At 62.5% G+C, this 56,500-nt stretch carries 54 protein-coding genes (2 of these 54 running past the window's edge); 20 read left to right on the top strand and 34 right to left on the bottom strand.

Annotated features, from left to right (window positions below; translation table 11 throughout):
- The 3 genes in view from hemC to LOZ77_RS05630 are tightly spaced (at most 6 nt apart) and all read left to right on the top strand, a layout consistent with a single transcriptional unit that may run on beyond the window.
- A protein-coding gene (hemC, locus tag LOZ77_RS05620) for a hydroxymethylbilane synthase (protein WP_255671205.1) crosses the window boundary here: on the top strand, positions 1-364 show its final stretch. Its footprint begins 599 nt before the window's first position; the window shows 364 of its 963 coding nt (coding positions 600-963); its start codon lies beyond the left edge, outside the window; its stop codon occupies positions 362-364.
- Positions 361-1,062 (top strand): uroporphyrinogen-III synthase, encoded by a 702-nt coding sequence (locus LOZ77_RS05625; RefSeq protein WP_230281203.1) that lies wholly within the window; start codon positions 361-363, stop codon positions 1,060-1,062. Before hemC ends, LOZ77_RS05625 begins: the two co-directional genes overlap by 4 nt.
- A 6-nt stretch (positions 1,063-1,068) precedes the next feature.
- Complete coding sequence (locus LOZ77_RS05630) at positions 1,069-2,040, top strand: hypothetical protein (protein ID WP_230281204.1); 972 nt, start codon at positions 1,069-1,071, stop codon at positions 2,038-2,040.
- A gap of 18 nt (positions 2,041-2,058) precedes the next feature.
- Here the strand turns inward: LOZ77_RS05630 and LOZ77_RS05635 are convergent, their stop codons facing one another.
- Positions 2,059-3,282, bottom strand: coding sequence for an FAD-dependent oxidoreductase (locus tag LOZ77_RS05635; protein ID WP_230281205.1), 1,224 nt, complete (start codon positions 3,280-3,282; stop codon positions 2,059-2,061).
- A 255-nt stretch (positions 3,283-3,537) separates the two neighbouring features.
- On the opposite strand from LOZ77_RS05635, the gene LOZ77_RS05640 reads away from it, so the two are divergent.
- The 3 genes from LOZ77_RS05640 to aroQ all read left to right on the top strand — a co-directional run bounded on the left by LOZ77_RS05640 (position 3,538) and on the right by aroQ (position 6,646).
- Positions 3,538-5,583, top strand: coding sequence for a protein-disulfide reductase DsbD (locus tag LOZ77_RS05640; RefSeq protein ID WP_230281206.1), 2,046 nt, complete (start codon positions 3,538-3,540; stop codon positions 5,581-5,583).
- A 217-nt stretch (positions 5,584-5,800) separates the two neighbouring features.
- Positions 5,801-6,127 (top strand): response regulator, encoded by a 327-nt coding sequence (locus tag LOZ77_RS05645; RefSeq protein WP_230281207.1) that lies wholly within the window; start codon positions 5,801-5,803, stop codon positions 6,125-6,127.
- 78 nt (positions 6,128-6,205) lie between these two features.
- On the top strand, positions 6,206-6,646 hold the full coding sequence (aroQ, locus tag LOZ77_RS05650; protein WP_230281208.1) for a type II 3-dehydroquinate dehydratase: 441 nt from the start codon (positions 6,206-6,208) through the stop codon (positions 6,644-6,646).
- Positions 6,647-6,722: 76 nt separating this feature from the next.
- On the opposite strand, the gene LOZ77_RS05655 is transcribed toward aroQ, so the two are convergent.
- The 5 genes from LOZ77_RS05655 to LOZ77_RS05675 all read right to left on the bottom strand — a co-directional run bounded on the left by LOZ77_RS05655 (position 6,723) and on the right by LOZ77_RS05675 (position 11,797).
- Complete coding sequence (locus LOZ77_RS05655; protein WP_230281209.1) at positions 6,723-7,472, bottom strand: 3'(2'),5'-bisphosphate nucleotidase CysQ; 750 nt, start codon at positions 7,470-7,472, stop codon at positions 6,723-6,725.
- A 2-nt stretch (positions 7,473-7,474) separates the two neighbouring features.
- Positions 7,475-9,406: a sulfate adenylyltransferase subunit CysN gene (gene cysN, locus LOZ77_RS05660; RefSeq protein ID WP_230281210.1), complete on the bottom strand. Its 1,932-nt coding sequence runs from the start codon at positions 9,404-9,406 to the stop codon at positions 7,475-7,477.
- Positions 9,406-10,311 (bottom strand): sulfate adenylyltransferase subunit CysD, encoded by a 906-nt coding sequence (gene cysD / locus LOZ77_RS05665; RefSeq protein ID WP_230281211.1) that lies wholly within the window; start codon positions 10,309-10,311, stop codon positions 9,406-9,408. The genes cysN and cysD overlap by 1 nt, the downstream gene beginning before the upstream one ends.
- Before the next feature lie 140 nt (positions 10,312-10,451).
- Positions 10,452-10,985 (bottom strand): TspO/MBR family protein, encoded by a 534-nt coding sequence (locus LOZ77_RS05670; protein WP_230281212.1) that lies wholly within the window; start codon positions 10,983-10,985, stop codon positions 10,452-10,454.
- Between the two features lie 17 nt (positions 10,986-11,002).
- A complete protein-coding gene (locus LOZ77_RS05675) occupies positions 11,003-11,797 on the bottom strand; it encodes a TlyA family RNA methyltransferase (RefSeq protein WP_230281213.1) in 795 nt (264 codons plus the stop codon).
- A 74-nt stretch (positions 11,798-11,871) separates the two neighbouring features.
- On the opposite strand from LOZ77_RS05675, the gene LOZ77_RS05680 reads away from it, so the two are divergent.
- The 4 genes from LOZ77_RS05680 to LOZ77_RS05695 all read left to right on the top strand — a co-directional run bounded on the left by LOZ77_RS05680 (position 11,872) and on the right by LOZ77_RS05695 (position 16,112).
- Positions 11,872-12,504, top strand: coding sequence for a hypothetical protein (locus LOZ77_RS05680; protein WP_230281214.1), 633 nt, complete (start codon positions 11,872-11,874; stop codon positions 12,502-12,504).
- A 681-nt stretch (positions 12,505-13,185) separates the two neighbouring features.
- The gene (locus LOZ77_RS05685) at positions 13,186-13,404 is read left to right on the top strand and encodes a hypothetical protein (RefSeq protein ID WP_230281215.1); all 219 of its coding nucleotides are present in this window, start codon (positions 13,186-13,188) and stop codon (positions 13,402-13,404) included.
- Positions 13,405-13,545: 141 nt separating this feature from the next.
- Positions 13,546-13,845 carry a hypothetical protein gene (locus LOZ77_RS05690; protein WP_230281216.1) on the top strand — a complete coding sequence of 100 codons (300 nt, stop codon included), beginning with the start codon at positions 13,546-13,548 and terminating at the stop codon, positions 13,843-13,845.
- Positions 13,846-14,075: 230 nt separating this feature from the next.
- Positions 14,076-16,112: a 3-hydroxyacyl-CoA dehydrogenase NAD-binding domain-containing protein gene (locus LOZ77_RS05695; RefSeq protein WP_230281217.1), complete on the top strand. Its 2,037-nt coding sequence runs from the start codon at positions 14,076-14,078 to the stop codon at positions 16,110-16,112.
- 17 nt (positions 16,113-16,129) lie between these two features.
- Here LOZ77_RS05695 and LOZ77_RS05700 read toward each other — a convergent pair whose 3' ends face one another.
- Together LOZ77_RS05700 and LOZ77_RS05705 are read right to left on the bottom strand one after the other, a co-directional pair.
- Entirely contained in the window at positions 16,130-17,107 is a 978-nt protein-coding gene (locus LOZ77_RS05700; protein ID WP_230281780.1) for a glucokinase, read from the bottom strand.
- Between the two features lie 59 nt (positions 17,108-17,166).
- Positions 17,167-18,336 carry a hypothetical protein gene (locus LOZ77_RS05705; protein ID WP_230281218.1) on the bottom strand — a complete coding sequence of 390 codons (1,170 nt, stop codon included), beginning with the start codon at positions 18,334-18,336 and terminating at the stop codon, positions 17,167-17,169.
- Positions 18,337-18,425: 89 nt separating this feature from the next.
- Between LOZ77_RS05705 and LOZ77_RS05710 the strand changes: the two genes are divergently transcribed.
- The 4 genes from LOZ77_RS05710 (at position 18,426) to LOZ77_RS05725 (ending at position 21,888) form a co-directional block, all read left to right on the top strand.
- On the top strand, positions 18,426-19,229 hold the full coding sequence (locus LOZ77_RS05710; RefSeq protein ID WP_230281219.1) for an alpha/beta fold hydrolase: 804 nt from the start codon (positions 18,426-18,428) through the stop codon (positions 19,227-19,229).
- On the top strand, positions 19,226-20,833 hold the full coding sequence (locus LOZ77_RS05715) for a UDP-N-acetylmuramoyl-tripeptide--D-alanyl-D-alanine ligase (protein WP_230281220.1): 1,608 nt from the start codon (positions 19,226-19,228) through the stop codon (positions 20,831-20,833). Before LOZ77_RS05710 ends, LOZ77_RS05715 begins: the two co-directional genes overlap by 4 nt.
- A 148-nt stretch (positions 20,834-20,981) precedes the next feature.
- Entirely contained in the window at positions 20,982-21,416 is a 435-nt protein-coding gene (locus LOZ77_RS05720) for a hypothetical protein (RefSeq protein ID WP_230281221.1), read from the top strand.
- A 133-nt stretch (positions 21,417-21,549) separates the two neighbouring features.
- Positions 21,550-21,888, top strand: a complete 339-nt coding sequence (locus tag LOZ77_RS05725; protein ID WP_230281222.1) for a PilZ domain-containing protein — start codon at positions 21,550-21,552, stop codon at positions 21,886-21,888.
- Here the strand turns inward: LOZ77_RS05725 and mmsB are convergent.
- The 7 genes from mmsB to LOZ77_RS05760 all read right to left on the bottom strand — a co-directional run bounded on the left by mmsB (position 21,885) and on the right by LOZ77_RS05760 (position 28,193).
- Positions 21,885-22,754 (bottom strand): 3-hydroxyisobutyrate dehydrogenase, encoded by an 870-nt coding sequence (gene mmsB, locus LOZ77_RS05730; RefSeq protein WP_230281223.1) that lies wholly within the window; start codon positions 22,752-22,754, stop codon positions 21,885-21,887. The two genes, LOZ77_RS05725 and mmsB, sit on opposite strands and share 4 nt — an antisense overlap.
- A gap of 39 nt (positions 22,755-22,793) precedes the next feature.
- Positions 22,794-23,576, bottom strand: a complete 783-nt coding sequence (locus LOZ77_RS05735) for an enoyl-CoA hydratase-related protein (protein ID WP_230281224.1) — start codon at positions 23,574-23,576, stop codon at positions 22,794-22,796.
- Positions 23,573-24,628: an enoyl-CoA hydratase/isomerase family protein gene (locus tag LOZ77_RS05740; protein ID WP_230281225.1), complete on the bottom strand. Its 1,056-nt coding sequence runs from the start codon at positions 24,626-24,628 to the stop codon at positions 23,573-23,575. The genes LOZ77_RS05735 and LOZ77_RS05740 overlap by 4 nt, the downstream gene beginning before the upstream one ends.
- Positions 24,625-25,767: an acyl-CoA dehydrogenase family protein gene (locus tag LOZ77_RS05745; protein ID WP_230281226.1), complete on the bottom strand. Its 1,143-nt coding sequence runs from the start codon at positions 25,765-25,767 to the stop codon at positions 24,625-24,627. The genes LOZ77_RS05740 and LOZ77_RS05745 overlap by 4 nt, the downstream gene beginning before the upstream one ends.
- A gap of 33 nt (positions 25,768-25,800) precedes the next feature.
- Positions 25,801-26,121, bottom strand: coding sequence for an I78 family peptidase inhibitor (locus tag LOZ77_RS05750; protein WP_230281227.1), 321 nt, complete (start codon positions 26,119-26,121; stop codon positions 25,801-25,803).
- 14 nt (positions 26,122-26,135) lie between these two features.
- On the bottom strand, positions 26,136-26,612 hold the full coding sequence (locus LOZ77_RS05755) for a hypothetical protein (protein ID WP_230281228.1): 477 nt from the start codon (positions 26,610-26,612) through the stop codon (positions 26,136-26,138).
- Between the two features lie 87 nt (positions 26,613-26,699).
- A complete protein-coding gene (locus tag LOZ77_RS05760; protein ID WP_230281229.1) occupies positions 26,700-28,193 on the bottom strand; it encodes a CoA-acylating methylmalonate-semialdehyde dehydrogenase in 1,494 nt (497 codons plus the stop codon).
- Between the two features lie 118 nt (positions 28,194-28,311).
- On the opposite strand from LOZ77_RS05760, the gene LOZ77_RS05765 reads away from it, so the two are divergent.
- Complete coding sequence (locus tag LOZ77_RS05765; RefSeq protein WP_230281230.1) at positions 28,312-29,208, top strand: LysR family transcriptional regulator; 897 nt, start codon at positions 28,312-28,314, stop codon at positions 29,206-29,208.
- Between the two features lie 39 nt (positions 29,209-29,247).
- Here LOZ77_RS05765 and lpdA read toward each other — a convergent pair whose 3' ends face one another.
- The 3 genes from lpdA to LOZ77_RS05780 are packed head-to-tail and all read right to left on the bottom strand — an operon-like array spanning position 29,248 to position 32,397.
- A complete protein-coding gene (gene lpdA, locus LOZ77_RS05770; RefSeq protein WP_230281231.1) occupies positions 29,248-30,663 on the bottom strand; it encodes a dihydrolipoyl dehydrogenase in 1,416 nt (471 codons plus the stop codon).
- Positions 30,664-30,674: 11 nt separating this feature from the next.
- Positions 30,675-31,064 carry an acyl-CoA thioesterase gene (locus tag LOZ77_RS05775; RefSeq protein ID WP_230281232.1) on the bottom strand — a complete coding sequence of 130 codons (390 nt, stop codon included), beginning with the start codon at positions 31,062-31,064 and terminating at the stop codon, positions 30,675-30,677.
- A 13-nt stretch (positions 31,065-31,077) separates the two neighbouring features.
- Entirely contained in the window at positions 31,078-32,397 is a 1,320-nt protein-coding gene (locus LOZ77_RS05780) for a pyruvate dehydrogenase complex dihydrolipoamide acetyltransferase (RefSeq protein WP_230281233.1), read from the bottom strand.
- 192 nt (positions 32,398-32,589) lie between these two features.
- Between LOZ77_RS05780 and LOZ77_RS05785 the strand changes: the two genes are divergently transcribed.
- Positions 32,590-33,045: a universal stress protein gene (locus LOZ77_RS05785; protein WP_230281234.1), complete on the top strand. Its 456-nt coding sequence runs from the start codon at positions 32,590-32,592 to the stop codon at positions 33,043-33,045.
- A gap of 5 nt (positions 33,046-33,050) precedes the next feature.
- Here LOZ77_RS05785 and rnr read toward each other — a convergent pair whose 3' ends face one another.
- From rnr to radA, 9 genes are all read right to left on the bottom strand, one after another.
- The gene (rnr, locus tag LOZ77_RS05790; RefSeq protein WP_230281235.1) at positions 33,051-35,357 is read right to left on the bottom strand and encodes a ribonuclease R; all 2,307 of its coding nucleotides are present in this window, start codon (positions 35,355-35,357) and stop codon (positions 33,051-33,053) included.
- 43 nt (positions 35,358-35,400) lie between these two features.
- Positions 35,401-36,768: a M28 family peptidase gene (locus LOZ77_RS05795; RefSeq protein WP_230281236.1), complete on the bottom strand. Its 1,368-nt coding sequence runs from the start codon at positions 36,766-36,768 to the stop codon at positions 35,401-35,403.
- A 61-nt stretch (positions 36,769-36,829) separates the two neighbouring features.
- Positions 36,830-38,359 carry a proline--tRNA ligase gene (proS, locus tag LOZ77_RS05800; protein ID WP_230281781.1) on the bottom strand — a complete coding sequence of 510 codons (1,530 nt, stop codon included), beginning with the start codon at positions 38,357-38,359 and terminating at the stop codon, positions 36,830-36,832.
- 235 nt (positions 38,360-38,594) lie between these two features.
- Positions 38,595-39,176 (bottom strand): polyhydroxyalkanoate synthesis repressor PhaR, encoded by a 582-nt coding sequence (phaR, locus tag LOZ77_RS05805; RefSeq protein WP_230281237.1) that lies wholly within the window; start codon positions 39,174-39,176, stop codon positions 38,595-38,597.
- 122 nt (positions 39,177-39,298) lie between these two features.
- Complete coding sequence (gene alr / locus LOZ77_RS05810) at positions 39,299-40,366, bottom strand: alanine racemase (protein WP_230281238.1); 1,068 nt, start codon at positions 40,364-40,366, stop codon at positions 39,299-39,301.
- Between the two features lie 40 nt (positions 40,367-40,406).
- Positions 40,407-42,062, bottom strand: a complete 1,656-nt coding sequence (locus LOZ77_RS05815; protein ID WP_230281239.1) for an MFS transporter — start codon at positions 42,060-42,062, stop codon at positions 40,407-40,409.
- An 81-nt stretch (positions 42,063-42,143) separates the two neighbouring features.
- Entirely contained in the window at positions 42,144-42,557 is a 414-nt protein-coding gene (locus tag LOZ77_RS05820) for an iron-sulfur cluster assembly scaffold protein (RefSeq protein WP_230281240.1), read from the bottom strand.
- A 28-nt stretch (positions 42,558-42,585) separates the two neighbouring features.
- A complete protein-coding gene (locus LOZ77_RS05825) occupies positions 42,586-43,128 on the bottom strand; it encodes a CvpA family protein (protein ID WP_230281241.1) in 543 nt (180 codons plus the stop codon).
- Between the two features lie 4 nt (positions 43,129-43,132).
- Positions 43,133-44,512, bottom strand: a complete 1,380-nt coding sequence (radA, locus tag LOZ77_RS05830; protein ID WP_230281242.1) for a DNA repair protein RadA — start codon at positions 44,510-44,512, stop codon at positions 43,133-43,135.
- A 104-nt stretch (positions 44,513-44,616) separates the two neighbouring features.
- Between radA and LOZ77_RS05835 the strand changes: the two genes are divergently transcribed.
- Positions 44,617-46,935, top strand: coding sequence for a patatin-like protein (locus LOZ77_RS05835; RefSeq protein WP_230281243.1), 2,319 nt, complete (start codon positions 44,617-44,619; stop codon positions 46,933-46,935).
- Between the two features lie 12 nt (positions 46,936-46,947).
- Here LOZ77_RS05835 and dnaJ read toward each other — a convergent pair whose 3' ends face one another.
- Both dnaJ and dnaK read right to left on the bottom strand, forming a co-directional pair.
- Positions 46,948-48,072, bottom strand: a complete 1,125-nt coding sequence (dnaJ, locus tag LOZ77_RS05840) for a molecular chaperone DnaJ (protein ID WP_230281244.1) — start codon at positions 48,070-48,072, stop codon at positions 46,948-46,950.
- Positions 48,073-48,321: 249 nt separating this feature from the next.
- The gene (dnaK, locus tag LOZ77_RS05845) at positions 48,322-50,256 is read right to left on the bottom strand and encodes a molecular chaperone DnaK (RefSeq protein WP_230281245.1); all 1,935 of its coding nucleotides are present in this window, start codon (positions 50,254-50,256) and stop codon (positions 48,322-48,324) included.
- A gap of 112 nt (positions 50,257-50,368) precedes the next feature.
- On the opposite strand from dnaK, the gene LOZ77_RS05850 reads away from it, so the two are divergent.
- Complete coding sequence (locus LOZ77_RS05850) at positions 50,369-51,001, top strand: copper chaperone PCu(A)C (RefSeq protein ID WP_230281246.1); 633 nt, start codon at positions 50,369-50,371, stop codon at positions 50,999-51,001.
- A 68-nt stretch (positions 51,002-51,069) separates the two neighbouring features.
- Positions 51,070-51,501 carry a vgr related protein gene (locus LOZ77_RS05855; RefSeq protein WP_230281247.1) on the top strand — a complete coding sequence of 144 codons (432 nt, stop codon included), beginning with the start codon at positions 51,070-51,072 and terminating at the stop codon, positions 51,499-51,501.
- A 22-nt stretch (positions 51,502-51,523) separates the two neighbouring features.
- On the opposite strand, the gene LOZ77_RS05860 is transcribed toward LOZ77_RS05855, so the two are convergent.
- The 4 genes from LOZ77_RS05860 to LOZ77_RS05875 form a co-directional block, all read right to left on the bottom strand.
- The gene (locus LOZ77_RS05860; RefSeq protein WP_230281248.1) at positions 51,524-51,784 is read right to left on the bottom strand and encodes a YMGG-like glycine zipper-containing protein; all 261 of its coding nucleotides are present in this window, start codon (positions 51,782-51,784) and stop codon (positions 51,524-51,526) included.
- 128 nt (positions 51,785-51,912) lie between these two features.
- Entirely contained in the window at positions 51,913-52,491 is a 579-nt protein-coding gene (gene grpE, locus LOZ77_RS05865; protein WP_230281249.1) for a nucleotide exchange factor GrpE, read from the bottom strand.
- A gap of 75 nt (positions 52,492-52,566) precedes the next feature.
- Positions 52,567-53,628, bottom strand: coding sequence for a heat-inducible transcriptional repressor HrcA (gene hrcA / locus LOZ77_RS05870; RefSeq protein ID WP_230281250.1), 1,062 nt, complete (start codon positions 53,626-53,628; stop codon positions 52,567-52,569).
- Between the two features lie 67 nt (positions 53,629-53,695).
- Positions 53,696-55,912, bottom strand: a complete 2,217-nt coding sequence (locus LOZ77_RS05875) for a S9 family peptidase (RefSeq protein WP_230281251.1) — start codon at positions 55,910-55,912, stop codon at positions 53,696-53,698.
- On the opposite strand from LOZ77_RS05875, the gene LOZ77_RS05880 reads away from it, so the two are divergent.
- Positions 55,911-56,177 (top strand): hypothetical protein, encoded by a 267-nt coding sequence (locus LOZ77_RS05880; protein WP_230281252.1) that lies wholly within the window; start codon positions 55,911-55,913, stop codon positions 56,175-56,177. The genes LOZ77_RS05875 and LOZ77_RS05880 overlap by 2 nt on opposite strands.
- Here the strand turns inward: LOZ77_RS05880 and rplS are convergent.
- Positions 56,174-56,500: the 3' portion of a 50S ribosomal protein L19 gene (gene rplS / locus LOZ77_RS05885; RefSeq protein WP_230281253.1), read on the bottom strand. The gene runs 42 nt beyond the window's last position; 327 of the gene's 369 nt are visible here — the last part of the coding sequence; its start codon lies off the right edge, out of view; its stop codon occupies positions 56,174-56,176. The genes LOZ77_RS05880 and rplS overlap by 4 nt on opposite strands.

Raw genomic sequence — 56,500 nt, forward strand, 5'->3', positions numbered from 1 at the left:
CGTGGCCGACTGGCTGCCCGCCCCCGCGCAAGGCGCCATCGGCATAGAATGCCGCACCGATGATGCGGACATGCTCGCATGGCTTGCCGCCATCGATCACGCCCCTACCGCCGCGCAAGTGATGGCGGAACGCGCGTTGCTGCTGGCGCTGGGCGGCAATTGCCACAGCCCCGTCGCGGTGCTGACCACGGGAAGCCAGAAGCTGGCAATGCGCGCTGCGATTTTCAGCCCCGATGGTGCATTGCGGGTCGACAAACAGGCCGAATTCGCCGCAGACGACGCAGACGCGCCCGCCCGTCTGGCCAAGGCGCTGCTGACCGGCGCACCCGCCGCGATTACCGTGCATTTCAGCGGCGCGGCGTGATCCCGATCATCACGATCCGCCCCGCGCCGGGCGATGCCGCGACCGTCGATCGCGGCGCGCACCACGGGATGGCAATCGAAAGCCATCCCTTGTTCGAGACGCAGCCGGTGCCATGGCCGGTTCCCGATACCGGTGCGTTCGACGCGGTCCTGCTGGGCAGTGCCAATGCCTTGCGCCATGGCGGGACCGGCTTGCAATCGCTGACCCCGCTTCCTGCTTTATGCGTCGGGGAAACGACGGCAGAGGCTGCGCGGCAGGCAGGTTTTGGCGTCATCGCCACTGGTGCGCGCGGCATGCAGAACCTGTTGCCCCATGCCACGGCGCGAGGGTTTTCCCGCCTGTTGCGCCTTTCGGGGGAGGCGCATGTCCCTCTCGACATACCGGCCGGTATCACGATCGAAACACGCATCCTCTATCGCGTCGTGCCATTACCTATGCCTGAGGATCTGGCGGGCCTGCTGGCTGGCGGGGCACTGGTATTGCTGCATTCGGGCGAAGGGGCGGCCCATTTCGCGCATGAAAGCGACCGGCTGGAAATTGCGCGCGGCAGAATCGCATTGGCCTGCCTTGCCCCGCGCATTGCCGAAAGGGCGGGCACAGGCTGGGCCGACTGCCGCCATGCCCCATCACCCGACGATGCCGCACTGCTGGCCTTGGCGAAACAAATGTGCCAAAGCGGCACCACAGGAATGATATAGAACACGATGGACTCCAGCGCCCCCAACGCCTCAGTGCCCTATGGCCAATCCCGAAGCAGCAACCGTTTCCGCAAGATTGCGGCAAGCGTTCTGCTGGCATTCATCCTTGGTCTTGCCGCCGCCTTTTACCTTGCGTGGAGCACCGGCTGGCTAACCGATCCCACGGCCGAACCCGCCAAGGTCGCAGCACCGGTCGAGGCAACGCCTCGCGCAGAGGCGGAACTGACTGCCGCCGCGCCGCTGCCCGCTTTGCCCGAGGGTGAGATGACGGTGGGCCAGCGGGTCGGCGATCTGGAACGCCGCCTCAACCGGCTCGACATGCAGGCCGAAGCCGCGTCGGGCAATGCCGCCCGCGCCGAAGGGCTGCTGGTCGCCTTTGCCGCGCGCCGCCTGGTCGAACGCGGCGCGCCGCTGGGCTATCTGGAAAACCAGCTGCAATTACGCTTTGGCAATGCGCAGCCCAATGCAGTGCGCACCATTATCAACAGCGCGCGCAATCCGGTCACGCTCGACCAGTTGCGGCAGGGTCTGCAAAGCCTGCCCGAAACGGCCGTGGCAGAGCCCGACGATCTGACCGGCTGGGCGCGTATCCGTTCAGAGATCGCGGGGCTGTTCGTGCTGCGAAAGGCCGATGTGCCGTCGCCGCAACCGGTCGTGCGGCTGGAACGGGCACAACAATTGCTGAACGACGGGCGTGTAGAGGCTGCCGCCGCGCTGGTGGCGCGCCTGCCCAATCGCGACGCAACCAAGGAATGGCTGGAAAACGCCCAGCGATATGTGGCGACACAACAGGCACTGGACCTGATCGAAACCGCGGCGCTGCTTGAACCGCGCAATCTGTCGGATTCGCAGGGACAGCCGGTGCGCCAACCCAGCCCTGCGCAACCTAACCCCGCCCAACCCAGCCCTGCCTCTGCTGGCGACGATGGCGGGACTGCCACAAACGGTAGCAACCAGACCGTCAGTTCGGCCCGGTAAGGCGCCGGACGGCCTTCGCTAGGCGTCTTGCAACAGTTCGGGCAGCTTACCCGATACGCCGCGCGCCTCGTCCATGAACCAGCGTTTCAACGGATTGGTCCGCTCGATCGCGCTCATGCCCAAGCGGCGGATGGCGCTTGCCGTCTTGCCCGGCACGCCGAAAATCCACGTCAGTCCGTCGGTAGCAGCGGCGACCATGAAATCGTCCAGCCCGCGCCAGTCCTGATACCGCTTCAACAATTGCGCATCGCCAAGGTCGAGACCCAGACGTACCCCTTCGCCCAGCACTTCGGTCAGCGCCGCCGCATCGCGCAGGCCAAGGTTCAGACCCTGCCCCGCGATCGGGTGAATGCCATGTGCCGCATCGCCGACCAGCGCCAGCCGGTCAGCGATGATCGTGGGCGCATGGTGAAATCCCAGCGGAAACGACGAACGCGGGCTGGCAAGCTCCAGCCTGCCCAGCAATCCGCCCATGCGCTTTTCAGCCTCCGCCACGAAGGCTTTCTCGCCCAGTTTCAGCCACGCGGCGGCGTCATCCTCTGCCACGGTCCAGACCAGTGCGGTGCGGTGGCGACCCATCTCGTCATCGTTCATCGGCAGCAAGGCAAAGGGTCCGGCGGGATAGAAAATCTCCCACGCGATCCCGTCATTCGGCTTTTCATGTGCCAGCCCGCAGATGATTGCACGGTGCCCGTAATTCCATTTTGCCACGACCAGCCCCGCCTCTTCCCGCGTGGGAGAGCCGCGCCCTTCGGCGCCGACCAGCAGGCTTCCCTCGAACCGCGTGCCGTCGGCCAGCACCGCCGCCACGCCATGCGCGCCGCGCTGCCGCTCCACGACACGGCTGTTGGGGTGATAGGCGATTTCGGTCACGCCTTTCACCGCTTCGAAAAGGGCCATACGCAAGCGGCGGTTTTCGAACATGCGGCCCAAGGAGCCCTCACCCTCGGCCGGTTTGAATCGCAATTCGCCCGGCTTCAGCTGGTCGCTGACCGCAATCTCGGTAATCGGACTGGCAAAGGGTTCGAGGAACGGTCGCACACCGATATTGCCAAACAGGTTCCAGCTGGCAGTCGAAATGGCCGAGGCGCGGCCGTCGAAACCCTCGGCCGTTTGCGCGCCGGGATCGCCTGCGTCGATGACATGGCTGGTGATGCCCTGCCGCGCCAGCGCCAGCGCAAGCGTCAGCCCGACAAGCCCGCCGCCCAGTATCACGACATCGCGCCGGTCCGTCTCTGCCATCGTCATTCCTTCCGCCTTCCAAACCCGCGCAATATGGACATAGGGCACTGCGATGCCTAAGTCCCGGCACGAGTTTCGATAAGTCCTGCCCAGATGGCCGCCTGCCCGCCATGGCGCAAGCCCCATCGCGGCGGATCGGCGATTTCGGCCAACGAATTCAGCCAACGAATGCAGAGTGCACGCCCCCGCATGACCAGCCCGTCCCAGCCTAGCATTCGACCGTCCCGACCGGCGCATCCGGCGCTGCGACTGTTCATGGCGATCTTGATGGTGCTGCTCGGCTTCATAGCCTTGCCCGCTGCGGCCCAGACCAATCATATCGCCGCCCAACTGGTCCCCGAACGCGCCGCCAATCCGGGCGAAACCATCCAAATCGCCATCGCCATGAAGCCTGAAGACGGCTGGCACGGTTATTGGCTGAACCCCGGGGATGCTGGCTTTGGCATGGGGCTGGACTGGCAATTGCCCAACGGGGCTATGACCGGCGCACCACTCTATCCCACGCCCGAGCCTTTGCTGATCGGCTCGCTGATGAACCATGTCTACGAAGGGCCCTATGCGGTGCTGGTACCCTTTACCGTGCCCGTTGATGCAGCGGCGGGAGACACGCTGCCTGTGCGGCTGCGAGCAGACTGGCTGGCCTGCACCGACCGTATCTGCGTGCCCGAACAGGCCGAGCTTACGGCAGTGGTTACCGTCGCCGCAAAAGATGCCAACCCTTCCGCCGCGACAGTTTCCGATCCGCGCTTTGCGACATGGCGGCAAGCACTACCCGCACCGGTTCTGGCCAAGGGCCGCTATCAGATCGATGGCGCGAATATCCGGATTGCCGTCCCGCTTGCTGCCGGTGCGCAAGAGGATCAGCCGCATCTGTTCTTCGCAGACGACGGCATCGTCGATTACGCCGCCCCGCAGAACTTCGAACGGCAAGGCGACTGGCTGATCGTAGCGACCAAGGCGCGTGAGAACGCCAGGGCGGGCGGGCCGCTGGAAATGGTGCTGCGGCTCGACACGACAGGCGCAGGGATCGGATTTACCGCCGAAGCAGGCAAGGTTCCTGCCATATCGGGCGTGGGCAACAGGCCGGACAGCCTGTTCGGCAGCACGGGCCTTGCGCTGATCGCAGCGGCCTTCGCGGGTGGGTTGCTGCTGAATATCATGCCCTGCGTCTTCCCGATTCTCAGCCTGAAAGCGTTGCATCTGGCGCGCGCGGGCGGCGACGGACACACAGCCCGGCGCGAGGCGCTTGCCTATACCGCCGGTGTGGTGCTGGCGGTGCTGGCACTGGGCGGAGTAATGCTGGCACTGCGCGCTGCGGGGAGCGGGATCGGCTGGGCCTTTCAATTGCAGGAACCCGCGACAATCGTGCTTTTGCTGGCGCTGGTGGTGGCGATCACCGCCAATCTGGCGGGACTGTTCGAATTCACCCTACCCGTCGGCGTTGAAAACAACGGCGGCGGCGCATTCATGACCGGTTTGCTGGCGGCCGTTGCGGCCACGCCATGCACCGCGCCTTTCATGGCGGCGGCAATGGGCGCAGCCCTGCTCTTGCCGCCGCTAAAGGCCTTGCTGCTGTTCGGCGCTCTGGGTCTTGGCCTTGCCGCGCCATTTCTTGCGATCGGCTTTATTCCCGCCCTGCGACGCCTGCTGCCACGCCCCGGCCCTTGGATGGAGCGGTTTCGTCGCATCATGGCAATTCCGATGGCGCTGACGGGCATGGCGCTTTTGTGGCTGGGGTGGCGATTGGGGGGAACCGCACTGCTGGCAGGTGGTGTGCTGCTCACGCTGCTCGTGCTGGCCTTGTGCTGGCTGGTGCGCAGACGCCAGCGCCGCGGTTTGTCGGCCATGTTGCCCGCCGTGGCCGCCTGCCTTGTCGCGCTTGCAGGCGCGGGCGCGGCCAGTGCCTTTGTCGATCCGCAAGACAATCGCCCCCCCGAAAGCGCGATACCCGGTACCCTGCCATTCAGCGAGGATGCCCTGGCACAGGCACGCGCAAAGGGACCGGTGTTCCTCTATTTCACTGCCGACTGGTGCGTCACCTGCAAGGTCAACGAACAGGTCGCCATCGCCCGCGATCCGGTGATCAAGGCGTTCGGCGACAATGGCGTCACCGTCATGGCGGGTGACTGGACGCGCCGCGATCCCGCGATCACCCGGTTCCTGTCCGCCCAAGGGGCGGCGGGAGTGCCGCTTTATCTATGGTATCGGCCCGGGCAGGAGGCGGAGCAGCTTCCGCAAGTTTTGCACAGCCAGTTGCTGATCGACAGGGCGGTCTTGTCGAACGGAAAGCCCGAACGGTAAGAATCCATCCAATCGAACCCCATGCGGAACCGCGCAACCGGAACCGCGTTTCCCTTTCGTCGGCCCCGTTTGCGCGGGACCAACACAAGGGGTCCGAAAATATCGAACGGCATCAGGCGGTTCGGACAAGATGGGCAGACAAGGAATGACTGCTGTTGGACCTGTTGAACGCAAGGAATGCAGAGAAAGACCAGTGATTCTTCTTGTTGAAGACGAAATGATCATCGCATTCGATCTGCACGACCGGCTGGCCGATTGCGGGTACGAAGTCGATGGCCCCTACCCCAGCGTGGCCCGCGCGATGAGCGCGATTGGCGAAGTGCGTCCCGAAGCAGCCATTCTGGACGTGCAGCTGACCGACGGTGATGTGATGCCGCTGGCCGACCGCCTTGCCGAAATGAATGTGCCGATCATCTTTCACTCGGGCCATGCGAAGCCCGAGTTTCTGAAACAGCGCTATCCCGATGCCGCCATTTGCGCCAAACCCTGCTCGGTCGGTACGCTGGAGGATTCGCTGCGCAACATGCTCGTCCACAGCCGCTAACCGCCTGCTTGCGCCGCGCTTGGGCGTTACCTAAGCCATAAGGGCACGGGCTGGCCGTGCGCAACGACGGGGCGGGCCATGGGGCTGATCTGCGTATTCAACGGACCCAATCTCAACCTGCTCGGCACGCGCGAGCCGGAGATATACGGGCATGACACGCTGGACGATGTGGAAAGCCTTTGTGCCGAAAAATGCCGCATTCTTGGTCATGCGATGCGCTTTACCCAATCCAATTCGGAAGGCGATCTCGTAACCTGGATACAGGAAGCGCGCGGAAAGGCGGACGGCATCGTCATCAACCCCGCGGCCTTTACCCACACTTCGATCGCGATCCGCGACGCACTGGCTGCGTTCGACGGACCCTTCGTCGAAATCCATATTTCCAACGTCCATGCGCGAGAGAGTTTTCGCCATCACAGCTATCTCTCCGACATTGCGGCGGGCGTGATCGTGGGCTGCGGCGTGGCGGGTTACGGCTATGCCATTGATGCGGTTTCGCGGCTGATCGATAAGGGCTGACCGAAAGGCAACGGGTGCGAAAAAAGGCCCCGCGCGAACCGGCGCGCGGGGCTTTTTTCATGTCTATCAGCCGCGATCAGGCCAGTTCGGAAACCAGGTTTAGCACCCTGTCCGCATGTTCCTTGCGGCAGATCAGCAGATCGGGCAGCGACACATCCTCGCGGTTATAGCGCAGCGGCGAACCGTCGATCCGCGAGGCGTGGAGCCCATGCGCCAGTGCCACCGCGGCAGGGGCGCAATTGTCCCATTCGTACTGCCCGCCCGAATGAAGATAAATATCGGCCTCTCCGCGAATAATTGCCATGGCCTTGGCCCCTGCGCTGCCCATCGGGACCAGTTCGGCGCCGATCGCCTCGGCAACGGCCTCGCTGTCCTTGCCGGGGCGCGTGCGGCTGACGACCATGCGCAGCCGTTCAGGCGCGGGCGGAAGTTCCGTCACCTGATCGGTGCGCAGCACGGTGGGAACGCCCGGCAGCGCGACAGCGCCGATCACCGGCTCGCCCTTGATCGCAAGGCCGACATGCACGGCCCAGTCGGTCCGTCGCTCGCCATATTCGCGAGTGCCGTCGACCGGATCGATGATCCACACGCGGTCCTTGCCCAGCCGTTCCATCGTGTCACGGCTTTCTTCGGACAAGACCCCATCGTCGGGACGCTGGGCAGCGATCGCGCGCATCAGAAAGGCATTGGCGGTATTGTCGCCCGCACTGCCCAAAGGCTTGCCCTCGATCAGCCCGCTGTCGCGCACCTCGACCGCGATGCGCCCTGCGACCTCGGCTAGCCGTGCAGCCAGTTCGGCATCGTCCCTGATTATCGTGTCCGTCATCGTCACCACCCCAGCACATATTCGACGATGCGGTCGGCCGCTTCCTCGGCCGTCATGCTCGTCGTGTCGATACGGATTTCCGGATTGGCCGGCGCTTCATAGGGGCTGTCGATCCCCGTGAAGTTCTTGAGTTCACCCGAACGTGCCTTTTTATACAGGCCCTTCACATCGCGAGACTCCGCAACGCTGAGCGGCGTATCGATAAAGACCTCGACGAATTCGCCTTCTTCCATCATCGCGCGCACCATGTCGCGTTCGGCCCTGAACGGGCTGATAAACGCAGTGACGACGATCAGGCCCGCGTCGGTCATCAGGCGCGACACCTCACCCACGCGGCGGATATTCTCGATCCGGTCCGCATCGGTAAAGCCAAGGTCCTTGTTCAACCCGTGGCGCACATTGTCGCCGTCGAGCAGGAAGGAATGGCGGTTCATCCGGTGCAGGCGCTTTTCGACCAGATTGGCGATGGTCGACTTGCCCGAACCCGACAGGCCGGTGAACCAGAGCACCTTGGCCGTCTGGTTTTTAAGGTCGGCCCTCGCCTCGCGGGTGATATCCATCGCCTGCCAATGCACGTTCTGCGAACGGCGCAGCGCGAAATGGATCATGCCCGCCGCCACGGTCTGGTTCGTGATCTTGTCGATCAGGATAAACCCGCCCAGCGCCTTGTTCAGCCGTCCCTGATCGTCGCGATAGGGCAGGAATGTCAGCGGCTTGTCCGTTACCATTTCGGCAACGCCAATGGCGTTCAGTTCCAGCGTCTTGGCGGCCAGATGGTCCAGCGTGTTGACGTCGATCTGGTATTTCGGCTGCTGAAGGCTGCACGACACGGTCTGGCTGGCGCATTTCAGCCAGTATGACCGGCCGGGCAGCATCGCCTCGTCCGACATCCATACGATGGTGGATTCGAACTGGTCCGCGCTTTCGGGCGGATTATCGGCGGCCGCGATCACGCTGCCACGCGATACGTCGACTTCATCCTCCAGAGTGATGGTTACCGACTGGCCCGCTTGCGCCTCTTCCAGATCGCCATCGAAAGTGACGATACTTTTGACGATGCTCGACTTACCCGAAGGCACGATGCGTACCGGATCGCCGGGCTTGACCGTGCCGCCGGTAATCTGTCCCGAAAAACCCCGGAAATCGAGGTTCGGGCGGTTCACCCATTGCACCGGCATGCGGAAAGGCTTTGCCAGATCCTCATCCAAGGACAGTTCGACCGTCTCCAGATGCTCCATCAGCGTGGGGCCGGTGTACCACGGCGTCTTGTTCGAAAGCTCGGTGATATTGTCGCCCTTGAAGCCCGAGATCGGAATGGCCGTGAACGCCTCGATCCCCACTTCCTCTGCGAACTCGCGGTAATCCTGTACGATGTCGAGAAACGCCGAACGGTCGTAATCGACAAGGTCCATCTTGTTGACCGCCAGCACGACGTGCTTGATCCCGACCAGATGGGCAAGGAAGCTGTGGCGGCGCGTCTGCACCAGCACGCCCTTGCGCGCATCGACAAGGATCACGGCGAGATCGGCGGTGGATGCCCCCGTCACCATATTGCGCGTATATTGTTCGTGTCCCGGCGTATCGGCGACGATGAACTTGCGCTTTTCGGTCGCGAAGAAGCGATAGGCGACATCGATGGTGATGCCCTGTTCGCGTTCGGCGGCAAGACCGTCGACCAGCAGGGCGAAATCGATCTCCTGCCCCTGTGTGCCGACGCGCTTGGAATCGGCCTGCAGATCCGCAAGCTGGTCTTCAAAGATCATCTTCGAATCGTACAGCAGGCGCCCGATCAGCGTCGATTTACCGTCATCCACGCTACCGCAGGTGATAAAGCGCAGCATCGTCTTGTGCTGATGCTTTTCGAGATAGGCGTCGATGTCCTGCTCGATCAGCGCATCGGTCTTATAGACGGGCTCGTCCTGGATATTCGACATCAGAAATAGCCCTCCTGCTTCTTCTTCTCCATGCCGGCACCGCCCGCATCCTTGTCGATGGCGCGGCCCTGCCGCTCGCTGGTGGTGGTCAGCAGCATTTCCTGAATGACTTCGGACAGGTTCGCCGCCTCGCTCTCGACCGCGCCGGTCAGCGGATAGCAACCCAATGTGCGGAACCGGATCGAACGCATGACCGGCTCCTCACCCTCTTTCAGGGGGAAGCGGTCGTCGTCGACCATCAGCAGCAATCCGTCACGCTCCACCGTGGGACGCGGAGCGCTGAAATAGAGGGGGACGATCTCGATCCCCTCAAGCTGGATATATTGCCAGATGTCCAGCTCGGTCCAGTTGGAGATCGGGAAGACGCGGATGCTCTCACCTTTGGCCTTCTTCGCATTATAGAGGTTCCACAATTCGGGCCGCTGGTTCTTGGGATCCCAGCCATGGCTGGCTGTGCGGAAGCTGAAAATGCGCTCTTTCGCACGGCTCTTTTCCTCGTCACGCCGCGCGCCGCCAAAGGCCGCGTCGAAACCGTGAATGTCCAGCGCCTGCTTCAGCCCTTCGGTCTTCCACATGTCGGTGTGGAGCGGGCCGTGGTCGAACGGGTTGATCCCGCGTTCCTTCGCCTCGGGATTTTGGTGCACGATCAGTTCCATGCCCGCGTCGCTGGCCGCACGGTCGCGCAATTCGTACATTGCCTGAAACTTCCAGGTCGTATCGACATGCATCAGCGGAAACGGCGGCGGGCTGGGATAGAACGCCTTTTTCGCAAGGTGCAGCATCACCGCGCTGTCCTTGCCCACAGAGTAGAGCATGACCGGATTCTCGGTCTCTGCCACGACTTCGCGGATGATGTGGATACTCTCGGCCTCAAGCCGTTCGAGATGGGTCAATGCACGTGGCAAAACTCACTCCCTTTGTCGGGTCGCTCAGGAAATTGGCGGTGTCCGGCAATGGGATAACGAGGAAATTTTCAGGGGGTAGAAAAAATCTCTTTAAACGCCTCAAGCGATTTTTTAGCGGCTTTTCGCCAGATGCGTACTATTCAATTGAGCTGCCAGAACTGCAGGTTCAGAACCGAGGCAAAGGCGATCCACGCCAGATAGGGCAACAGCAATGCCGCCGCCAAACGGCTGACTCGCGCGGCATAAGCAATGGTCGCGAGCACCAGAATCACCAGAAGGACGATCAAGAAAAACCCGAATGTCAGCATGTGCATTCCAAAGAAGATCGGCGACCACAAAAGGTTCACCACCATCTGGATGCCGAATATCGCCAGTGCGGATTGCTTATGCGTCTTGCGGTCGCTGGCCAGCACCAGCGCCAGCGCAAATCCCATCATCGCATAAAGAATCGTCCAGACCACGCCGAACAGCCAGCCCGGCGGGAAGATATCGGGCTTTACCAGCGCATCGAACCACGGATCGCCAACGCCCGACCCTGAAAGGCGCCCCGACGCCAGTCCCAGTATCACCACTGTGGGCACGCAGATCATCGCCCACCAGAGCGTCGATTTCTGGCGATAGGACGGAATGTGAAGCGGCGGTTCGGTCGCTGTGCGGTCTTCGGGCGTGTTCATGCCGTTTCCAACTCCCCTCAGGCCGCGCGTGTTCCCCGCCCTGCCCAGATCAGGAATTCTATATTGCCTTCGGGCCCCTTGATAGGGCTTTCGGTCAGGCCGCGCACAGTCCAGCCTTGGGATCGCAGCCAGCCCGCCACTTCCTCGCAAACCCGTTCGTGCAAGGCCGTATCACGCACCACCCCGCCCTTGCCCACTTCCTCGCGCCCCACTTCGAATTGCGGCTTGATCAACGCAACCAATGTCGCATCGGGCGCGGCAAGCGAGAGCGGCACGGCCAGCACCTTTGCCAGCGAGATGAAGCTGGCATCGCAGACCACCCAGTCGCAGGGGCGGTCGATCTGGTCTGCCGTCAGGATCCGGGCGCTGGTCTGTTCCAGCACGGTAACCCGCGGATCGCTCCGCAATTTCCAGGCCAGCTGGTTCGTGCCCGAATCGACGGCGAAAACATGGCTTGCCCCGTTTGTCAGCAGCACATCGGTAAATCCGCCGGTCGAACTGCCGATATCCATCGCCGTCGCACCATCCGGGTTCAGTGCGAAATGGTCGAGCGCATGGGCCAGCTTGATCCCGCCGCGCGACACCCATGGATGATCGCGCCCGCGCACCTCTATGGAGGCATCGGACAGTAATTGCTGTCCGGGCTTGGCGATCTTCACCTCGCCCGCGAACACCAGCCCCGCCATCACCAGCGCCTGTGCGCGGCTGCGGCTTTCGGCCAATTCGCGCTCAACCAGCATTTGGTCCACCCGCATCTTGCGCGGTTTCTGCTTCTTGTCGGTTGAGGGGCTGTTTTTTGGGGATTCTGTCATGGTCGGTCGGCTGGAAAAACCGCTTTGGCCGATTGGCGCTTGAGCGAACGGTGAAGGCTTCGCATAAGCAGACCATGACGCCAAGCCGCAATTCCCATTCGCCCGTTTCCGCAATCCCCGAAACCGCGCGCTGCAAGACCGCCACCGCAGCCATGCGGCGTTGCTGGACATTGACGGGTACAATGATCGCCGCGACGGGGTTGGCGCTGGCGGCCGCATGTGCCCCGACGCCGCCCCCGCCCGCCCCCGCTCCGGCGCCTGCGCCCGCTCCGGCACCGGTGCCCGAACCGGTCCAGCGGACGATTGCCGATTGGCAGGATACGCCGGTGACGCCCGGGACCTGGGCCTATCGCGCGGACGGCAATGTTACCCGCGCCTTGTTCGGTACCACCCAGTCAGGTGCGCAGTTCACCATGGCTTGCGAAAAGCCGAGCCGCCAGATCCGCCTGTGGCGCTCGGGCAGCCCCGCGAATGCCGCCGAAACCGGCATGACAGTAGCGACGACCTCTACCACCCGTACCGTGCCCGCCGCCGTTCAGTCGGGCGCTTCGCCGCAACTGGTCGCCAGCCTGTCCCCCAACGATTCGCTGGTTGATGCCATCGTATTTTCGCGTGGAAAGTTCGCCGTGTCGGTATCGGGCCAGACATTGCTGGTCATGCCGAGTTGGGCGGAAGTTGCGCGGGTGGTGCAGGATTGCCGTCAATAGCGCGCCGAACGGGCAGAAATCCGGCAATTCGCCCTGTGTATTGAGGGGCTTGGCCTGATTTACGACAACCCGTCCATTCTGACAGTGAATAAAACAATTTCAAGCCTTGTCGTTGCAGCGCAAAAACTGCAGCCTGCGAATCAAGGACGGGGCGACGGGTCGCCGCAGACTGCCAGGAAGCGGTCAGCGAAGGCCCGGATCCCGCCCCGGCCCGGCCGCACGCAAGGCACCAGGGGGCTTGCGAATGCGCGGCAATCTTGGCCCCGGCGCGAAAGGAGGTGATCCGATGTCTCATGGTCCAGCAGAGAGGTCGGTGAAGTCCACTACGAGGCATTATCGCTAAGTCGTTTTCGCTGCCTGCGCCATTTCTCGAAAAGCAATTTTCCTGATCGGCAAGCGGGCGCGGAAGAGCGATAGAGGCTTCGTCAGGGCGGCACTTCCTGGCCGCTGACCATGCGAAACCCCGTGGCGAGCCAGCTCGCTGCGGGGTTTCTCATATGGGTATTATTTAGTCGGGCGGTTCGCAATCGCAGCAGGAAGTTCGGCAAACTATCCGAACACTCGCAGCTCTCCATGAATTTCGGCCTGCCGCATCGCACACCTCCATTCATCGCATTTGCGAGAACTTTTTGATCGCCAGCCGGTTTGGGCATTGACGGGCATGAAAAAGGAACTTGCAGCATGTGGAAGAAAATTATCTGCGGTTTAGCAGCAATGGGGGTTGCCACCGCTCCGGTATTGGCCAGCGCCAACGGGGTAGAGCGTGCATCACAGCCTGCGAGCGAAAGCAGCGAACTTGGCGGCGCCAGCCTGCTGTCGCTCGTCGTCATGGCTGCAGTTATTGGTGGCGGCATCTGGCTCGCTGTGGACGACGATGACGACGAGCCAGTCAGCGCCTGATTATTTTCAAGGGTGGAGCGACCGGGATCGCTCCACCTCAATATGCTGTTGGGGCCTTTTAGCGCTAAAAAGTCCCATGCCCGGTCGGGAGGTCAAACTCTTTACCATATTGCATTGCAATATAGTCCGTTTGTTACTATCATGGGCATGAATAGAACGGATCTATTGCGAGGAACGATGCTGCTCAAGAGACTTACGGCCACGATTATCGCCGCAAATGTGGTGATCGCGCCGATCCATGCTCACGCTGCGCCACTCGGCACGGTCGGTTCCACCAACGCCCGCATCGCGGCACCCGCTGGCAATGCCAGCGAACTGGGCGACGACGACGATAATGGAACGATTTTCATCCTCCTCGGCCTTTTGCTGATCGCTGGTGGCGTATATGTTGCGACAAAAGGCGGTGATGACGATGAGGATCTGCCGCCGGTCAGCTTCTGATCCGCCGCTTTGAATTGGAAAAGCCGCTCTGTCCAAGTGACCGGGCGGCTTTTTCGTGCACGCGACTGGCGTGTAGCCCAATCTGAAAGATGCGATTGGGCGCCTGCATGTTTGCCATTGAAGGCGTCCCACGCCATCCCCTCGACTAAATGCCAGCGGACGATTCGTCCCTTGCTGGCGCACCAGTAAAGCCGGACAATTGCGCACCGGCGACCATCAAGGAGAGCAGAATGGCAGAGCCCGTCACCGTCGAAGTCGAAAATGGCATCGCGATCGTTACGATCGCAAATCCCCCCGTCAACGCACTGGGCCATGAAGTGCGTAAAGGGCTCGACGCCGCGGCTGACCGGATTGCCGCCGATGCCGATATTCTCGCCGCCGTGATCCGCGCCGATGGCGCGACTTTTCCCGCAGGTGCCGATATCGGCGAGTTTCCCGACATTCCCGCCCCGTTCCATGGCGATGTGTTCGACAAGATAGAGGCTCTGGAAAAGCCGGTCGTTGCGGCCATGCACGGCACTGCGCTTGGTGGCGGGCTGGAACTGGCGCTGGGCTGCCATTACCGCGTCGCGGCAGAGGGTTCGAAAATGGGTGTGCCAGAGGTGCAACTGGGTCTGCTACCCGGTGCGCGCGGCACGCAGCGTCTCCCCCGCCTGGTCGGCGCAGAGGCTGCGCTGGGCATGATGCTGACGGGCAAGCCTATCGACGCTGCAAAGGCGCTGAAAGCCGGCCTGATCGACAGGATCGTGCCCGCTGGCGAACAGGACAACGCCGCCATCGAAATGGCCACGGCGCTGATGGCACAGGACGGCCCCTTGCCTCGCGCTTCGCAGGACAGCAATTGGACCGTGAAAGACCGGGCCGATCCCGCCCTGTTCGACCGAATCAGGGAAACGCACGGCCGCCTGTTCCGCGGCGTCATCGCACCCGACGCGATCGTGACATGCGTGAAGGCAGCCGTCGAACTGCCTTTTGCGCAAGGGATCGAGGTCGAGACCAGCGAATTCACCCGCCTGCTCGCATCGGACCAGTCGCGCGCCCTGATCCATGTTTTCTTCGCCATGCGCGACACCGCCAAGGTGCCCGGTATCGGCAAGGAGACCCCGCTGATCGACATCAAAAGCGTAGGCATCATCGGCGCGGGCACCATGGGCGGCGGCATTGCGATGTGCTTTGCCAATGCTGGCATTCCGGTCAAGCTGGTCGAGGTAAAGGCTGAAGCGCTGGAGCGCGGCCTTGGCGTGATCCGCAGGAATTACGAGAATACGGCGAAAAAGGGCCGGCTGACCGACGATCAGGTCGAGAGCCTGACGGGCCTGATCACCGGCACGCTCGAAATGGACGATCTGGCCGATGTCGATCTGGTAATCGAGGCGGTGTTCGAAAGCATGGAGGTCAAGGAAAAGGTCTTTTCCCGTCTGGACGCGATCGCCAAGCCCGGCGCTATTCTGGCGTCGAACACCAGCTTCCTCGATATCGACCACATCGCCGCGCTGACCGGGCGGCCCGAAATGGTGCTGGGACTGCATTTCTTCTCGCCCGCCAATGTCATGCCTCTGCTGGAAGTGGTGCGCGGCGACAAGAGTTCGAACAGCGTGATCGCGACCGGCATGAAACTGGGCAAGACGTTGCGCAAGACGCCCGTGCTGGCGCGGGTGTGCGACGGTTTCATCGCCAATCGCCTGATGTTGCCCTATCTGGTCGCCAGCCAGAACATGCTGCTACGCGGCACGCCGATGCAGGAAATCGATGCCGCGATGAAGCAATATGGCTTTGCCATGGGCCCGATCGCTCTGCTTGACCTGATCGGGCTTGATGTCATCACCTTCCCCGGTGAAGTGACCATGACGGGCGAGCTGGTGAAAGCCGAACGCCGCGGGCAAAAGCTGAATGGCGGTTTCTATGACTATGACGAAAAGCGCCGTGGCACCCCTGCCCCCGCCGCTCTGGAAATCGTCGAAAAAGTACGCACCGCAAACGGTATCGAGGAAGCGCCGCCGCTGACGGCAGACGAAGTGCTGACTGGCCTCCTTTATCCGGTAGTCAACGAAGGCGCGAAAATTCTGGAAGAGGGGATCGCGCTGCGGGCAGGCGATATCGATGTCACCGCGATCCTGGGTTATAACTGGCCGTCCTATCAGGGTGGCCCCATGTGCTGGGCCGATATCCACGGCCTGCCCAAAATCGTCGAAGGTTTGAAGGCGATGGGCATCGAACCGGCCAAGCTGCTTGCCGAAAAGGCGGCGTCGGGCGGTTCGTTCACCTGACCGGTTGGGCGGCGGCCCTAAGCAGGTCCATGGGCCTGCGCATAGGCCGCCGCCGCACCGAACAACCCAGGTTGTGGATGGGTGATCAGCTTGACCGGCAGCTTTTCCATCAGATGCCTGAACCGGCCCTTATAGACGAAGCGGTCGGCAAAGGCGGGTTTCGACAGCTCATCCTTAAGCCGCAGACCCAATCCGCCGGCGATCACGACCGCATTGGCACCATGGGCCAGTGCCAGATCGCCTGCCGCCGCGCCCAGCATCATGCAAAAGCGTTCGCATGCCATCACCGCCACGGGATCGCTGCCCGTCAACGCCGACAGCCATAATTCGCGGTCGTCGCCCGATGGCATGGGCAACCCCTCCATCCTCGCGATGGATTCGGCCAGATAAACGATCGCCGGTCCCGAACACATCCGTTCCACCGACACGCGCGGAAGGGATGCGCGTACATTCGCGAGGATCTGTTCCTCCACGCGATCTTCGGGCGCGAATCCGATGTGGCCACCCTCGGTCGGTTGCACGCGATAGGATCCATCCGCCCGCCTGATCAGCGCCGCGACCCCAAGGCCGGTGCCGGGCCCGCAGATCGTGGTGGTGCCATGGGGCGGAAATTCTTCCGGCCCGGCCAGATGTTCGAAATGCGCCGGATCGGCTGCGGCCACCGCATGGCCCACTGCCTCGAAGTCGTTGATCAGCACATGGGAATCGACCCCCAGTTCCGATGCGATTTCGGCAGGCCGGATGATCCAGTGCGAATTGGTGAACTTGATCGTCTCGGCACTGACGGGCCCCGCCACGGCTATCGCCGCGGCGCGGGGAAGCGGCTCGTCCTGAGCATCGGCAAAGCGCTGCCATGCCGCTGCAAGGCCGGCAACACTGCCCGTGGCGAAGGTAATCGGTTCGGCCAGACGGGTGACGGCTCCGTTTGCGACCTCGGCAATCGCGAAACGGGCATTGGTACCGCCCACATCGATGGCGACGAGTTTCTGGTCCATAGTCATGGCCCTATGCCTAGCAGCGATGGCCCGATACGAAAGCCCGCAATCGCCTTCTTTTAACGCGGCAGCAGATAGGCACCCTGCGGCACCGGATCGTCGAACCGCTTCACGCTGCCTGCCAGCGCTTCCGATACCAGATGATTGACCAGTTCGGGGAACAACAACGGTTCCTCCGCAGCTTCCCACAGGAAAAAGCCATAGCTGCCGGGAATGGCGTTGATCTCGTTGAACCAGATTTCGCCTGTTTCGCGGTTCGACATGAAATCGATGCGCGGCGCGCCGCGGTGGCCCAGCGCGATAAAGGCGCGGCGGGCATAGTCATGGATCGTCGCCTTCATGTCGGCGGGCAGATCGGGATTGATATCGCGGGTTAGCGACAACATGCCTTCGGACGGCAGGAAAGACCCCTTGGTCCCACCACCGGACGACAGATATTTTTCCTTGAAATCCAGCAGTTCCGCACCGCTCTTCGGACGCTCTATCGCCGACAGCTTTACATCCTGCGCATCGCGGTCCCAACGCATGGCGATATTATATTCGACCAGGTTCTGAACCTGCGGCTCGATAATCGCCAGATTGTCCTGCGCCAGCACATAGGCGACCAGCGCGGGCAATTCGGCTGCCGTTCTGGCCAGTCCGACCCCGATGGAACTGCCCAGATTGGCGGGCTTTACGATGGTCGGAAATCCGAATTTGGCTTCGACCTCCGCGATCAGGGCCTGCGTATCGGCCAGTTTCGCCCGGTTCGCGGTCACGTGGTCCAGCACGTTTACGCCCGCCAGCTTTACCAGCGCCTTGGTCGCGTCCTTGCGCATGGCCATCGCGCTGGAACCGGCGGCAAAGCCCGTTATCGGAATGCCCAGCATTTCGAAATGGCCTTGCAGGCGCCCGTCCTCTCCGAACGGTCCGTGAAAGACGGGCAGCACGCAATCAATGGGCGTCTGCTCATGCCCGTGAAGTGTTTGCATCACCGGGCCGCGCTCGCTCCAGCGGAAAAATACTTCGGGCGCGCCAGAGGGCTTGGGCTTGAACCGCCTGATGTCGCGCAGAAACGGGGCGGAGAAGAAGCGGTTCTCAAAATCCGTATAGACGGGGATCACCTCGATCTCGCGCACGTCGCAGCCGTCCATCAGCTGATGGGCCGACACGACCGAGACATCGTGTTCCTGACTGGCGCCGCCGAACAGCACGGCCACTTTCAACCTGTTGTCATTCGCGACCGACATGTGCGCTATCCCCAGTTCCAACGCAGGCCACCCACAGGGTGACGCGTGCTCATCTTGTGCGCCGCATCTGGCGCTGTAAGAAGGGCGGCATGAAGCCTCCCCATCATATTCGGATCGGCACGCCGGGCGCGCCCAAAGTGGCGTTCGGTCACGGCTGGGATCGTTCGCACCGCGATTTCATCCCTGTTGCCGAGGCGCTTGCGCCGCTTATCGATGCCTACCTGTTCGATCTGCCGGGTTTCGGCAAGAGCGAGAGGCCGGATGATGCGTGGGGAACGGTGGAATACGCCGATTACATGGCGCGCCACATGGTGGACCAGCTGGGGTTCGACCTGTGCACATGGGTCGGGCACAGCCTTGGCGGGCGTATAGGCCTGCGGCTCGGCCGCCGGTCGGGCGGATTAATCGAGCGACTGGTGATCGTGGCGGGCGCAGGCGTTCCGCGCAACCGCACGCGGTGGGAACAGTTCAAGGGCAAGCGCCGCTCTGCCCGGTTCCAGCGCCTGAAGGCACAGGCGAAGGACGAGGCGGCGCTGATCGCGCTGGAAAAGAAATTCGGCAGCCCCGATTACGTGCACAGCCGCGAAACCGGCATGCGCGATATTTTCACTGCCACGGTGACCGAGGACCAGACCGCCGAATTGCCGCGCATTACCATGCCGACCACGCTGATCTATGGCGCCGACGATGTCGACACCCCGCCCGAGGTGGGCCGCAAGATCGCTTCGCTGGTGCCGGCTGCCAGCTATGTCGAAGTGCCGTTCTGCGACCATATCTCGATCCTCGACCGCGGTCGGCACCAGATCGCGCTGGCCATCAAGGAAGGGCTGCCCAAGGGCGCACCGACGGCCAGCGATCTGCCAGGGGCCGGAACCTCGGAGCGCGGCCGATGATCTATCTGACCGTCATCCTGTTCGCTGCTGCATTCGCATTTCTGCTGTGGGTGCGACTTCATACGCTGCTCACCTATTTCCAGCAGGAGGAATATAACGCCCGCCGCTTCCCCGCCGCGATCCTGCGCATGCGGCTGTTCGATGTGCGCGCCAGCATCGTCCTGCTGGTGCTGACGGGCATTGCTGCGCTCGCCATGGCAAAGGGCGAACTGGTCGGGCTGGCGCTGACCTCGATCTTGGCCAGCGCAGCGCTGCTGGTGGCGATCGCATGGCACGAAAAGCAGTATCGCTACAAAAAGCCGCTCGCCCTGACCGAACGGGCCAGACGCATCCGCAATGTGGCCGCCATCATCTGCGTGCTGCTGGTCCTGCTGGCCACGATGGGGCCGATACAGGCGCTGATCGCAATACAACTGCCGCCGCTGGCACTAATCATCGCCAATGCCATTCTGCAACCCGTACAGGAAAGGGTGAATGAGGGTTTCGTCGCAGAGGCACGCGACAAGCTGGCACGGCTCGATCCCTTGCGCATCGGCATTACCGGCAGTTTCGGCAAGACCACCACCAAGCATATTTTCGCCGAGGTGCTGGGCGTGTCCGCGCCGGTGTTCTACTCGCGCGGGTCGATCAATACGGTGCTGGGCCTTACCCGCCATATCCGCGAACGGCTGCAATGGAGCCATCGCTATTTCATCGCGGAAATGGGAGCATACGGTATCGGATCGGTCGCTCGGCTGTGCCGGTTCGTGCAGCCCGATTACGGCATCGTCACCGCCATCGGCGACGCGCATACCGAACGGTTCGGATCGGTCGAGAATATCGCAAAGGCCAAGTCCGAACTGGTCGAGGCCGTGTGCGACAAGGGCGGCACGGCCGTCGTCGCGACGCAGGTGATGGATTACGCCCCGTTTCGCGGGCTGGCCGAACGCTTCCCCGGACAGGTCGTGACCGTCGGACCGGAAGAAAACGCCGATATCCGCATTGTCAGCGCCGCGCTGCAGGATGCCGACTGGGTCATTACGCTGAAGGACAGGCGCAGCGAAGGCATTGGCACCATCAGCTATGAATTGCCGCTGCTTGGCGAACACAATGTCACCAATTCGGCACTGGCCGTGGCGATGGCCGCGATCATCGATCCCGCCATTGCAAAGCGCATACCGCTGGTCACCCCTGATGTCGAACAAGTGCCGCACCGTTTGCAAAAGCGGGAAAGCCCCAGCGAGGCGCTGGTGCTGGACGATGCCTATAATGCGAACGAGGCAGGGTTCCGCAATGCCGTCGCGGTGGCATCCGAACTGGCGAAACAGCGTGGCGGGCGGGCGATTCTGGTCACCCCCGGCATTGCAGAGCTGGGGATGGAGCATGACCGCGTCCATGCCAAGCTGGGCGAATATGCGGCGGGGCTGGCCGATGTCATCTATGCGGTCAATCCCTCGCGCATTGCCGGCTTTACCGGCGCGCTGGCCGCCGCAGGCAAGCCCGCGATCGAAGTCGCCAGCTTTGCCGAGGCGCGCAAGGCTTTGCAGATCGACACAAAGCCCGAAGATGTCGTGCTGTATGAAAACGACCTGCCTGACCTTCTTGAAGAGAAGCGACTGCTCTGACGGGGCGATTTACTTAAAGTTTGAATAATTGCCTCCCCCGACGCATAGTCGGGTTGGGGGAGTCGTTTTCGTCAATCAAAGGCCGATACCTGAAACAATCTCTCCCAATGGGTCGCGCATTGTCACGCTCATAAGGGGGGACTGCCTCATGAATATGTCCACGATCCGCCGCACTGCCATCGCGGCCTGCACCGCTGCCATCGCCCTGACCGCGCAACCCGCCATCGCGCAGTCGCTGGACGATTCCACCATCATCACGCTCTATAAGATCAAGGGCGACCGGTATATGGACGCGCTGCGCTTTATGGCCATGCGCGAAAAGGTCGCCGCCGAAGCGGGACTGCCTGCCGATGTGTTCTATTTTCACGAACAGGGCGCGGGCTGGACGATGATCCAGATATCGCAGCCCTGGCCCGACGACGCGATGGAAAAGATGGAAGCGGCCGGCAAGAAGCTGAACATTCCCAAGCCGGCACCGGGCGCATTCATGGCGATGATCAACGACCACGAGGATGTCATCGTCTCCGGTCCGACCACCGCCACCGCCAAGCTGGCCGAATGGGAAGAGGCCGGCGCCGAATGAAGATGTGCGCCGGTGCCCGATCAGCGGCACCGGCGCGGCATCGTGGCACGGATTGCGGTGGATAATCGGCAGCGTTAACGAATTATTGCACGGCTTGGTGATAGCTTGCGCAGGCACGCAATCCGGAGCCATTATGAACCTGCGCATCGAGGACCGTTCGCGAGTGACGGTTCATGGACTTTATCGCATCGCCAACGGGCGCGAGCGCGCGGCGATCATCATCGATTTGTCGCCAAAAGGCTGCCGCCTGCTTGAACGCATGTACCAGCTGCCGGTCGGCGCGGATATCATGCTGACCATGGGTCATATCTCGGCCTTTCCCGCGCGCATCTGCTGGAACGAAGGCTCTTTCTATGGCGTAGAGTTCAAGCGCCCGCTTCACCGCGTCGTGCTGGAACATCTCTATCGCGGCGGCGCGCCCATATTGCGCGCGCCGTCGGGAGAGGAAATGGCCGAAACCGGCGAAGACTAAAGCGTTTCGAAAATCGCGCCAAAGTCCTTGCCGCCCAAGCCTGCCGCATTGGCTGCCTCGTATATCTCGGTCGCCTTGGCGCCCAGGTCCACCTTGGCCCCGCTGCCTGCTGCCGCATCCATGGCAAGTTTCAGGTCCTTCAGCATCAGCGCCACGGCGAAACCGCCTGCATACCCATTATCGGCCGGGCTAGCCGCGCCGACACCCGGTGCAGGCGTATAATCGTTGAGCGACCAGCAATAGCCCGTCGACTTCGAACTGATCTCGTGAAATTTCTCCATCGCCAGCCCGTTGCGTTCGGCCAGTTTCAGCGCCTCGCACGTGCCGATCATGTGGCATGCCAGCAGCATGTTGTTGCACATCTTGGCCACTTGTCCCGCACCGGCATCCCCGGCGCGGATCACGGCCTTGGCCATCGGATCGAGGACGGGTTCGGCGCGCGCAAAAGCAGCATCGGTCCCGCCCACCATAAAGGTCAGCGTGCCGCCATTGGCCGCCGCGATGCCGCCCGAAACCGGTGCATCGACCATGTCGTAACCGGCCGCTTGCGCCGCCGAAATCACCTTGCGCGCAGTGGCGACATCGATGGTCGAACAATCGATCAGCAATGCGCCCTTGGGGGCATGGCCGATGATCTCGTTTCCATAGACCGCATCGACGATCGCGCCATTGGGCAACATCGACACCACCGCGTCGACACCGGCCACTGCCTCTTTGGCCGAGGCAAAACCGGTACAGCCCGCTTCGACCGCATGGGCCAATGCAACCTCGCTCAGGTCGAAAGCCGATACATCATGCCCGGCCTTGGCCAGATTCGTGGCCATGCCGCCGCCCATATTGCCAAGACCGATGAAGGCGATTTTCATATTGCTATCCTCTCCGGAAATCCGTGATGCGGCAGGGCCTTAGCGCCCCTTCCATTGTCCTTCGCGCTTATCGACAAACGCGGACATGCCCTCGGCCTTATCCTCGGTGGCCACCAAGATCTGGAACATGCGTCGTTCGGCCACCAGCCCCTGATCCAGCGTCGTTTCGAACGCCATGTGCACCATTTCCTTGTTCATCATCGCGGCCATCGGCGGCATGGCGGCAATCGCCGCCGCGGTTTTCAGCGCATCGTCCAGCAAATCGGCAGCCGGCACGATCCGCGCGACCAGCCCTGCCCGTTCGGCCTCTTCGGCACCCATCATCCGGCCCGTCAGGCACATTTCCATTGCCTTGGACTTGCCGATCGCCTTGGTCAGCCGCTGCGAACCGCCCATGCCGGGCGCCACGCCAAGCTTAATTTCGGGCTGGCCGAATTTCGCAGTGTCCGACGCCAGAATGAAATCGGCCATCATGGCAAGCTCGCACCCGCCGCCCAGAGCAAAACCGTTCACGGCAGCGATCCACGGCTTGCGAGTTTTCTTCACCAGATCCGATGTCCAACCTACGAAGAAGTCCTCTAGGTAGAAATCCGGTGCCTGCTTCTCGAGCATTTCCTTGATGTCGGCCCCAGCGGCAAAGGCCTTGTCCCCACTGCCTGTCAGCACCAGACAGCGCTGGCTCGCATCGCGCTCATAATCGGCGAAGGCGGCAACCAGATCGGCCAGAACCTGCGAATTCAGCGCGTTCAGCGCCTTGGGCCGGTTCAGCGTGACAAGCGTCACCGCCCCCTGCGTTTCGACAAGGATCGTCTCAAAGCTCATAAAGGTCTCCATTCCTCTTCGGGCGGGAGCGGCGCGAACACAGCATCCACCGCCTTGGGGTCGATATCCGCGACATTTGCCGGATTCCATGCCGGATCGCCGGTCTTGTCGACCAGCAACGCGCGCACACCCTCGGCAAAATCGGGCAGCATGATCGTGCGGCTGGCTGCGCGGAATTCCATCGCCATATTCTCGGCAAAAGTGCTGGCCCGCACACCCTCGCGCAGCTGGCGAAGCACCAGCGCGCAGGTCATGGGGCTTTTGGTGCGCAATGTGCGCAATTCCTTGCCCGCCCATTCGCCGCCATCGGCCTCCAGCGCCGCGATAATTTCGGCCAGCGTGTCGCCCGCGAACAGACGGTCGATCTGCGCCATATTGCCGCGCAGGCGCGCTTCGGGCGGCTCCACCGCCAGAGAGCCGAGGATCATCTCGATCCTGTCGGGATCTTCGGTGATGCGCGCTTTCGCTTCTGCCGTGGCAGCGCTGCTGAGGTAATGCGTGCCTAGCCCCGCCCACAGGCATTCCGAGCCGTCGAGCCGCGCGCCCGTCAGGCCCAGAAACTTCCCCAATTGACCCGGCAGGCGCGACAGATACCAGCCGCCGCCAACATCGCAGATCAGGCCGATTCCGGTTTCAGGCATGGCATAGCGCGTATTTTCGGTGACCACGCGATATTGCGCCGGCTGCGCGATACCGACACCGCCGCCCATGGTGATGCCGTCCATGAAGGCGATCACCGATTTGGGGAACGTGAACAGCAGATGGTTCAGCTGATATTCGCGGTAGAAGAACGCAGCCCCCGTCTTGCCGCCATCTTCCAACGCCGAATTGCGCAATAGCGTCACATCACCGCCCGCACAGAAACCGCGCCCCTCGGCATGATCGAGGACGACCGCCTTCACCTCATCATCATCACGCCACTCCAGCAGCGCCGCGATCATCGCCTCGCACATGTCCATTGTCAGCGAATGGATCGCCTTGGACCGGTTTAGCGAGATATGACCGATCTTCTTGCCCGGCGTGCCATGCGTGTGGATCAGCACATCGCTCATTTCACCATCTCCCGTCCGACGATCATACGCATGATCTGGTTCGTCCCTTCCAGGATCGAATGGACGCGCAGGTCGCGCCACAGCTTTTCGACAGGATATTCCTTGAGATAACCGTAACCGCCGAACAATTGCAGAGCGCGGTCGACCACGCTGCTGCCGGTTTCGGTGGCGATCATCTTGGCCATCGCGGCAAAACGCGTTTTGTCGGGCGAACCTGCGGTCACCTTGGCAGCCGCAAGATAAAGCAAGGCGCGCGCCGCTTCCAGTTCTGCCGCCATATCGGCCAGCGTGAATTGTGTGTTCTGGAAATCGGCAATGGCACGGCCGAATTGCTGGCGATCCTTCACATAGGCCAGCGCCTCGTCAATCGCACGCTGCGCACCGCCCAGCGAACAGGCACCGATATTCAGGCGTCCGCCGTCCAGCCCGTTCATGGCTATGGCGAAACCCTCACCCTCGGCACCGAGGATGTTTTCCTTGGGCACCCTCACCTTGTCGAGGATGAGCGCGGCCGTGGGCTGCGAATTCCAGCCCAGCTTTTTCTCCTGCGCGCCAAAGGACACGCCTTCCATGTCCTTTTCGATCACCATGCAGGATATGCCCTTGGGGCCATCCTCACCCGTGCGGACCATGGTGACATAGATTTCGTTTACACCGCCGCCCGAAATGAACTGCTTCGATCCGGAAACTTCCCAGTGATCGCCCCTGTCGACCGCCTTGGTCTTCAACGCAGCGGCATCCGATCCCGATCCCGGTTCGGTCAGGCAATAGCTGGCAACCTGATCCAGCGTGACAAGGCTTGGCAGATATTTGGCCTTCACCGCCTCAGCCCCGAACGCATCGATCATCCATGTCGACATATTGTGGATCGAGATGAACGCGCTGGTCGAGGGACAGCCAAAGGACAGGGCCTCCATGATCAGCGCCGCTTCCAACCGGCCCAGCCCGATGCCGCCCGCTTCTTCCGAGACATAGATCGCGCCAAAGCCCAATTCACCCGCCTGCGTCAGCATGTCGCGGGGCAGGATTTTTTCTTCATCCCAATGGGCGGCATGGGGCGTGATGGCGTCGGCGGCAAAGCGCCGCGCCATCTCCTGTATCGCCTGTTGATCTTCGGTTAGGTCGAACTGGCCTGTCATAGTTCCTCTGTTCTTTTATCGGGCAGTCGGAATTCAGCCGCAGCTGATACGGTCGATCACCATATTATCGTCATAGGTCACGGTCAGCCGGTCGGGCCGGTAATCCATCGTCATGGCGCTGCGCGGCGGCCCCCAGCGGAGCGTTTTCGCGCCAGTCGCTGCCAATAATTCCGCCCCCAGTTCGGGGCTTGCCGTCTGGCCGATCCAGTCCTGGACACTTGCGGCATCGCACATGGCTACTTCTCCGGTTTCGGCAGGATCACTGTCGGCGGTTGCGGTCGTTGCACATCCGGCAAGGCCGAGTGCAAACGGAGCCAGAGCGGCAAGGGCAAGGCTGCTTGTTCCACACTTCATCGAAAATCCCCTTTCTAACGACATTTGCGGTATTCAAGGGCACCCCGCATCGCGTCCTCGCCCATTTCCTGCCGGATCAGGGTCTGACCGTCGTCGCGCGTTTCCATCCGCATTTCGCGGGTCCATTCCATGCCCTCGCCTTCGAACGCGAACACGGCCTGGATCGCATGGGGTTCAAGCGTGACGTCGTCGCCCAAGGTGCCGACCGACTCATAAAAGGTGAGCGTCGTCCCGTCGATCTCAAGAAGGCCCTTGGCCGCCGCGCCGCCTTCGCAATCGGCAGCATTGATGCCCCAATTGCCGCGAAATTCGGCCGGAATGGTGCCGGTTTCGGCAGCGACGGTGTCGACGGGGGCTGCTGTATCGTCTGGAGCAGCGGCAGGATCGTCACCCGCGCCCTCCTCAGGACCCTGAGATCCGCAAGATGCCAGGGCGAGCGCGCCGGCCATAACCAGCAGCGGCGTGATGAAACGGGTTGTCGGCTTGCGCATGAATTCTCCTTTGCGAACGCCTCGGCACTATCCTTCGGGAACGCGGTCTAGCCTGCCTGTTTCCCGTAAGGATAGTGCCGGATGCGATCACAAGGTCGGTATCAGGAACGCGTTGCTGCCGTCGCCACCTCCGTCGGGCCAGCGTTGGGTGACAGTCTTGACCTTGGTCCAAAAGCGCAGGCCTTCCATGCCGTACTGGTTCGTGTCGCCGAATGCGCTGCGCTTCCACCCGCCAAAGCTGTGATAGGAAACCGGCACCGGGATCGGCACGTTCACGCCGACCATGCCCACATTGACCCGCGACGCGAATTCGCGCGCCGCATGGCCGTTGCGGGTAAAGATCGCCACGCCATTGCCGTACTGGTGCTTGCTGGGCAGCGCGACCGCTTCCTCGAAATCCTTGGCTCGCACCATCTGCAGCACGGGGCCGAAGATCTCTTCCTTATAGCTCGACATATCGGTCGTCACGCGGTCGAGCAGCGTGGGGGCCACGAAAAAGCCCTTCTCATGCCCTTGCAGCGTAAAGCCGCGACCGTCGATGACCAGTTCCGAACCCTCGTCCACCGCGGTCTGGATCCATTGCTCGATCCGCGCCTTGTGCTCCGGCGTCACGACGGGGCCATAATGCGCGTCGGGATCGGTCGACACGCCCACGCGCAGCGCATTGATCGCGGGGATCAGCTTCTCGCGCAGGCGGTCCGCCGTTTCCTCGCCCACCGGCACCACCACGGGCAGCGCCATGCAGCGCTCGCCCGCCGAGCCGAAGGCCGCGCCGCACAGATCGTTGACCACCATGTCGAGATCGGCATCGGGCATCACAATGCCATGGTTCTTGGCCCCGCCCATCGCCTGCACGCGTTTGCCGGCAGCGACGCCGCGATTGTAAACGTAATGCGCGATGTCGGACGAACCGACAAAGCTGACCCCCGCGATGTCCGGATGGTCGAGGATCGCATCCACCATCACCTTGTCGCCATGCACGACCTGCAACAGACCTTCGGGGGCGCCGGCCTCGGTAAACAGTTCGGCCAGACGCACCGGCACGCTGGGATCGCGCTCGCTGGGCTTCAGGATAAAGGCATTGCCTGCCGCGATCGCCATGCCGAACATCCACATCGGGATCATCGCGGGGAAGTTGAACGGGGTGATCCCCGCGCCGATCCCCAGCGGCTGGCGCATCGAATAGACATCGATGCCGGTGCCCGCGCCGATGGTATATTCGCCCTTCAGCACTTGCGGGATGCCGCAGGCGAACTCGATCACTTCCAGACCGCGCTGCACGTCGCCCTTGGCGTCGTCGACCACCTTGCCGTGCTCGCTCGCCAGCAGTTCGGCAAGCTGCTGCATGTTCTGTTCGATCAGCTCCTTGAAGCGGAACATCACCCGCGCGCGGCGCTGCGGATTGGTCGCCGCCCATTCGGGCTGCACCTTCTTCGCAATCTCCACCGCGCGGTCCAGCAGCGCCGCATCGCCCAGCGGCACCTCCGCCTGAACCTCGCCCGTAGAGGGGTTCCACACCTGATGCGTGCGGCCAGTAGAAGCCCCCGCTCCGCCTGCGATGAAATGGTCTATCGTGCGCATGGCCCTTCACTCTCCGTATTTGTCCGGCGCAAAACCGTGGCGCCTTGGTATTGCCAAACAGCATTGCAGCGCGCACCATTGCATGCAACGATCAATTTTACGGCATGGTGCTGCAAAAATGCAGGATATCGACTGGAGCGATTTTCAGGTGTTTCTGGCCCTCGCCCAATCGGGCCGGACCAGCGATGCCGCCAACCTGCTGGGCGTCGACGCAACGACCGTCAGCCGGCGGCTGAAACGTTTGGAAACCGGCCTTGGCGCCGCATTGTTTGAACGCGGACCCGAAGGGCATCAACTGACCGAAGCGGGCGAGGATCTGTTCGAACAAGTGTCGACCATGGCCCGCGCCGCCGCGAAGATCCGCGACGGCGCCGATGCGGGCGGCGGCCTGTCGGGCAGCCTGCGTATCAGCGTTTCCGAAGGGTTCGGGACCTGGTTCCTGACCCGCTACATCCCGAAGCTTGCCGACGCGCACCCGTCCCTGACCATCGATCTGGTTGCCAGCAGCGGATTTCTGAACCCTTCGCGGCGCGAGGCGGATATTGCGGTTATGCTATCGCGCCCCCGTTCGGGGCAGCTGATCGCGCGCAAGCTGTCGGATTACGCGCTAGGGCTGTATGCGACACACGCCTATCTGGAGCAGGCTGGAACGCCGCAACGGGCCGAAGATCTGACTGAGGGACACCGGCTGATCGGCTATGTACCCGAACTGGTCTATGCGCCCGAGCTGGTCTATCTCGACGAAATTCACCCGGGCCTTCGAGCCACGCTACGTTCGTCGAGCATCAATGCGCAGCACCGGCTGATCGCGCAAGGGGCCGGTCTTGGCGTGTTGCCGCGCTTTATCGGGAATGCCGATCCGGGCCTGGTGCCGCTTTTGCCGAACCGGACCATATTGCGCAGTTTCTGGATCGTGACCCATGCCGACACCAATTCGCTGGCGCGGGTTCGGGCAGGCAAGGACTGGCTGATTGAAACGGTCGCGGCGCAGCGGTCAGTGCTGTTGCCTCGATAAAAACGGGGCGGAGCATCAGGCCCCGCCCCATTCAAGCCATCAAATATGTAGTGCGCGTCCGTAAGCCGCGAGCACGCTTTCGTGCATGCTCTCGCTGATGGTCGGGTGCGGAAACACCGTGTTCATCAGCTCCGCCTCGGTCGTTTCCAGCGTCTTGCCGACGACATAGCCCTGGATCATTTCGGTCACTTCCGCGCCGATCATATGCGCGCCCAGCAATTCGCCGGTCTTGGCGTCGAACACGGTCTTGGTAAAGCCCTCGGGCTCACCCAGCGCAATCGCCTTGCCGTTCCCGATGAAGGGGAACATGCCGACCTTCACTTCGTAACCGGCTTCCTTCGCCTTTGCCTCGGTCATGCCGACGCTGGCGATCTGCGGATGGCAATAGGTGCAGCCCGGGATATTGTTGCGATCAAGTCCGTGCGGATGCACATCCTTGTTCCCCAGTTCCTGTGCAATCGCCTCGGCTGCGGTCACGCCTTCATGGCTTGCCTTGTGCGCCAGCCACGGGCCGGGCGTGCAATCGCCGATTGCCCACACGCCCTTCACATTGGTGCGTCCGTAATCGTCGACCTTGATGTGGAAACGCTGGTCAGGCTCGATCTTCAATTCGTCGAGGCCGATATCTTCGACATTCGGAACAATGCCGATGGCGGTGATCACATGGCTGAATTCAACCTCTTCGGCCTTGCCCGCCTTGTCGGTGATCTTCGCCTTCACGCTCTTTGCCGACTTGTCGGTGATTTCGACCTTCGCGCCGGTCTTGATCGTCATGCCTTGCTTGACCAGGGCCTTTTCAAGGAAGGCGGAGACGTCCTTATCCTCGACAGGAACGACACGATCCATCATTTCCACGACAGTGACGTCGACGCCCATATCGTTGTAGAAGCTGGCAAATTCGATGCCGATCGCACCCGAACCGATCACCAGCAGCTTGGTCGGCATTTCCTTGGGCGTCATTGCATGGCGATAGGTCCAGATGCGGTCGCCATCGGCCGGATTGCCCGGCAGGTCGCGCGCACGCGCGCCGGTGGCGATGATGATATGCTTGGCCGAAAGCTCTTCGGTGCCCTTTTCGCCCTTCACTTCCAGCTTGCCGGGCGCGGTCAGCTTGCCCGTGCCCATGTGGACGGTGATCTTGTTCTTCTTCATCAGGTGGGTCACACCCGAATTCAGCTGCTTCGCCACGCCGCGCGAACGCTTTACCACCGCTTCCAGATCGGCAGTGATTTCCTTGGCGGCAAGGCCATAATCCTTGGCGTGCTGCATATAGTGATAGATTTCGGCCGAACGCAGCAGCGCCTTGGTCGGGATGCAGCCCCAGTTGAGGCAGATGCCGCCCAGCAATTCGCGCTCCACGATGGCGGTCTTCAGGCCAAGCTGTGCGCTGCGGATGGCGGCGACATAGCCCCCCGGCCCCGAACCCAGCACGATCACGTCATAGCTGTCTGCCACTTTGCAGTCTCCTAACCCTCAATCGGGCGCGGACGCCCGTTTTCATCTATCGCCACAAAGGTGAAATCCGCTTCGGTCACCTTTACGGCCGTTTCTTCAAAGCGATGGCGGCGCCATGCCTCGACATTGATCGTCATCGACGTGCGTCCGATGCGGGTAATGTCGCCATATACGGACACTTCATCCCCCACCGACACTGGTGCATGGAATAGCATCTTATCCATCGCCACGGTCACCGCGCGCCCCTTGCCGCGGCGCGAGGCAATCAGCCCCGCCGCATTATCCATCACGCTGACCAGCCACCCGCCGAAAATATCACCATAGACATTGGTGTCGGCCGGCATGGCGACCACGCGGATCGCCGGTTCGCCTTCGGGCGGTTGTTCGTCGGCGCTGGCCATGGGCAGTCCGCTATTACGCCAGCATGCCCAGCGGGTTTTCGACCAGTTCCTTGAATGCAGCCATCAGGCGCGCACCATCGGCACCGTCGATGGCGCGGTGGTCGAAACTGCCGGTCGCGCTCATCATCATGGCAGGCACAATCTCGCCGCTTTCGTCCACGATCGCGCGCTTTTCGCCTGCACCGATGGCAAGAATCATACCCTGCGGCGGATTGATCACGGCCTCGAACTGCTTGATGCCCATCATGCCCATGTTCGACAGGCTGGCAGTGCCGCCCTGATATTCGTCGGGCTGCAGCTTGCCTTCACGGGCGCGGCCGGCCAGATCCTTCATGGCCTTGGCGATCGAGCTGACCGAACGGCCATCGGCATCGGAGACGATAGGCGTAATCAGGCCCGCGGGGATCGACACGGCGACCGAGATATCGGCACGCTCGTACTGGATCAGCTCGTTACCGGCAAAGGCGACATTGCATTCGGGCACGGCGATCAGTGCCTTGCCCAGGGCTTTCACCAGCAGGTCATTGACCGAAACCTTCACGCCCTGGCTTTCCAGCGCCTTGTTCACCTCTGCCCGCAGCGCCAGCAGCTTGTCGAGCCGCACATCGACGGTGAGGTAGATATGCGGAACCTGCTGCTTGGATTCGGTCAGGCGGCGCGCGATGGTTTTGCGCATGCCCGAAAGCTTCGACACCTGATGCGGAATACGGGCATCGAGGATCGCGCGGGTCTCGTCTGCCATCTCGACACTGGAAGCGGGTGCTGCGGCAGCGGGCGCAGGCGATGCTGCGGGGGCAGCTGCCGGTGCGGCAGTGGCGGTGCCTTCCTTAGCGCCCTCGATATCGGCCTTTACGATCCGGCCATGCGGACCGCTGCCCTGCACCTGACCCAGATCGACCTTCTTTTCCGCAGCGAGGCGGCGTGCCAGCGGCGATGCGAATACACGTTCGCCCGAAGCCGCGGGCGCTGCCGGAGCGGGTGTTGCGGCCGGTGCCGATGCTGCGGGCGCGGGTGCGGCATCTGCGGCGGGAGCCGGCGCCGGTGCCGGTGCTGCGCTGCCACCGCTCTTGGCGGCTTCCTCGACATCTTCGCCATCCTCGGCAAGGATCGCGATCACGGTGCCGACCTTCACATTCTCAGTCCCTTCTTCGACCGAGATGGCAGCAATCGTGCCTTCGTCAATGGATTCGAATTCCATCGTCGCCTTGTCGGTCTCGATCTCTGCGATAATGTCGCCGGGTCCGATCCTGTCGCCCGCTTTCACGAGCCACTTGGCCAAGGTGCCCTCTTCCATAGTGGGGGACAGGGCTGGCATCTTGAGAGAGATGGGCATGATCGTCAGCGTTCCTGGTTCGATTGCCGCCCGTGCCGCCGGAATGGGCAGGGCGTTTGAAGAAAGATTTCGTCGCTTATCTCTAGCCTTAACCGGCAAGGGTCAAGGCCCCAGTTGCCGCAGCGCACTTGCGAAAACCCGCGCCGTGCCGCAGTCTTTGCGTATAGCTCAACTGGCAGGCCGATAATCGCAATGCGCATATATCTCGTCATCATGGACGAAACCCCCGAATCCCGCACGGCATTGCGCTTTGCCTCTCGCCGCGCGGCGGACACGGGCGGATCGGTCCATATCATCGCGGTAGTGCCCAAGCAGCAATTCGTGGCGTTCGGCGGTGTGCAGGCGACAATAGAGGACGAAGCCAAAAGCCGCGCCGAAGTGCTGGTGATGGCGGCGGCGGGCTCCCTATTCGAGGAAGTGGGCCGCATGCCGTCGATTGCCGTCAAAGTCGGTGATGCGACCAAGGTGGTGCAAGACTATCTGGCCGAGCACGAAGGCATCGCCGCGCTGGTGCTGGGCGCAGCCGCCGATGGCGCGCCGGGCCCCTTGGTGGCGCATTTCGCCGGTCACCGCGCGGGCCAGTTGCCCTGCCCGCTGATGATCGTGCCGGGTGGTCTGACCGATGAAGAGATCGACGCGCTGAGCTGAGCGAACTACTTTTTTCGGCCCTGATGCCGGATATTGCCCGGTCTGCCGCGCTTACCCACCATATGCTTGCCCTTGTGCTTCAGCGGCGGACCGCCGCGTTTTTTGCGGGTGGCGGGCCTGCTGCCGCGCGGTTCGATGCTGCCGGCAAATTCGGGTGGCTCGAACTTCAGCGCGCCCGACAGCGGATTGGCTTCGGCCAGTCGCAGGGTTAGCCGGTCGCCCGCGCGATAGACCGTCCCGCTTTCCTGCCCGACCAGCACCTGCGCCTTGTCGTCATAGTTGAAACGTTCGTCGCCCAGCACCGAAACAGGCACCAGACCGTCACCGCCGACGCCCAGAATGGTCGCAAACAGGCCGAATTTCTGCACGCCGGTGACGCGGGTTTCGAATGTTTCGCCCACGCGGCCCGACAGCCATGCCGCGACATAGCGGTCGATGGTATCGCGCTCCGCCTCCATCGCGCGGCGTTCGGCGCGGCTGATCGCCTCGGTCACGCGGTCGAGCGATTCGCGGTCAAGGTCTGACAAGCCGCTGCCCGCCGGTATCGCTTTGCCCTGCGGTTTCGGCTGTTCCAGCCGGTACGCATCGACCAGCGCGCGATGCACCAGCAGGTCGGCATAACGGCGAATGGGCGAAGTGAAATGCGCATAGCTGCCCAATGACAGGCCGAAATGCCCCGCGTTTCGCGGCCCGTAATAGGCCTGCATCTGCGTGCGAAGGACCTGCTCCATGATCAGTTCCTTTTCCGCCACATCGGCCACATCCTTGATGAGGCGGTTGAACAGCGAAGGGGTGATCACCTGCCCCAATGACAGACTGCGATCCATGGTCTTCAGATAATCGCGCAGCGACACCAGCTTCTCGCGGCTCGGCGTCTCGTGCACCCGATAGACGACTGGCGCTGCCTTGGCCTCCAGCGCTTTGGCAGCGGCGACATTGGCGGCGATCATGAAATCCTCGACCACGCGATGCGCGTCGAGCCGTTCGCGCACGACGATGGCGTCGATCCGCCCCTTTTCGTCCAGCACCACGCGCCGTTCGGGCAGGTCGAGATCCAGCGGCTCGCGGTCATCGCGGGCCGCGGCCAGCAATTTCCAGCAACCCCACAGGTTCTTCAGATGCTCGGGCGCCTGATCGCTGTCGATCCGTTCCTGCGCATCCTCATAGGCGATCACTTCGTGAATGCGGACGATGGCGCGGGTAAAGCGGAAGTTCTTCACCCGCCCGTCGGCATCGATGGTCATATGGCACGCCATCGCCGCGCGGTCTTCCCCCTCGCCCAGCGAACAGACGTCGGCGGACAGGACTTCGGGCAGCATGGGAACGACGCGGTCGGGGAAATAGACCGAATTGCCGCGCTTGCGTGCCTCGCGGTCGATCTTCATGCCGGGACGCACATAGAAGCTGACATCGGCAATCGCGACCAGCGCCTTCCATCCGCCCGCGTTGTCGGGATTGTCGTCGGGCGCGGCCCATATCGCATCGTCGTGGTCGCGGGCATCGGCCGGATCGATTGCGACGATGGGCAGCGCGGTCAGATCCTCGCGCTGCTCTTTCGACAAAGGCAGGCGCGCCGATGTCTCCGCTTCGTCCAGCACCTCGTTGGTAAAGACATGCGGGATTTCATATTTATGGATCGCGATCAGGCTGAAGCTCCTGGGCGCAAGCGGATCGCCCAGCACCTCGGTCACCTTCACGCCCGAACGCGGCGATTTGCCCGCCGGTTCGGCCAGCACAAGCTGCCCTTCCTCGGCATCGGCCAGATCGGCGATAGGGATCGAATTGCGCACCGACTTCTCGGTCGGCGCCAGCCAGCCCTTGCCGCTGCCGTCGATCTCCACCACGCCCATCAGCACATCCGCCCTGTCGGGCAGCTTGCGCATCACATGGGCAAGCCAGCCCTTCCCGACCTCTTCTGTACGGGCAAGGACGCGGTCGCCCTTGCGCAAGGCAGGGCCCGCGCGTTTCGCCTTGCCCTTGGGTTCGACCACGCGCAGCCGCGGCGGCGCCTGCCCGCTGTCGGGGTCCCAGGTCTCGGGCACGGCGATCGCCTCGCCATCCTCGATCTCCACCACGCGCAGCACCGTTACCTTGGGAACGCCGCCCATGCGGTGATAGGCCGTGCGCTTGCCGTCGATCAGCCCTTCCTCGGCCATGTCTTTCAACAGAGCCTTGAGCGCGATCTTCTCTTGCCCCTTCAGCTTGAAGTGCCGCGCAATCTCGCGCTTGCCGACGGGCGTGTCAGAGCCTTTGATCAACTCCATCACCTGCTCCTTGCTGGGCAGGCCTTCGAATTTTCTTGGATTAGCCATCAGCGCCTATGTGGCCCTGACGACGGCGCTTGCCAAGCGGTCCCTATTCGCTTTCCGGCGCTTCTTCCTTTGGCAGGGGATAAAACGCCCCGCCGGGCACTGCCGCCGCAACGGGGCTTTCCGCGCCATTGCCCGCGATGGACGATACGCCAATGATCCAGTCGTCGCCGCGCAGGTCCAATGTCGTGCTGGTGGTCGACGCCGGAAGCTCGCGCACGCGCTGCCACGCGGCATTGTCGGTGCGCCGCCGCCAGACGGCATAGCCGGTCGCACCCTCGGCACTCTCCCACTCGACCAGAGTATCGGTGCGTACGGCGGCATCGGCCTTTACCCGCGGCGGCATGGGCGAGCGCGCCAGCCTTGCCAGCGCCAGCGTGTTCAGCCGTGTCACCCGCGCCAGATAGGGAAAGTCCATTTCCGCAGACACGTCGCCATAGAATGTCCCGCCTTCGGTCCGCACATTCTGGTGCTGGTGTTCGTAATCCTCGACCGCGACCGAGATGCGCACGGCGGGAAAACCCTTGTCCAGCATCGGCAAATGGTCGCCGCCCCGCCCCATGCGATCGGCACGCCAGACCTGCCGCACGCTCAACGCATCGTCGCCGTCATTTTCCGACAATTCCGCCAGCCAGCGCGAAAGATTGCGCGACGGGGCATCGTTCTCGCCCCTGTTGCGGCGCATATCGGAACGCTCTCCATCGCCTGCATCGGCGCGGACCGCTTCGGAGAAAACCCGCACATGGGCATCGTCGACAAAGCCGTCCGAACCATGGCTGCCACCGACGATGTCGTTGTTCAGAACGGCCTTGACCACCCAGCCCTGCTCTTCGGCGTAATCGGCCAGCAGCTTGCCGCCATACAGGCCCTGCTCCTCGCCCGACAGGACGGCATAGACAATGGTGGTCGGAAATTTGAAGCGCGACAGATTGCGCGCCGCTTCGAACACCAGAACCGTGCCCGAACCGTCATCATTCGCGCCGGGCGCGTCGGTGGTCGCATCGGTGGGATCGGATGCCATCGAATCGATATGGGCCGAAACGATCACTACCTCGTTCGGGCGTTCGGTTCCCGGCTGGATGGCCAATACGTTGACCAGGCGGGTCGGCTGCGCGATGCGGCGGCCCTGCACCATACGTTCGGGTAAAGCGATTTGCAGGCAATCGCCGCAATCCGCCGAAATGCGGCGGAACTCCGCCTCTGCCCAGCGGCGCGCCGCGCCGATACCGCGTGTGGGGTGATCCTGAACCGACAGCGTGTTGCGCGTTCCGAACCCGACAAGAGTATCGATATCGGCCCGCAGTCGCTCTTCCGATATGGCAATATCCGCCTCGCTTTGCGCGAGCGCGGTGGCGGGAAGGACGGGGGCGCACGCCAGCACTGTCAGCGCGGCGGTTATCAGGCGGGTATTCATGCCCCGCACTGTGATCTGCGCCCCTCGCCTTGGCAAGAGGGTCGCCGGAAAAGCGGACCGCTTAGTAAGAGCGGGCGATATAGATATATTCGGACGCTTCCTCGCCCGTGAAGATGCACGGTTCCTCCGGCTTGCCGCCGTCGACAGGGGTGTTGCGCATGGTCAGTTTCAGCGTCTTCAGCTGTTCGACGATCTTGTCCAATGCTGCGCCGGTGGGGCGCGACCATGCTGCACGGATCCAGCCCGGCTTGACCGCGCCTTCCGCGAAATATCCGGCCACACCGTCCCAGTCGGTAATATCGGTGCGGATCGACTCGTCGCGGCGGGTTTTGGCCTCGGTGAACAAAGCTTCCTGTATTTCTTCCAGCAGGCCCGCCGCATTGAACAGGAAATCGTCACGGCCTTCGCCATTGATGTCGGCCTTGCCATCCTCGCGCCACAGGCGGTCGCGGCGCAGCACCGAAACCTGCTCGCTCGCCATATCGCGCGGGCCGACTTCGACGATGATGGGCGCACCCTTGCGCACCCAGTCCCACCGCTTTTGCGCGGCCTTGCCGGGCCGCTGGTCCAGCAGCACGCGCACGGGCTCGCGGAATGCGTCCTGCGCGGTCAGCGTTTTGCGGATTTCCTCGCAATAGGCGATCAGGTCGCTGTCGCCTTCCTTGCCGCGCAGCATGGGCAGCACGATGATCTGATGCGGCGCGATACGCGGCGGCACGCGCAGCCCGTCATCGTCGCCATGCGTCATGATCACGCCGCCGATCAGCCGCGTCGAAACGCCCCAGCTGGTGGTGTGGCACAGCTGCTCGACGCCTTGATCGTCCTGATATTTGATATCGGCCGCTTTGGAAAAGGTCGTGCCCAGATAATGCGAGGTGCCGGCCTGCAAAGCCTTGCCGTCCTGCATCATCGCCTCGATCGAATAGGTCGCATCAGCGCCCGGAAAACGCTCGTTCTCGGGCTTTTCGCCGGCGATCACCGGCATGGCCAGCACGTCTTCGGCAAAGCTGCGATAGACTTCGAGCATCAGCAGCGTCTCGTCCATCGCGTCTTCACGGTTGGCATGGGCGGTATGCCCTTCCTGCCACAGGAATTCGCTGGTGCGCAGGAACATGCGCGTGCGCATTTCCCAGCGCACGACATTGGCCCACTGGTTCAGTTTCAGCGGAAGATCGCGCCAGCTTTGCACCCAGCGGCCCATCGCCTGCCCGATCACCGTTTCCGAAGTGGGGCGCACGACCAGCGGCTCCTCCAGCTTCGCATCGGGATCGACGACCAGCGATCCGTCCTGCGACTTCAGCCGGTGATGGGTGACGACTGCCATTTCCTTGGCAAAGCCTTCGACATGCTCGGCTTCCTTGGCGAAATAGGACAGCGGAATGAACAGCGGGAAATAGCAATTATCGTGGCCGGTTTCCTTGATCCGGTCGTCCAGCAGTCGCTGGATACGTTCCCAGATGCCCCAGCCCCACGGCTTGATTACCATGCAGCCGCGCACGCCCGATTCCTCGGCCATGTCTGCCTGGCTGATCACCGCCTGATACCACGCGGCGAAATCGTCATTGCGCGAAATGTCGAGCGCGTGGCGGATCGTCGCCTTCTGGGGCTGATTCTGTTGGGTCGAGGGCGCGTTCACGAAGCGGCAAACCTTGGAAAATGGGGCCCTGCGCCTTGGGCGAAACATCGGCGCATCGGACCGGCACGAAGAAAGGGGCCCGAAACGAGCCCCCATATGACCGCGCGACACCCTTGCCAAGGGGCAGCGCACGTGAAGAACCTTTGTTTTCCGCCGCGCACAGCAAGACGCAGGCGCGGCGGATGGAAATTCAGCTGCTAAGCTTGTCGATCTGCTCTTTCATGGCAGCCATCTGCTTGCGCAATTCGTCCAGCTCGTTACCCGATTGCGCGGCGGCAGGCTTGTCCTCGCCCTCGGCCTCTTCTTGTTCGCCAAGGCCTTGGGCCGCCCCAGGCATAAAGGCATCGGTCGCCGCCTTGAACATCGCCATATTCTGCTGCGCCAGCTTGGCCAGCGGATTGCTGCCCATCGAATCCTCGAACGCCTTACGCATCTTCATTTGGTTGTCGCGAAACTGCGACATCGACATTTCCAGATAATGCGGGACCATTGCCTGCATCGAATTGCCATACATGCTGATCAGATCGCGCAGAAAAGTGACGGGCAGCATTTGCGAACCTGCCGCTTCCTCGTCCATGATGATCTGGGTAAGGATCTGGTGCGTAATATCGGCGCCGCTTTTGGCGTCGATCACCTGAAATTCAACACCCTCGCGAGTCATTTCTGCCAGATGATCGAGCGTAATATAGCTCGACGAATCGGTGTTATACAGACGCCGGTTGGCGTATTTCTTGATGATGATCACATCACCGGATTTTTCTTTGTCCGCCACATATCCCCCAAGATAGAATTGCGCCCCAGACTAAAATTGCGGATGCAACCCGAACATCTCTAGCTAATGCTGCGCAAGTTTGCTGCAAATGCTAATAGCACGGTGTTGCCACACCCCGCAAGCTATCCGGCCCGCAGTCTTGGCCCCGCCAGCGTCAGCAGTTCATACTGCGACAATCCGGACATTTCCGCCGCTGCGGGCAGATCGTAACCGGCGCGCAGCCAGTCTCCTTCACGCAAATGCGGCGCTGCGGTGATATCGATGGCAGTCAGATCCATCGACACCCTGCCCAGCACCGGCAGAACCGCTCCGTCCGTTGCCGTAAATTCCCCCTTGCCCGACCAGCAGCGCAAGAATCCGTCGGCATAGCCCAGCGACAGGATCGCCACGCGCATATCCGACGCGGCGGTAAAGCTGGCGCCATAACCGATGCTTTCACCGGCAGGCAGCGTGCGGATTTGCACGATGGCCGCTTCGGGCGCGATCACCTGTTGCAGATCTTGTGCAAGTTCGCTGCGCGGAACGCCGCCATACAGCGCAAGACCCGGGCGGGTCAGATCGAAGTGATACCCCGCGCCCAATGCGATTCCTGCACTATTGGCAAGGCTGGCGCGGCGATGCTGCAATTGTGGCAAAAGCGAAGCGAAAATACTCTGCTGCCGGTCGTTCAATGCGGACTCTTCATCTGCGCAGGCGAGATGGGACAGCACTATATCGATATCGAGCGCAGCGATGGCCGGATCGCCCAGTTCTTCGGGCCGCACGCCCAAACGGTTCATGCCGGTATCGACCATCAGATCGCATACGCCCCCGCCCGCCGCCGTCCACCGGCGCGCCTGTTCGATGCTGTTGATCACGGGGCGCACGCCAGTCTCGCGCGCAAATCGCACATCGGCGTCGCCCATCGGACCAAGCAGGACCGAAATGGACGAAGAAGGGGCGTAATGGCGCACGGCAGCAACTTCGGACCAGTGCGCGACAAAGAATTCGCGACACCCCGCATCCCACAGCACCGGCATCGCCCGGTCGATACCTATGCCATAGGCATCGGCCTTGACCGCCGCGCCGGTCCGCGCCTTGCCCGAAAGCCGGTCCATCGCGCGCCAGTTCGCCGCAAGTGCCCCGCCGTCGAAGGACAAGCGAAGCGGGGATGGATGGGATCGGGGCAGCTCGCCGGTTTCAGCCGTCATTTGCCGCCGTTCGCATATCCCCGCCCTGCGCACCAGACCCCTAAGCGTCGAATTCGCTTTCGTGGAAATCTTTGGGCGGCCCACCCTTTAGCCCGATAACCGCAAAGATCAGGCCCAACAGCATGAACACCCACGTATACCACAGCCCTGCATAGGCATCGCCCGTGCGCGCAATAATATAGGCCGCGATCAACGGCAGGAATCCGCCGAAATAGCCCGCACCGATGTGATAGGGGATCGACATCGAACTATAACGGATGCGCGGCGGAAACATTTCCGCCAGCAAGGCCGCAACCGAACCATAGGTCAGTGCCGACAACACGGACAAGACGACCAGCGCCCCGAGTATGCCTGCGATGCGCGCCCAACCCGGATATTGGGTGCCGAAATCGTAACCCGCGCGGGCCAGCCGGTCCTGCAATGCAGCGCGGCGAAGCTGCGGATCGTCTGCCGGATAGGACGGCACGGCGCTGCTTTCGGCGCCGACAGACAGGGTCAGTTGGGGCGCTTCGGTCAGGCTATAGGGCACGCCGCTGACGGTAAGATCCTCGATCAGACGGCCGCAATCGGTGGCCTGCGCATCAGCAAAGGGATCGTAACTGCAATCGGGGCCTGCCACCACAACGGGCGCGCTTTCGGCCGATGCGGCCATGCCGGGATTGGCCATCTGCCCCATGAACCAGAACACCGGGAACAGCAGGACCAGCGACAATATCTGGCCGATCACGATCGGTTTCTTGCGCCCGACCCGGTCGGACCATTTGCCGACGATGATATAGAGCGGCATGGCGATGATCCCACCCGCGAACAGCATCAGTTCGGTCGTCAGTGCGTCGACCCGCATCGGTCCTTTCAGGAACGAGAGACTTGAGAAAAACGCAGTGTACCAAATCGTCGTCAGCGATCCGGTAACCCCGAACAGGGCGACGACAATCCGCCACTTATTGCCGGGATAGGTGAAGCTTTCGACGAAGGGATTTTTCGCCGTTTCTCCCGCTTCCTTCATCGCGCGAAAGACAGGGCTTTCCGACAGTTTCAGGCGCATCCACAAGGACACCGCCAGCAGCACCAGCGACAGCAGGAACGGCAGGCGCCAGCCCCATGCCGCGAATTCGTCGGCAGGGATCAGAAACCGGCATGCCAGCACGACCGCGATGGACAGCACAAAGCCGCCCACGACGCTGGCCTGAATGAAAGAGGTATAAAACCCGCGCTTTTCGGGCGGCGCATGTTCGGCGACATAGATTGCGGCACCGCCATATTCCCCGCCGAGTGCGAGCCCCTGCAAAATGCGGAACAGGATGACGATGATCGGCGCCGCGATGCCGATTGTCGCGGCAGAAGGGATCAGACCGACGCCTGCCGTCGCCACGCCCATCAGGGTCACGGTGACGAGAAACGTATATTTGCGGCCCAGCCGGTCGCCCAGAAATCCGAACAGGATCGCGCCCAAGGGACGGAACCCGAACCCTACTGCAAAGCCGGCCCACACCAGCAGCAATTGCAGCGTTTCATTGCCCGAAGGAAAGAAGGCTGCCCCGATCAGACCGGCCAGCGTGCCGTAGATGAAGAAATCGTACCATTCGAATATCGTCCCAACCGAGGAAGCCCCGATTACCAGCCGAACATCCGATCCGCTTAATTCCTTGTCGAAAGCGGTTTCAGCTCCGCCCCCAGACTGGCCCGCTTGCGCCATTCCCGTCTCCCGTTCCCTTTTGCCGATCACTAGCGCGGGAAAGTGGCGTTTGCCAAGAAGCCTTGGGACTGGCCCTGCAGGTCAGGTAAGAGCCTTTTCGGCGGCATCCCATGCCAGCAGGATCGCGCCGTGTCGGGCAGGATAGGCACGCGCCGGCGCAATCAGCTCCAGCCCGGGCCAATCGGGAAGCGGCGCATCGCCAGCCAGCCAGGCGCGCAATCCGCTGGCCGCTGTGGCGATCCGCGCGGCCTTCATCCCCACCGCGTGTTCGGCAAAGATCGCCGCCGATGCCTGACCGACCGCGCAGGCCTGCGCGGCAAGACCGGTGCGCGTAATCACATCGTCACCGTCAGTTGCCAAACCCAGCGTCAAAACGCTGCCGCAACTGGCAGACCGCGCTTCGCCACGCAGCGGAAGATCGTCTGCCAGCGGAAACCGCGCCAGCGATACTGCTGCGGCCAGAACTTGCGGCGTGTAAAGACGGGTCGCATTCATCGCCGGTGGAGCCTGGTCAAGCGGCGCATCAAATCGTGTCAGCCGCTTCCTGCAATTCCTCGCGCCGTTCCGCGATAGTCTCTACCAGCGCATTGCTGGCAGAATTCACAAAGGGATAGCTGCGCGCGAACTTGATCCAGTCAGGCCTCCCCTCGGCCCCCCAAGCCATGTCGTAACCCAGCGCGAGGATCGAGAAGGACAGCACCACAAGAATCGCGCCCTTTACCACGCCGAAACCCATGCCCAGCATGCGGTCAATCGGGCCCAGCACCGAATTGCGCGATTTGCCGCCTGCCCAGCGCGCAATCAGCTTCATCACGGCATAGGGCACCAGCAACAGCAACACGAATGCCAGCAGCCCTGCATTGGTCTGGTTATCTTTGAAAAACTCGGTGAGCATCGCCGTCAGCGGTTCGTGAAGAAAATAAATCGCCGCGACTGCGGCAATCCACGCGCCCAGCGCCAACACCTCGTGCACGAAACCACGCAGCAGACCGCCAATGGCGGCCAGCCCCACGATCACCAGCACGGCAAGGTCGAAACCGGTAAAATCCATTCCGGAAATTTCCATGAAATCAATCTGCGCCCACTACCCTGTCGACGAGCCCTATCAGAAGGTCGAGCGGATCATACAGTCCCGTCCCTTGTTCAGAGCTTAACGAGGCAGAGTTTAGAGCCGGTCCGAACGCCTTGTCAAAGCCGAGCTTGGCCGACTCCCGCAACCGCAGGGGTGCGTGGGCCACCGAACGAATCTCGCCCGACAGCGAAACCTCTCCGAACCATACCGATTGCTTGGGCAAAGGTCTGTCTGCCAATGCCGACACCAATGCCGCCGCCACGGCCAGATCGGCGGCGGGATCGGAAAGGCGATAACCGCCCGCCACGTTCAGATAGACCTCTGCCGAAGAAAAATTCAGCCCGCACCGCGATTCCAGCACGGCCAACAACATGGCAAGCCGCCCTGAATCCCAACCGACGACAGCCCTGCGCGGTGTTGCGCCGGATTGCAGCCGCACGATCAGCGCCTGTATTTCGACCAGCACGGGCCGCGTGCCTTCCAGCGCGGGAAAGACCGCACTGCCCGCGACAGGCTCGTCGCGGCTAGAAAGGAACAGGGTCGAGGGATTGGCCACTTCGGTCAGGCCCGCCCCTTCCATCGCGAACACGCCGATTTCATCGACCGCGCCAAAGCGGTTCTTCAGCGCGCGCAGTACGCGATACTGGTGCGACCGCTCCCCCTCGAAGCTCATCACCACATCGACCATATGTTCGAGCACGCGGGGACCCGCGATATTGCCATCCTTGGTCACGTGACCGACCATCACCAGCACACAGCCCGACTCCTTGGCATAGCGGATCAGTTCCAGCGCGCAGCCGCGCACCTGGCTGACCGTGCCCGGCGCGCCCTCGATCTGGTCGGAATGCATGGTCTGGATCGAATCGATCACCAGCAATGCGGGCGCGTCCATCCCGCCCAGAGTCGTCAGAATATCACGCACCGATGTCGCGCTGGCGAGCTGGATCGGCGCATCGGCCAGACCCAGACGCCCGGCACGCAGGCGCACCTGCCCCGCCGCTTCCTCGCCGCTGATATAAACCGCCGCCTTGCCCGCCCGCGCCACGCTCGCGCTTGCCTGCAGCAGCAGCGTCGATTTGCCGATACCCGGATCGCCGCCCATCAGGATCGCGCTGCCCGGCACCATGCCGCCACCCAAAGCACGGTCGAACTCCGCCATGCCGGTTGGCTGGCGCACTGGCAAAGGCGTCTCGGCATCAAGCGGCGTGAACGCGATCGGACGCCCGCCGCCCGACAAATCATGCTTGGCCGCGAACACCGTCGCAGGTGCTTCCTCGACCAGCGTGTTCCATTCTGCGCAATCGGCGCATTGCCCCTGCCAGCGGTGGGCGACGCTGCCACAGGCCTGGCACACGAATCTGCGTTTGGGTTTCGCCATGGCCTCGCTTATCCGGAACGGATCGGGAACGCAATTGCCGATGGGTGTGATTTTCCCGCGCAATTTGCTTGGCTTTTTGAACCCGCTGCTGTCACAATCATGCGATGCGGGAGAAGGAACTGAGGATCGCGCTGGTTTGCTACGGCGGAGTCAGCCTTGCGGTTTATATGCATGGCGTCACCAAGGAGCTTTGGCATTTCGCCCGCGCCAGCCATGATTTCCGCAGCGGAGAGCCTTCGGGCAATCCGGTCCAGCGCGCCTATCGCGATCTGCTGACAGCCATTGCCGATCAGGGCGAAACGCGGCTGCGCGTGATCCCCGACATTCTGACAGGCGCCAGCGCGGGCGGGCTGAACGCGATCTTTCTGGCCGAGGGGCTGCTGACGGGCCGCTCGCTCGATCCGCTGACCCGACTGTGGCTGGAACGTGCCGACAGCGACGTTCTGGTCGCGCCCGAAGCGCGTCCGGGCAACCGTTTTTCCAAGCTGTGGGCGCAGCCCATCGTGGAATATGCACTGCGCCGTCCGGGCAATGCCGTATCACGCACCGTGGCTGTCGAAACCCGCGAGGAAGTGCGCGCGAAACTGTCGCGACTGATCCGTTCGCGCTGGTTCGCGCCGCCCTTTTCGGGGATCGGCATGGCGCGCATGATCGATGACGCTCTGGTCGCCATGGCCGAGCAGGAGGACGGCCCGCCACTTGTGCCGCCAGGCCATCCGGTCGATCTGTTCGTTACAGCCACCGATTTCCGCGGCAGCCGCGTACCGCTGCGACTGCATTCCCCCGCGCTTGCGACCGAAACGGAGCATCGCCTGCCCATATCGTTCCGCGCGCATGGCGGCGATACCACGCTGGCGCCGCGGCCCGAGCTTGTTTTCGCTGCCCGCGCCACCAGCAGCTTTCCCGGTGCATTCCCGCCGCTGACCGTGGCCGAGATCGAAAGTCTGTCCAGCGAGCGCCGGTTGGACTGGAACAGCCGCGATGCATTTCTGTCGCGCATCATGCCGCATCATGCCCATGCACATGATCTGGATCAGGTCGCTCTGATCGATGGCGCGGTGCTGGTCGGTGCGCCCTTCGCCGAGGCAATCGCTGCACTCAGCGGCCGCCCTGCCACGCGAGAGGTGGACCGCCGCTTCATCTATATCGACCCGCGGCCCGACCTGCGCATTACCGGCGCGGGGAACGACCGGCAGGAACAGAAGGAAGTCGGTTTCTTCTCCTCCATCTTTGGCGCCTTGTCGGCCATTCCGCGCGAACAGCCGATCCGTGACGATCTGGAACGCATCGACGCGCACAGCCGCGAGGCGGCCCGCCTGCGCGCGATCGTCGAAGGCTTGCGTCCCGAAGTGGAGGCGACCGTCGATCGTCTGCTGGGCCGCACTTTGTTTCTCGATCGCCCGACGCCCGAGCGTTTGACCAAATGGCGCCGCCGCGCACAGCAGGCTGCGGCTGAGCAGGCAGGCTTTGCCTTTCATTCCTATGCCCGCAGCAAGTTCACCGGCATTGTCGAACATCTGGCAGGGCTGATCCATCGCGCCGTCCCGGGAGAGAAGCCTGCCCGCGAAAGCGTGATCGGCGCGCTGGCCGGTCATTTCGAGCGTGAGGGACTGGGCAGCCTCTCCGGCGGAAAGCTGGGCGCGAGCGGGGATGCGATCGATTTCTTCCGCGCACATGATCTGGGCTTTCGCATCCGCCGCCTGCGCCTGTTGGCCCGCCGCCTGTCGCCCAACGACATCGGCGGCACGCTACCCCCGCCCAAGCGCGAGATTGCACGCAAAGCCGTGTATGACGCATTGTCGATCTATACGCGGCTCGACGGGATCGAGGTACTTGGTGACGAATTTCCCGATCTGGCCGGAAAAGTGCTGTCGGAGCCGGATGGGGCCATCGCCCATATCGCAAAAACCCGCGATCTGGCGGCGACCGATCCGCTGGTTGATGCGCTGCTGGTCGAAGGGCTGGCGCAATTGCCGCGCGAGCAGCGGCGGGCAATGTTGCTCGCCTATCTGGGCTTTCCGTTTTACGATATTGCCACGCTGCCCCTGTTGGGCGCGCGCGGCTTTGACGAGTTCGAGCCGATCAAGATCGACCGCATATCCCCCGAAGACGCGTCCGCCATCCGGCCCGGCGGCGCCTCCACCTGCCTACGCGGGATCGAGTTCTATAATTTCGGGGCCTTCTTCAGCCGCGCCTATCGCGAAAACGATTATCTGTGGGGCAGGTTGCATGGCGCGGACCGGATGATCGACATCGTCGCCTCTACGCTGGAGCCCGAACAGACCCTGCCCGAAACCACGCTGACCGCCATCAGGCGTAAGGCTTTTCTTGCAATTCTGGACGAAGAGGAAAAGGCCGGACTGTGCCGCAAATCACTGATCCACACATTGCGGGCCGAGGTCGAGGAAAAGCTCCGCGCCTGACCCGCGGTCAGATCAAAGCTTGCTCCAGCCAGACTTGATCCGCTCGAAAAAACCCATCGCGTCGGGGCACTGGGCCTTGGTCTCGCTCTGCTGGAATTCGCGCAGCAGTTCCTTTTGCTTCGACGACAGCTTTCGCGGGGTTTCGACCTGAATGTCGACCACCAGATCGCCGCGGCCGCGCCCTTGCAACACGGGCATGCCGTCACCGCGCTTGCGCAATTGCTCGCCCGACTGGACGCCGGCGGGAATGTTCACCGTAATCCATTCGCCATCCAGCCCCGGCAGGCTGACCGTGCCGCCCAGCGCTGCCTTGGTAAAAGTGATCGGAACCTTGGTGAACAGGTTGGTCCCGTCGCGTTCGAACACTTGGTGACGGCGAACATGCATGAAAATGTAAAGATCGCCCGCAGGCGCACCTTGCGGTCCCGCCTCACCCTTGCCGGACAGCCGGATACGCGTGCCGGTTTCGACGCCGGGCGGTATCGTGATGTCGAGGTTCTGAACCTTGTCCACGCGCCCTTCCCCCCGACAGGCGCTGCACGGCGTTTCGATAACTTCGCCGCGTCCGTGGCAAGTGGGGCATGGCCGTTCGACCACGAAGAAGCCCTGCTGCGCGCGGACCTTGCCAAAGCCGCCGCAGGTTTCGCAGCCACGCTTGCCCGTGCCGGGTTCGGCGCCCGAACCGCTGCATGGCTCGCAGGTTTGCGAGACTTCGATCGAAATCTCGGCATCCTTGCCATGGAACGCCTCTTCCAGCGTAATTTCCATGTCATAGCGCAGGTCCGCACCGCGACGCGGTCGTCCGCCACCGGCACCGCCGCCAAAGGCAGAACCGAAGATCGTCTCGAAAATATCGCCAATGTCGGAAAAACCCTGACCGCCGCCCTGGCCACCGCCACTCGCCGCCTGTTCATATGCCTCGTGACCGAACCGGTCATAGGCGGCGCGCTTTTGCGGGTCTTTCAGACAGTCATAGGCGCGGCTGATCGCCTTGAATCGCGCCTCGGCATCGGCATCGCCCGGATTGCGGTCCGGGTGAAAGCGCATGGCCAGCTTGCGATAGGCGGACTTGATCGTCTTGTCGTCCGCCGAACGCTCGACTTCCAGCAATTCGTAAAAGTCGACTTCGGTTTCCACTCAGCCTCCGTAACGTCCGGCCCGCGCCCTGCGGTACCGGATCGGCAAATCATCCAACATTGCGCGAGAAACGACCCGCCCCGCGATCGCGCATTACAATGGCAGCAACCCCATACGATCACAGCGCCGGGCCGCATCGAAATAGACCCGCAGGCCTATCGGCAAGGTTAACAGGGCGGGTTAACCGTGTGTTGCCTAATAGACCTGCGGGCCGGTTTTCAAGTCCGCACCCGCAAGGGGCGCGGATCGTTACGCCGGTTTATTGTCGTCGCCGTCGCCGTCGACTTCCGAAAATTCGGCGTCCACGACGTCCTCGTTGGCTGCATCCGCTTCGGGCGCACCCTCGGCGGCAGAGCCTGCCTCTGCCTGCTGCTTTTCGTAAATCGCCTGCCCCATCTTCATCGCCTTTTCGGCAAGGGCCTGCGACTTGGCGTTGATGTCGTCGACATCCTCGCCCTCAAGCGCGGTCTTGGTCTCGGCAATGGCGGCCTCGATCTCGGACTTGAGGCCCGCGTCGATCTTGTCGCCATTTTCCTTCAACTGCTGCTCGGTCGAATGGACAAGGCTGTCGGCCTGGTTACGTGCCTCGGCACGCGACTTGCGCTGCTTGTCTTCCTCGGCGAACTTCTCGGCGTCCTGCACCATCTGGTCGATGTCGGAATCCGACAGACCGCCCGATGCCTGAATGCGGATCTGCTGTTCCTTGCCGGTGCCCTTGTCCTTGGCGGACACGTTCACAATGCCGTTGGCGTCGATGTCGAAGGTCACTTCGATCTGCGGCACGCCGCGCGGTGCGGGCGGAATGCCGACCAGATCGAACTGGCCCAGCAGCTTGTTGTCCGCCGCCATCTCGCGCTCACCCTGGAACACGCGGATCGTCACGGCCTGCTGATTGTCATCAGCCGTCGAATAGACCTGCGATTTCTTCGTCGGGATCGTGGTGTTGCGGTCGATCATCTTGGTCATGATGCCGCCCAGCGTCTCGATACCCAGCGACAGCGGGGTCACGTCGAGCAGCAGCACGTCCTTCACATCGCCCTGCAGGACGCCCGCCTGAATGGCAGCGCCCATGGCCACGACTTCATCGGGGTTCACGCCCGTGTGCGGTTCCTTGCCGAAGAAGTTCTTCACCACTTCGCGCACCTTGGGCATGCGGGTCATGCCGCCCACCAGAACGACGTCGTCGATTTCCTTGGCGGACACGCCCGCGTCGGCCAGCGCTTTCTTGCACGGCTCCAGCGTGCGCTGGATCAGGCGGTCGACCAGACGCTCCAGATCGGCGCGGCTGATGTTCTCCACCAAGTGCAGCGGGGTCGTGCTGCCGCCTTCCATGCGGGCGGTGATGAACGGCAGGTTCACTTCAGTGGTCTGCGCGCTCGACAGCTCGATCTTGGCCTTTTCAGCAGCTTCCTTCAGACGCTGCAGGGCCAGCTTGTCCTTCTTGAGGTCCATGCCTTCCTTCTTCTGGAAGGCTTCGGCCAGATATTCGACGATCGCGCTGTCGAAATCCTCACCGCCAAGGAAGGTGTCGCCATTGGTCGACTTCACCTCGAACACGCCGTCCCCAATCTCGAGGATCGAGATGTCGAACGTACCGCCGCCAAGGTCGTAAACGGCAATGGTCTTGCCGTCATTCTTGTCGAGGCCATAGGCCAGAGCCGCCGCGGTCGGCTCGTTGATGATGCGCAGCACTTCAAGGCCCGCGATCTGGCCGGCATCCTTGGTCGCCTGGCGCTGCGCGTCGTTGAAATATGCAGGGACCGTGATCACGGCCTGCGTGACGGTCTCGCCCAAAAAGCTCTCGGCGGTTTCCTTCATCTTCTGCAGGGTGAAGGCCGAAATCTGCGAGGGGGAGTAATCTTCGCCGCCCGCCTTAACCCATGCGTCGCCGTTCTTGCCCTTGACGATGTCATAGGGGACCAGCTCCATGTCCTTCTTGGTCATGGGGTCTTCGAAACGGCGGCCGATCAGGCGCTTGACCGCAAAGATCGTATTGTCGGGATTGGTCACCGCCTGACGCTTGGCAGGCTGGCCGATCAGACGCTCGCCATCCTTGGTAAAAGCGACGATCGATGGCGTGGTGCGCGCGCCCTCGGAATTCTCGATCACCTTGGGCTTGTCGCCATCCATCACTGCCACGCAGCTGTTGGTCGTGCCGAGGTCGATACCGATAACTTTAGCCATTGAGTAAATTCCACCCTTCTACTTGCGGACACCGCGTTTGGCACACTCCCCATCGGGGCAAGCGAGCGCTTGCGGCTCTTCGATTGTGGGGGCGATATAGGGGCGGTTTTCGGTGGCACAAGTCTGCAAGGCCGCCTATCTGGCCGCCATCACCAATTGCGTTCAAGGAACCGGCTTTATCATGCGATCCTGTACCACATTGCTCTGGCTGGCTGCCGCAGCCCTTCCCCTTGCCGCTTGCGGAGACAGCACGCCCGCCGATGACGCGGCGCAACAGGACGCCGCCGCGCCCGCGCAGCTTGGCATGGTGCTGTACAATGCCGCCATCCGCCTTCCCGCCGTGTCGGGCCGTCCGGCCGGTGCCTATTTCACGCTGCAATCGTTGCGGGATGAACCCGTGCGCATCGCGGGCGTCGATGTGACCGGAGCGGGAGAGGCCGAACTGCATGAAACGAAAGTGGTCGACGGCATTTCGATGATGGCGGCAGCAGGCACGATCGTGCTGGAGCCACGCGAAACCGTGCAATTCGCACCCGGCGGTTTTCATGTGATGCTGTTCGATATCGATCCCGCGCTAGTCGCGGGGGGCACGACCGATCTGACGCTGACACTGGAAAACGGCGACAAGATTTCGGCGACAGCGCAGATCGTCGGACCCGCCGATCCGCTGCCCGCAGCGCTTGAAGGCGCAAAGGAAGCCATGCCCGCCATGGACCATTCTGCGCATGAAGGAATGGCGCACTGAGTACGCCCGTGCGATCACATGCCTGCCCTGTCGGCGGCACACGCGGTCTGACAGACGGCGAAAAGGCGATGGTGGCTTCCGTCTTCGGAACAGCCATCGACCTCGAACCGGTGACGGTCCGGCGGAGCAAATGGTTTCCGCTACAGCCGCAAAATACGGTGATGGCGCCCTGCGGACATATTCATTTTCCGGCCGGCCACACGCAATATTGCGACGATTTTGCTTACGCCTCGCTATTGGCGCAGGGTCTGTTCATTCACGAGATGACACATGTCTGGCAGGCGCAGCAGCGCGGCAAATACTGGCTGGTGCTGATGCGCCATCCTTTTTGCCGTTACGACTATGCCATAAGGCCCGGCCTGCCGCTCGACCGCTATGGGATCGAACAACAGGCCGAAATCGTGCGCCATGTTTTTCTGCTGAGACAAGGCCACAAGCTGCACGGCGCGCCGCCGTTGAAGCAGCTTGAAACTATCCTGCCCTTCGAACCGGTCCGTTAGGCAGGTTCGGGTTGGCCGGACCCTAGCGACAGTCGTTGTCGAGGTATCCTGCGTCGTTATAACCGTCGCACGTATCGTTCTTGTCGGTGAAATAACCGATCGCACCGCCCGCCGCCGCGCCGACCGCGGCCGAGGTTTCGAGATCGGCACCCGTTACCGCGCTGACACCCGCGCCCGCCGCCGCGCCCAGCGCCGCGCCTTCGACCGCGTAATTATCCGCGCAGCCAACGGTCGCCAATGCTGCCGTAGCCGCGAGCGGGAGGGTCAATTTCCTGATGTTCATGGCAAATTCTCCGCATGGGGTAAGTTACCCACCCAATGCGGAGACCTGCCGAAACGTTCCTGAAAACCCCCGATGCCGTCGCCGGAGCGTGGCGTTCGAAGGTCAGGCCGCTTGCCCGGATGGCCCGATCAGTCCGGCTTTTTCGCGACGCCGACCATGGCGGGGCGCAGCAGACGGTCCTTGATCATGTAACCCGCCTGCATTTCCTGCACCACAGTGCCGGGTTCGGCATCGTTGGTCGGAATTTCGATCATCGCCTGATGCTGGTTCGGGTCAAGCGGCAGACCCTTGGCCGCGATCCGGCTGATCCCGTGCGAAGCGAAAACCTTGTCGATTTCGCGCCCTGTGGCTTCGATACCCGCGATCAGGCCCTTCCACTTCTCATCCTCGCGCAGATCGGCGGGAATGGCGTCGAGCGCACGGGCAAGGTTATCGGACACCGACAGTATATCGCGGGCAAAACCGGTCGCGGCATAGGCGCGGGCGTCGGCGATTTCCTTTTCCATCCGGCGGCGCAGATTCTGCGTGTCGGCGCGGGCATAAAGCACTTGCTGCTTCGCCTCGTCCAGTTCGGCACCCAGCTTGGCCAGCGCCTCGTCGACGCTTTCTTCCGGGTTGTCGCCAGCGTTTTCGTTCTCGATCATGTCCTCGGGAACGCCCTTCAATTCGTTCTCGACTGCTTCGTCGCGCGTTTTGTCGTCGCTCATGGCGCTGTTTCTGTTCCTGACTGTCTCGAAAAAATCCCTGTCGCCAAACCGGTTACCAGGGGGAAAAGATCCCGCCTAGCGCCCCGCATGGCCCACGCGCGCATCCAGGCTGAGGCCAAGGCTGCGCGCGGTGAAATCCACCATGGGGACTAGGCGCGCGTAATTCAACCGCGTCGGCCCGATCACGCCCACCACGCCGATCACCTTCCCCTCGCGGTCGCGATAGGGCGAGGCAATGACCGACGAACCTGAAAGCGAGAACAGCTTGTTCTCGGACCCTATGAAAATCCGCGCCCCGTCAGCCTCGCGCGCATTGTCGAGCAGGGCGGCGACCTGTTCGCTGCGTTCGATATCGTCGATCAGCATGCGAACGCGTTCCAGATCGCCCACCGCGCTTTCGTCCAGCAGGTTCGCTTGTCCGCGCACGATCAGCACCGGACGGCGCGCCGCATCCTCGCTCCACACGGCAAGGCCGCGCTCCACAAGATCGCGCGCGGCAGCGTCCAGTTCGGCGCGCTCGTCGGCGATTTCGCGATGCATGGCGCGCGCAGCCTCGGCCAGAGTGCGGCCCTGCAACCGCGCGGTGATGTAATTGCCGGCCTGCACCAGTGCGGCAGGATCGGTTCCGGCGGCCAGCGGGACAACGCGGTTCTCGACATCGCCGTCCTCTCCCACCAGCACGGCCAATGCGCGGTCGTCGCCCAAAGGCACCAGACTCATCTGCTGGAGGCGCGGTTCACGCGCGGGGACCATGACTACGCCTGCACAGGCAGACAGGCTGGACAACAGCGCCGAGGTCCGCGCCAGAGCCGTTTCGACCGGCCCATTGCCCGACAATTCCCGTTCGATCGCGGTGCGTTCGGCGGCGCTCGGCTCTGCCACCTGCATCATCCCGTCGACGAACAGGCGTAGCCCCGTCTCGGTCGGCAATCGTCCCGCGCTGGTATGCGGCGCGGCCAGCAGGCCCAGCCGCTCCAGATCGGCCATGACCGACCGGATCGATGCCGGAGACAGGTCCAGCCCGCCCGCAAGGCTCTTCGACCCGACTGGCTGGCCGTCACCCAGATAGCCTTCGACGACGAGACGGAAAATCTCGCGCGCACGATCGGACAGTTCGAGGAGCGGCGGGCCTGGCATAAGGGTGATCTAGGAAGTGCGAACCGATCGCTCAACCGGATTCGTCACCCTGCCGCTCGGATACGGCTTATCGCCCCCCGGGCGGCACGCCGTTCTGTTCCAGAAAGCGCACGATGTTGCCGTAATAGTGCTGCGTGATGACCGGACCCGACACCACATGGCCAAAGCCGGGATATAGCATCATTTCGAACGGAACATTCGCTTCCTGCATGGCGGCGACCATGGCGGTGGTATTGTCCATCACCACATTATCGTCGCTCATCCCGTGGCTGATCAGCAACGGATCGCTGATCTTTGCAGCATCGGCGATGGTATTCGACGCCTCATACGCATCGGGCACCTGACGCGGATCGCCCATATAGCGTTCGGTATAGAACGTGTCATACAGCTCCCACTTCGTCACCGAAGAAGCCGCGATGCCCGCAGCGTAAAAACCGGGATCGGCCTCCAGCTGTTTCAGGGTCATATAGCCGCCATAGCTGGACCCGAAAATCGCGATCCGGTCGGGATCGACAAAAGGCAGCGTTTTCAGCCAGCTGCCCCCGGTTTTCTGGTCGACCACCTCGACCGTGCCCATGGCCTCGCGGATCTGCTTTTCAAAAGCGACGCCGCGATTGTCCGATCCGCGATTGTCGATCTGGAACCAGATATATCCCAGATCGACGAAATATTGCGAAATGGCCGAATCCCACGAATGATCGACTTCTTGCGCATGCGGGCCGCCATAATGGTGGAACAGCACCGGATAGCGCTTTCCCTTTTCCATCTTCGGGGTCAGCATCTTCCAGTAAAGCGTGCTGCCATCCTCTGACGTCAGCGTGCCGAAACGTGCCGCGGCATGGCTGGCGGCGAATGGTGCATAGGGGTGATCGGCGTCGAGCGCGTTTTCCATCAGCCATGTCAGGCGCTTGCCGGTATTATCGGCCAGATAATACTGCGTCGGCTGCGCGGGATTGGACCGGTTGACGATCATGGTGCGCCCTGCCCCGTCCATCGACGCGCCATAGAACCAGCCCTTTTCTGTCAGTCGCTCGGGCGCGCCGCCATTGGCATAGTCGAGACGATAGAGCTGGTCTTCCAGCGGGCTGTCCATCCGTCCCTTGAACCATAGCGCGCCCGCTGCCTCGTCCACGCCCAGCAGGCCGGTGACGACCCAGTCGCCGCGTGTCAGCTGCGTCCATTCCCCGTCGGCAAAGCGCCAGAGATGGCCGAAACCACTGCGTTCCGAACGCCAGACCAGCGAGCCGTCGTTCAGGAAGCGATAATCGGACGACTGGTTGATCCAGTGCCCGTCCTCGGCCGTTTCGGTAAAGACCGGCGTGCTGGCGCCGGTCGCCGGATCGATCTTCAGCATGTCGAGCCTGCTTTGCGCGCGGTTCTGGCGCTGCACATAAAGCGCGCCATCGGGCGCCCAGTCGACACGGGTGATATAGATATCGCGCTCAGCCCCCAGATCGGCCTTGATCCGGTTGCCGCCATCGGGATCGATCACATACAGGTCGATCAGCACATTATCGGTGCCCGCCAGCGGATAGCGCTGGTCATAGGTGGTGGTGCTGCCCGCCCCGATCGATGTGCGCGTCACGACCGCGACCGGTGCCTCGTCATAACGCAGCACGGCGATGCGCTTGCCGTCGGGGCCCCATTTATAGCCGTAATCGCGGTCCATTTCCTCCTGCGCGACGAATTCCGCCTCGCCCCAATGGACCGTATCGCTCGCCTCGTCCGGCGTGACCGCCGCAGGCTCGCCGCCGACCGGTGCGACGAACAGCCGCCCCTCGCGCACAAAGGACACGCGCGCATTATCGGGCGAAATCGCGGGATTGAGCTCGCCCTCCTCGCTATCGGTCAGGCGGGTGACGGTGCCGTCCAGCTTTGCCAGAAACAGATCGCCGTCCAGCGGGACAAGGATGGACTGCGCATCCTGCGACCATTCATAGGACACGATCCCCTTGAGGCTGGCAATGCGCGCGCGTTCGCGCTGCATCTTCTCCGCCTCCGACAAGGCGCGACCCGGGCCGAACGCTTCGGAATCGACCAACATCGACCATGTTCCGCCCTGCCGGTCATAGGCCCACAAATCATAGCGATAGCGGTCATCGTCGCGCGCGCGCAGCAGGGTCAGCCAGCGGCCATCGGGCGACAGCTTCATCGCACGCGGCGACGCCCCGTTCAGCGACGGACTGCCTGCGATCCGCTCCAGCGTCAGATCCTTTTGCGGCACATCGGGCACTGCCATTTCCTGCGCCTGTGTGCCGGGCAAGTCATAGGTGTCTTTCGCCATGGCGCTCCCCTTGATCAACATGCCCATCACAAATGCCGATGCGGCCAATCGCAGAAAAGACGATGGCCGCGAAGAAGTGAATGATCGACGGTGCATGGGCTGGAAATTCCGTAGGTTGGATAAATCTCGCCGCGTCATTGGCGAAAGCGATTACAATTGCAACCGCCCTGCCTGTCCGGAATGCGCAATGAACGCCGCACGCAAACAAAAAGGGCGGCTCCCGCAGGAACCGCCCTTTCGCATGCTCTTTGGCGAGAAGGCTTAGGCCTGCTCGCGAACCGTCTTGCGCTCGGCAATACGGGCGCTCTTGCCGGTACGGCCGCGCAGGTAATAGAGCTTGGCACGACGCACGACGCCGCGGCGGACCACGGTGATGCTGTCGATATTGGGCGAATAGAGCGGGAACACACGCTCCACGCCTTCGCCGAAGCTGATCTTGCGAACGGTGAAGTTCGAACCCATGCCGCGGTTCGAACGTGCGATCACGACGCCTTCGTAATTCTGCACACGTTCACGCGTGCCTTCCACGACGCGCACGCCGACGCGCACGGTGTCGCCCGCACGGAATTCCGGAATTTCCTTTGAGAA

Origin of the sequence: Croceicoccus sp. Ery15, from assembly GCF_020985305.1 — a bacterium.
Classification (GTDB): domain Bacteria; phylum Pseudomonadota; class Alphaproteobacteria; order Sphingomonadales; family Sphingomonadaceae; genus Croceicoccus.

Bases quoted from the DNA above. Each gene is read 5' to 3' on its own strand.
- radA (WP_230281242.1), bottom strand. From the start codon at position 44,512: ATGGCGAAACCCAAACGCAGATTCGTGTGCCAGGCCTGTGGCAGCGTC.
- LOZ77_RS05880 (WP_230281252.1), top strand. From the start codon at position 55,911: ATGGCGCTCCCCTTGATCAACATGCCCATCACAAATGCCGATGCGGCC.
- LOZ77_RS05745 (WP_230281226.1), bottom strand. From the start codon at position 25,767: ATGACAGGCCAGTTCGACCTAACCGAAGATCAACAGGCGATACAGGAG.
- LOZ77_RS05655 (WP_230281209.1), bottom strand. From the start codon at position 7,472: ATGACGGACACGATAATCAGGGACGATGCCGAACTGGCTGCACGGCTA.
- LOZ77_RS05785 (WP_230281234.1), top strand. From the start codon at position 32,590: ATGCGCATATATCTCGTCATCATGGACGAAACCCCCGAATCCCGCACG.
- LOZ77_RS05695 (WP_230281217.1), top strand. From the start codon at position 14,076: ATGGCAGAGCCCGTCACCGTCGAAGTCGAAAATGGCATCGCGATCGTT.
- LOZ77_RS05860 (WP_230281248.1), bottom strand. From the start codon at position 51,784: ATGAACATCAGGAAATTGACCCTCCCGCTCGCGGCTACGGCAGCATTG.
- LOZ77_RS05795 (WP_230281236.1), bottom strand. From the start codon at position 36,768: ATGAATACCCGCCTGATAACCGCCGCGCTGACAGTGCTGGCGTGCGCC.
- LOZ77_RS05750 (WP_230281227.1), bottom strand. From the start codon at position 26,121: ATGAAGTGTGGAACAAGCAGCCTTGCCCTTGCCGCTCTGGCTCCGTTT.
- grpE (WP_230281249.1), bottom strand. From the start codon at position 52,491: ATGAGCGACGACAAAACGCGCGACGAAGCAGTCGAGAACGAATTGAAG.
- LOZ77_RS05820 (WP_230281240.1), bottom strand. From the start codon at position 42,557: ATGAATGCGACCCGTCTTTACACGCCGCAAGTTCTGGCCGCAGCAGTA.
- LOZ77_RS05725 (WP_230281222.1), top strand. From the start codon at position 21,550: ATGAACCTGCGCATCGAGGACCGTTCGCGAGTGACGGTTCATGGACTT.
- LOZ77_RS05705 (WP_230281218.1), bottom strand. From the start codon at position 18,336: ATGTCGGTCGCGAATGACAACAGGTTGAAAGTGGCCGTGCTGTTCGGC.
- LOZ77_RS05715 (WP_230281220.1), top strand. From the start codon at position 19,226: ATGATCTATCTGACCGTCATCCTGTTCGCTGCTGCATTCGCATTTCTG.
- LOZ77_RS05700 (WP_230281780.1), bottom strand. From the start codon at position 17,107: ATGGACCAGAAACTCGTCGCCATCGATGTGGGCGGTACCAATGCCCGT.
- LOZ77_RS05835 (WP_230281243.1), top strand. From the start codon at position 44,617: ATGCGGGAGAAGGAACTGAGGATCGCGCTGGTTTGCTACGGCGGAGTC.
- LOZ77_RS05640 (WP_230281206.1), top strand. From the start codon at position 3,538: ATGGCGATCTTGATGGTGCTGCTCGGCTTCATAGCCTTGCCCGCTGCG.
- LOZ77_RS05755 (WP_230281228.1), bottom strand. From the start codon at position 26,612: ATGCGCAAGCCGACAACCCGTTTCATCACGCCGCTGCTGGTTATGGCC.
- LOZ77_RS05710 (WP_230281219.1), top strand. From the start codon at position 18,426: ATGAAGCCTCCCCATCATATTCGGATCGGCACGCCGGGCGCGCCCAAA.
- LOZ77_RS05685 (WP_230281215.1), top strand. From the start codon at position 13,186: ATGTGGAAGAAAATTATCTGCGGTTTAGCAGCAATGGGGGTTGCCACC.
- LOZ77_RS05720 (WP_230281221.1), top strand. From the start codon at position 20,982: ATGAATATGTCCACGATCCGCCGCACTGCCATCGCGGCCTGCACCGCT.
- aroQ (WP_230281208.1), top strand. From the start codon at position 6,206: ATGGGGCTGATCTGCGTATTCAACGGACCCAATCTCAACCTGCTCGGC.
- mmsB (WP_230281223.1), bottom strand. From the start codon at position 22,754: ATGAAAATCGCCTTCATCGGTCTTGGCAATATGGGCGGCGGCATGGCC.
- LOZ77_RS05765 (WP_230281230.1), top strand. From the start codon at position 28,312: ATGCAGGATATCGACTGGAGCGATTTTCAGGTGTTTCTGGCCCTCGCC.
- LOZ77_RS05740 (WP_230281225.1), bottom strand. From the start codon at position 24,628: ATGAGCGATGTGCTGATCCACACGCATGGCACGCCGGGCAAGAAGATC.
- LOZ77_RS05825 (WP_230281241.1), bottom strand. From the start codon at position 43,128: ATGGAAATTTCCGGAATGGATTTTACCGGTTTCGACCTTGCCGTGCTG.
- hrcA (WP_230281250.1), bottom strand. From the start codon at position 53,628: ATGCCAGGCCCGCCGCTCCTCGAACTGTCCGATCGTGCGCGCGAGATT.
- rnr (WP_230281235.1), bottom strand. From the start codon at position 35,357: ATGGCTAATCCAAGAAAATTCGAAGGCCTGCCCAGCAAGGAGCAGGTG.
- LOZ77_RS05675 (WP_230281213.1), bottom strand. From the start codon at position 11,797: ATGACAGAATCCCCAAAAAACAGCCCCTCAACCGACAAGAAGCAGAAA.
- cysN (WP_230281210.1), bottom strand. From the start codon at position 9,406: ATGTCGAATATCCAGGACGAGCCCGTCTATAAGACCGATGCGCTGATC.
- LOZ77_RS05690 (WP_230281216.1), top strand. From the start codon at position 13,546: ATGGGCATGAATAGAACGGATCTATTGCGAGGAACGATGCTGCTCAAG.
- LOZ77_RS05670 (WP_230281212.1), bottom strand. From the start codon at position 10,985: ATGAACACGCCCGAAGACCGCACAGCGACCGAACCGCCGCTTCACATT.
- LOZ77_RS05780 (WP_230281233.1), bottom strand. From the start codon at position 32,397: ATGCCCATCTCTCTCAAGATGCCAGCCCTGTCCCCCACTATGGAAGAG.
- alr (WP_230281238.1), bottom strand. From the start codon at position 40,366: ATGACGGCTGAAACCGGCGAGCTGCCCCGATCCCATCCATCCCCGCTT.
- LOZ77_RS05680 (WP_230281214.1), top strand. From the start codon at position 11,872: ATGACGCCAAGCCGCAATTCCCATTCGCCCGTTTCCGCAATCCCCGAA.
- LOZ77_RS05735 (WP_230281224.1), bottom strand. From the start codon at position 23,576: ATGAGCTTTGAGACGATCCTTGTCGAAACGCAGGGGGCGGTGACGCTT.
- LOZ77_RS05635 (WP_230281205.1), bottom strand. From the start codon at position 3,282: ATGGCAGAGACGGACCGGCGCGATGTCGTGATACTGGGCGGCGGGCTT.
- LOZ77_RS05815 (WP_230281239.1), bottom strand. From the start codon at position 42,062: ATGGCGCAAGCGGGCCAGTCTGGGGGCGGAGCTGAAACCGCTTTCGAC.
- LOZ77_RS05630 (WP_230281204.1), top strand. From the start codon at position 1,069: ATGGACTCCAGCGCCCCCAACGCCTCAGTGCCCTATGGCCAATCCCGA.
- dnaK (WP_230281245.1), bottom strand. From the start codon at position 50,256: ATGGCTAAAGTTATCGGTATCGACCTCGGCACGACCAACAGCTGCGTG.
- LOZ77_RS05855 (WP_230281247.1), top strand. From the start codon at position 51,070: ATGGTGGCTTCCGTCTTCGGAACAGCCATCGACCTCGAACCGGTGACG.
- LOZ77_RS05875 (WP_230281251.1), bottom strand. From the start codon at position 55,912: ATGGCGAAAGACACCTATGACTTGCCCGGCACACAGGCGCAGGAAATG.
- LOZ77_RS05760 (WP_230281229.1), bottom strand. From the start codon at position 28,193: ATGCGCACGATAGACCATTTCATCGCAGGCGGAGCGGGGGCTTCTACT.
- LOZ77_RS05775 (WP_230281232.1), bottom strand. From the start codon at position 31,064: ATGGCCAGCGCCGACGAACAACCGCCCGAAGGCGAACCGGCGATCCGC.
- LOZ77_RS05645 (WP_230281207.1), top strand. From the start codon at position 5,801: ATGATCATCGCATTCGATCTGCACGACCGGCTGGCCGATTGCGGGTAC.